The organism is Hafnia sp. (assembly GCF_036648275.1).
Taxonomy (GTDB): domain Bacteria; phylum Pseudomonadota; class Gammaproteobacteria; order Enterobacterales; family Enterobacteriaceae; genus Hafnia; species Hafnia alvei.
Genome location: NZ_JAVXIQ010000023.1, coordinates 1 through 56,700 on the forward strand (window position 1 = coordinate 1; position 56,700 = coordinate 56,700).

Below are 56,700 nucleotides of genomic sequence, written 5' to 3' on the forward strand. Positions count from 1 at the left end.
GTCGTGAGCGATCTGTTTGATGTTTGGTGGGATTGATTTCCACAGGTATAAAAAAACCCGCTTCGGCGGGTTTTTTATTGTTTTGCGAAGGGTATCCGCACAATTTTATCGTTTTTGACTGCCAAATCGAAGGCCTGCTTGGCAAGTTGCATACCTAAAATCTTTCGTTCACGTACGGTCATTTTTTTGAGTTCTGAAACTGGGGGTCTTGAAAGCATAACCGAGTTCTCCAGGGCCAATATTGTTATTAAGTTCAAAATTTAACCTATTCCCCCTCTTCGTACAAGCCTATCGTAGAAATGTTTTAAGCGTATATTCTCAGCGTTGGCAAAATAGGATTTTGCATTAAACGTTTGATAATGCTGTTCAATAATTTGAGTAAGAATCTCGCCAAGCATCAATAGTTCTCGATAACCAAAGCGCGTTAAATGCTGTTCGCAAAGTTATTTTGTATCCACGTTATCTCTCCGCTACTCCTTTCCGTTCCGGCGCATTTGCTTTATCCTCCCGCCCGTTATGAACGTATTTTGGATGCATTGTGGAGTAGCGTGTGGCGACTAAGCTGAGTAATCAACTGCTGGAAGATATTCTGGCTCAGGTACGCCCTTTGATCGGGCAGGGCAAAGTGGCGGACTATATTCCGGCTTTGGCTGAAGTGCCTGCGAATAAGCTGGGGATCGCCGTGTGTACCGTCGATGGCGAAACCTATCAGGCTGGTGACGCAGAAGAGCGCTTTTCTATTCAGTCGATTTCTAAAGTATTGAGCTTGACCGTAGCGCTGAGCCGCTATGCGGAATCGGATATTTGGGCGCGCGTCGGTAAAGAGCCGTCTGGTCAGCCGTTTAACTCGCTGTTGCAGCTTGAGCTGGAGCAGGGGAAGCCGCGCAACCCCTTTATTAACGCAGGTGCGCTGGTGGTGTGTGACATGCTCCAGTCGCGTCTGAGCGCGCCTAAGCAGCGCATGTTGGAAGTGGTACGAGCGCTGTCGGGCGAGCCGGATATCGTGTATGACGCACGCGTTGCGCGCTCTGAGTTTGAACATTCAGATCGAAATGCGGCTATTGCGTATCTGATGAAGTCGTTTGGAAATTTTGAAAATGATGTGATTACGGTGCTGCAAACGTACTTCCATTACTGCGCTTTAAGAATGAGTTGTATGGAACTGGCGCGCACTTTTGTCTATCTTGCCAATAACGGGCATTCTCCTGCGCTGGATGAGCCTCTCATCAATGAGCGGCAAAACCGCCAGATTAATGCCATGATGGTCACTAGCGGTATGTATGATGGCGCTGGCGAATTTGCCTATCGTGTCGGAATGCCCGGCAAGTCAGGCGTGGGCGGTGGCATTATTGCCGTTGTTCCACATGAAATGAGTATCGCAGTTTGGTGTCCGGAACTGGATGCCTCTGGTAACTCACTGGCGGGAACCGCCGCGCTTGAGATATTGGCGCAGCGCATTGGCCGCTCGATTTTTTAGGAGAGAAAGAACGCATGATTCGTAAATTAGGGTTATCTCTACTGATGCTAACCGCGTGGCAGGCACAGGCGGCGTGGGAATGTAACGTTAAACCGCAGGATGACATCATCATTAATCCGCAGCAGGTACAGATTGTGGGTGCCAGCGGAAATCTCACCATTGATAAAAATGGCAATATGACCCGCGATGGCCAAGCCGTAGCGCTCAGTGCTAAAGCGAAACAGCAGGCGGTGAATCTGCAATCCGGTATTCGTACTGATTTTCCGTGGATTGATCAGGGGGCTCAGCAGCGTTTGGAGAAAGCCCGTGTTTCTCTGGATAAAGTGATCGTTGAGCAGGTGGGTAGCGACAGCAATATCCGTAACCGCCTGACTAAACTGGATTCTCAACTCAAAGAACAGATGCAAAAAATTCTAGAAAAGCGCAGCGATGGTTACATCTTCCATCATCAAGCCATTTCTAAAGTTGAGCAGGAAGGCCAGAATTTAGTAAACCAGACCATGGGTGGTGTTCTGCAAGACAGCATCAATGAGATGGGGCTGAAACAGGCTGCGAATGCTACCAAGTCCGATAATCCGTTACAGGCCATCATGGGCAATCTGGGTGGGTTACAGCAGGCGATCCGTACCGAGTGGAGCAAGCAGGATGATGACTTCAAAGCTTTCGGGAAAGACGTTTGTACGCGCATTACTACGCTCGATAACCAGCGTCAGGCGCTGATTAAAGAGCTGCCAAAGGCGTAAGTGAGACAATAATTTGCCAGCCCGAGCGGCTGGCAAATTTCATCATTTCAGTGAATTCACCACAGGTTTCTGTGGTTTACCCGAAAACAGGTAGCGCAGCAGAGGTACTCGGCGATGTATCTCATACAGCGCTAACGACCCTAAGACCACCAGTGTGACGCCAATAATGAATCCAACGAATGGGTTCGGGTGTGCGTTTTCCATCAGGCTGCCGTAGATAATCGTCAGTGGATGATGCACCAAATAGATAAATAGCGATGCGCCAACAAAGTAAGTCACGCCGTGCGACTCGCGGTTTAACAGGCGATGACCCAGCGTGAGTACAACTTTAGTCATCGTTAGGCCAATGATGAAAATCAGGCAAAACTGCACGCTGAGCTGAAGCGGTGCGAAGACCTGTGTATTTTCATTCAATAGATATAATCCCACCGACGCCGCGGCAATCAGACCGTCGGTGAATGACACTCGCGTAATATTTTCTTTATGTTTTATATGCACGAATGCCACGGCACCGAGCAAATAAAACGGGAAATACATCAACGTATTCACCACTAAAAAGTTAAATAACGCCGAGCCGGTAACGTCAGGCATGAAGGTCGCACAAAGCTTGTGTAGAACGGCAAAAACCACGCCTAACGCGATGAAAATTGGCAATAACATGTGGGTTGGTACTTTGCTCCAAAGCCCGCGATTCACGATAGCGTTGAGCAACGGCGCGCTGATAACGGTAAGCAAACTTAGCGTAAGTAAAAACCAAAGGTGTGAAACCAGATACCACACGCAAATATTGGCTTTTTGCCACACATTAGCCTGATCCCAATCGCCGATCCCCGAAGTGTGATGCAGGATATACCAGAACTGGGGCAGCGTGATCAGCACCATCGCAGCTGCCATCGGGATCAATAATCGCGTTAGGCGAACGTTTAGCCATTTTTTTAGCGGATATCGCTGATACAGCATGCAGGAAAAATAGCCTGAAATAACAAAGAAGACCTGCATACGAAAGGCGTGAATGAAATCATTAAATAAGCTGAGGGTCAGGCTTTCAGGCGTGCTATTCACCACCCAATGGTGGGCTGAATAGACCAGTGAAACATGGAAAGGTATCCCCAACAGCATGAGCGTAGCGCGGATATAGTCTAGATAGTGTTCTCGTTGGATAGTTTTAGCCAATGCGTTATACCTAAAAATCCTGTCAGATAAGCCATAAAGTGGCGTAACTCTAGGGAGATAATGCCCATCCGGCAAGTGTTCGCATGCATTTTTGGATTAATCCGTGCTTAAGTGAGACTTCATACTAACGGCTGCTACCCTCATATTCAGCCTCCGATAAAGCGTCAATTTCTGGCGTTTCTAAATTCGTTATCACCTGAACTACATCGCTAATACCACCAATCTTTATTTCACTGGTGCGGTTCATTTTGCTTTTATCTATCAGCAATAAAGATTGTAGTGCACGCTTAAGTAGCAGCGATTTAAATTCAGCGTTGTAGCTGTTGGAATCCCATAAAACACCTTCTCTATCAATGCCCTCGCACGAGAAGATAAAGAGATCGATTTCCAACTCTTTGAGCTGGGAAAGGATGGCTGGATTAACATAACACGCATATTTACGCTGCAGCAGTCCACCGGAACTGATGAGCTGAATGTGTTCCCGTTTGGATAGTTCTTGGCAGATGCGCACGCTATTGGTGAACACGGTGATATCAATATCAGGTAACTGTTTCGCCAAATACCAGCAGGTTGAGCTGGCATCAAGGGCAATTGTCATTCCTGCATCGATCCATGGAAGCGTTTGGCGCGCTATATCGGCTTTGCTGGTGAAGTGGCTTTTCAAGCGAGCGCTGAAGGGATCGCCGTTGTCTTGCGTATCGCGCTTGATGCTTTTGGCGCGGCCGTGTTGGCGGATGATCTTACCTTGTGTCTGTAGCGTATTGAGATCGCGTCGGATCGTCTCTTTGCTAACGTGCAGCAGTTCGGCAAGATCTTCAGTGGTCAGGGTTTCATGCTGTCGGATGAGTTGTACGATGGCCTGATGGCGATCTGTTTTCACGATGGCTCTCCTCTCACGAAAAACCATGCGCCAAGTTCTGGCCTAATGGCTGGCGCATGGTTAAATCCAGAGCAAGAGATTAAGGCGTCACCCCTTTTTTTAATAGTATATTCCCGTATTTAGCCGTCTCGCCTGTGATGACGATCGCAAAGGCCTTTTGAGCACGTTCATAAAACGCAAAGCGATCGATACGAGTGACAGAAAGATCGCTGCGATCGGGGCACGACAATGCCTGCAAATAGCGCTGCTCCACGCTGGCATCCAGCGTATCGCCTTCAACCGCAGCCATCATTACCAACGGCGGGGCGTAGCTATCAAGTTCAAACAACGGGATGATGGCGGCCAGTAAATCGCTGACGCGCAGCCCATCGGCTCGAATGACCTTCGGTCCCATACTATGAGCGGGAAAATGCGCATCGGAGAAAATGATTTCATCGCCATGCCCCATCTCTGCCAAGGTCTTGAGCAATTGGGGTGAGATCAGCGGAGAGATATTTTTCAGCATTTTATACTCCTTCCATAAGCAGATTATTTTCGTGGGCAAGAGATTGATATATCTTGCTTTGCTCACCGGGATAATAAGATTGATAGCGATAATTCACCTGTTGGCGAGCCTGTTCTGGCGAATCGTAGTAACCCACTCCGCTCCAAGCGAACATCGCAGCGCCTAGCACGGTGGTTTCTGCATCGTGCAGTACTTTGACCGGCAGGTTTAAAACATCGGCTTTAATTTGATTCCACAGCATGTTTCGGCTTCCGCCGCCAACCAGCAGCAATTCCTTAGAGGCAAATCCACCAATGTTTTCTAGCACTGCGAGATTTTGCTGTAGTTGCCAAGAAAGTCCTTCGAGAGCGGAACGGTAGAAATGGCCGCGCTCGGTGTGCAAACGCATGCCGCGCCAACCGGCTTGAGCGTGGTTATCAAGCAGCTGACAGTTCATGCGAAGGCCTTCCGCACCGGGACGAATTACGCCAGCTTCGGTAATCATTTGGGCGTAGGCATCGGGGACTTTTTCATTAGGCCAATAGAGCTGGCGCACTCTTTCCAACACGCCGGACGCGAGCCATTGAAGACCGGGGTTGAACAGGCCTTGGCAGCTATCAAGTTCGCAGGTCGAACCGACAAAACGTGGCAGCAGTGAGGTATTTACCTGCGGTGTGCGAACCATCAGAATTTCCCATGTACCGGATGACAACACGGGCTGATCGAGTTCGGCACCAGAGCCAAATAGGGCAAACTGGGTATCATGACCGGCGGAAATCACCGGTGTGCCTGCGGGAATGCCAAGACGCTCAGCCATTTTCGGTAATAAGCTGCCAACATGTTCCCCTGCGGCGACCATGCGCGGGAAGAGCGAAGAGGGAAGGCCTGTGCGTTGTAAAATAGTCTCGCTAAAAGTTTCTTGGCGCACGTCGAGTAGCTGGCTGGTGCCCGCCATGGTGCGATCGGTGGTGAATTCGCCTGTCAGACGGTGGTTAATCAGCGAGGAAATAAACAGCCATGCATGTGCTTGTTCTAATAATTCAGGCCGATTTTCATTTATCCAGATCAGCTTATACAAAGTATTAAAGCTAAATTGACCGATGCCGGAAATTGTTTGCAGTTCGCCGGGGGTAATATAGCGATCGATTTTCTCCATAATCGCCGCCGTTCGCGGACACTTCCAGCTAATTACTGGATAGAGTAGTTCGCCATTCTTATCGACCAGCGCACCGTCAACGCCAAAGGTGGTCACGCTCAGCGCATGAATTTGGTAGCCGCTTAGCTGTGGCATGAGCTGCTGACAGCAATCGGCAAAGCGCTGCAAAATGTCATCTAATGACCAGATATGCCATTGGTCATTTTCTGCGGCGGGCTGGCTCGCATTGGCGGTGGACGCCTTAGCGACCACAATGCCTTTGGCGTCTACCGCCATTGCGCGAATATTGGTAGCACCGCAGTCTAAAATGATCACCACATCATGGTTCATGGTGGCTCCTAGTGAATAAATATAAACAGATTTATCCCACCCCAACCCTCCCCTTGTCAGGGGAGGGCGCCGTTCAGTGACATAATCCGTACTCGGTGTGCCCCTCCCCCTGCGAGGGGATAGGCCGGAAGGGTATGAATTCCCTGCCGTTCAGTGACGCAAATCGAACTCGATATGCCCCTCCCCTTGCGAGGGGAGAGGCCGGAAGGGTGTGAATTCCCTGCCGTTCAGTGACGCAAACCGAACTCGGTATGCCCCTCCCCCTGCGAAGGGGAAGGCTGGGAGGGGGTCACTCCGCGCATTATTTTTTATACAATGGCCCGTAGTTTTGGCAGGCGCGATAGTCCTGTCCTTCGGTATCCATGCCGTGTGCGGCCCATGACGATGGACGATAGATTTCGCCGTCTTCCACGTTATGCATACACACTGGAATACGCAGCATCGATGCCAGCGTAATCAGATCTGCACCTACGTGACCAATGGTCAGCACGCCGTGGTTAGCACCCCAGTTCGCCATCACAGAGTACACATCGGTAAAGGGCCCTTTGCCGGTTAAGCGTGGGGCAAACCATGTGGTTGGCCATGTTTCGTTGGTGCGCTTATCTAACGTGTCATGCACGTCTTTAGGTAGCTCAACGCTCCAACCTTCTGCGATCTGCAATACTGGCCCAATACCTTTGATGATATTGACGCGGGACATGGTGAAAGGAACGCCGCCGCGGGTTAGGAAACGAGATGAATAGCCGCCGCCACGGAAATATTCATGGATCGCAGGGCACCATTCTGTTGCTTGCAAGCAGGCATCCGCTTCTTTCTGGCTGATTTGCCAATGCGGTTTCATGGTTGGATTACCCTGCGCGTCAAGCTGACGGCATGAGCCATCCAGCGCCGCAGAGCCGGAGTTAATCAGATGGATGATACCGTCTTTGGCATGGCCGGTGAGCTCGCTTCCGGTTACGCGTTTGACGGCCTCAGGTGACCAGTAGGTACGAACGTCAGCGAATACCTGTGCGGTGCCGGTGAGCATATGCCCAAACAGCATCGCAACGCCGTTGAGGCTATCGTTTTCAGTGGCCACCACAAACGGTTTACGCACGCCGTTCCAGTCGAACGAGCTATTGAGTAAGGCTTCAGCGGTATCGCCATTAGGGTATTGATCGGTCCAGTGACGCTGGCCTTGGAAGCCCGCCGCAATCGCGTTATAGCCCAGTGATTCCTCGACGAATCCTTGCTGAGCCAGTTTTTCGTTGCCCTGCATCATGTCGCGAATGCACATGGCCATCAGCAAGCTTTCACGTAATACTGCTCGGCTGCTTTCTGGCGAACGACGATATTGTTCGGCGTTAAGGTCAGGCCCAAAGCGGAAATTGTTATCCGCCCACGAAAGCGCGAGTTCAAGCTCTTCGGCATCGTAAATCTTCTGATCGATACGGCGGCGTAGCTCGGTCATATCTACAGCCTGCACTTTCATACCGAGCCATGATTCAAAGAAGTTATGATCAACGATAGAGCCTGCAATCCCCATTGAGACGCCGCCCAACGACATATAACTTTTGCCTTTCATGCTAGCGACGGCTAAACCAGCGCGCGCAAAGCGTAGAAGTTTTTCCTCTACGTCGGCTGGAATGCTGTCATCGCCGCCGTCTTGCACATCGTGGCCATAAATAGAAAACGCAGGTATGCCTTTTTGGCTGTGTGCCGCCAGCGCGGCTGCCAGATAAACCGCGCCTGGACGTTCGGTGCCGTTAAAGCCCCAGATGGCTTTGGGGCGCATTGGGTCCATATCGATGGTTTCGCTGCCGTAGCACCAGCAAGGGGTGACGGTGATGGTTAATCCTACATTCTGGCGACTGAATTTATCTTCACAGGCGGCAGATTCCGCCATGCCAGCAATACAGCCATCGGCAATAACGCACTCTACTGCTGCGCCACAGGCGTGATGCAGTTGCTCGCTTAATAGCTGCGCGGTGGCTTTCGCCATATTCATGGTTTGTTCTTCAAGGGACTCGCGTACACCCATGCGGCGGCCATCAATGACTGGGCGGATACCAATTTTGGGCAGGTTTTGTAGGGGCTGGTGTTGGCTATTCATTCTTATTTTCCTCACGTTAATCGGTAGGTTGTCTTTATTAAGGTTGAATTGCATTAAGGTTGAATGTCTTAAGCCGTTGCGCGCGGCATGATGTTTGATCTGAACTTGGCAAAGATGAAAATGATGGCGAAGCACAGCGCCGGGATCAGTTCTGCGGTTGGGATGTTGCCCGCCGCATCGCTAACAAAGCCCATGACCGGTGTGACAATGCCGCCGCCGATAATGGTCATAACAATAATGGATGAGCCGTATTTGGTGTCTTGGTCTAATCCCTTAATCCCCAAGGAGAAAATGGTCGGATATTGGATAGACATGAACATGCTGCACAGCGTTAGCGCGATAAGGCCAACGTGACCGCCTGCCGCTGCGGAAATGATGCATAACAGCATGGAAATAAAGGCATAGATGGCTAAAACCTTGTGCGGCGCATAGTGACGAATAAGCCACGTTCCGCTAAAGCGCCCGATGAAGAAGCACACCATGGTGGCAGTTAGATAATTGGCGGCGAATCCTGGCGTTGTGCCTGGCAGCTCCTCGATGGCGTAACGGATCAGATAGCTCCAGCAGGCGGTTTGAGCACCGACGTAGCAGAACTGCGCTAATACGGCCCAGCGCCAATGGCGGATACGTAGCAAACGTGATACCGAAGCCAGCAGGGAACCGCCTTTGTCACCGCTATGCGCATCACTTTGAATGGTCGGGAATTTAGTGAAGGCAATCAGCAAGGCGACAAACAGTACAATGGCCACGATCATCATGTAAGGCGACTGAACCGCCAGCACCAAGCTGTGGTTATAGGCCGCGAGCTGCTCTGGCGCCATTTGGCTTAACACTTCGGCTGGCTGATGAGGAACATGAGATAAAATCAGCCCCTGACCAAAGACGACGGCAATAATGGCACCAAAGGAGTTAAAGGTTTGGGCTAGATTAATTCTAAAATGTCCTGATTCTTCTGGTCCTAATACGGTAACAAAAGGATTAGCTGCCGTTTCTAAACAGCCAAGCCCAGCGGCTATGATAAATAAGCCAATAAGAAATAAGGTATAATTCATTCCCTCGGCGGCAGGCCAAAATAGTGCAGCGCCAATGGCATAAAATAATAACCCAGTAATAATTCCTGCCTTGTAACTCAGCTTTTTCATTAATATTCCGGCAGGAATAGGGATTAGGAAGTAACCAAAGTAAAATGCTGACTGTATCAGCCCAGCTTGAAAGTTAGTTAAGGTAAATGCCTGCTGAAACTGAGGCAGTAAAATATCATTTAAATTGTTAGCGACAGCCCATAAAAAGAAAAGTGAACATAATAATGCAAAAGGAATTAAATAGTTTCCTTTGCGCTCATGACTGGCAACGCGGTAGTTTTCTGACTGGATTGAAACGTTTCCCATAGCGCCCTCGTTAGGTCATACAGAGATATTGTGTATACCCTTCATACTTGAAGCTGCTTCGATGTTGGCTAGGCTTGGTCACCTGAATCGCTGGCTAAAGCACGCTCATCGGGATTGACTCTCTTGCCGCCTGGATGCAACTCCAATTATTTTTGGCATAAATCTGTTCTTCTTCCGCAGTAACACGTTCAGGCACTCTCCGTTCAATCGGAGGCGGGGTGCAATCATGCCGTTTATGCGGTAAGTGAAGCTATTCTTAAAACAAAAAAGCACTAAAAGTATGAGTTCAGTCACATTCAATATTATTGGGGGCGGAAATGTGAAGGTAGTCACTTTAATAAATCAAAAAACATGCCCGTTTTAATCAAATAAGACATAAAAAACACAAATAGAATGCCCGATTATTTTATTTTTAATTTAAACGGTCAGTTCTCTGTTTATCTTTGTAGATTTGCCCGTTTTTATTTAATGAAAATTAAACGGACATTTTTAATTTTATATTTGTGTGCTTTTTATATGACGGTGATGTAATTCTATTGAACTGGGTCACATATTTTAATCAGGTTTTTTATTGTTGTTCTCTACAGGATAAATATGACAGTTACCAACACCGTTATTTTTAAATGACTGATTCCATCAATAATCAGAGAGGCAACAAATGGAAAGAGATTCATTAGCTCGCGAAATAATTCATACCTGCTTAGAAATGACACGTCTGGGCCTAAATCAGGGGACTGCGGGTAATGTCAGCGTGCGCTACCGCGATGGAATGCTGATTACCCCAACGGGCATCCCTTATGAGAATTTGACCGAGTCACATATTGTTTATATCGATCAGCATGGGAAACACGAGGAGGGGAAAGTGCCTTCTAGTGAATGGCGCTTCCATCAGATTGCGTATCAAACGCGCCCAGAAGCCAACGCGGTGGTGCACAACCATGCCGTGAACTGCACGGCGGTTTCTATTCTGAATCGCCCAATCCCTGCCATTCATTACATGATTGCCGCCGCCGGTGGCAGCACGATTCCCTGCGCGCCTTATGCGACGTTTGGTACCAAACAACTCTCTGAGCATGTCGCCGTTGCGCTGAAAAACCGCAAAGCCACGTTGTTACAGCATCACGGCATGATTGCCTGCGAAGCCAATTTACAAAAGGCTTTATGGCTGGCCCACGAAGTTGAAGTTTTAGCCGAGCTTTATCTGGCAACGTTGCCAATCGTTGATCCGGTACCGGTATTGTCTGATGAAGAAATCGCCATTGTGCTGGAGAAATTCAAGACTTACGGCCTGCGTGTAGAAGAGTAGCGCGGCGACAATATTTCTCACTAAAGGGTTTTCATTATGACAAATCGAATGATTTTGAATGAAACATCGTTTTTTGGTCGTGGCGCGGTGAATGAATTAGTGCCAGAGGTTTTGCGCCGTGGTTATGGTAAAGCGCTGATCGTAACCGATGCTCAATTAGTTGCCTGTGGCGTGGTGGAAAAGGTGACCGCTAAACTCGATGCCGCCGGATTGGAATATCAGGTTTTTGATCGCGTGGTGCCTAATCCCACAATCGCCGTTGTGCAGTGTGGGCTGGCAACGTTTAACGCGAGTGGTGCTGATTATCTGATCGCCATTGGCGGCGGTTCACCGCAGGATACCTGCAAAGCCATTGGGATCATCAGCGCTAACCCTGAGTTTGAAGATGTGCGCAGTTTGGAAGGCGTCGCACCAACTCATAGCCCAAGCGTGCCGATTTTGGCGATTCCAACCACGGCAGGAACGGCGGCTGAAGTGACCATTAACTATGTGATCACCGATGAGGAGAATCGCCGGAAGTTTGTTTGTGTCGATCCTCATGACATCCCGCTGGTGGCCTTTATCGACGCCGATATGATGGACGGCATGCCCGCCAGTTTGAAAGCCGCTACGGGTGTGGATGCGCTTACCCACGCGATTGAGGGATTTATCACGCGCGGCGCATGGGAGCTTACTGACACGCTGCATTTGAAAGCGATTGAAATCATCGCTCGGTCGCTGCGCAGCTCGGTTGCCGGTCTGCCTGAGGCCGTTGAAGATATGGCGCTGGGGCAATATGTGGCGGGGATGGGATTCTCCAACGTGGGATTAGGCTTGGTGCACGGTATGGCCCATCCGTTAGGCGCGTTTTATAACACGCCGCACGGCGTAGCCAACGCGATTTTGCTGCCTCATGTCATGCGTTATAACGCCGCATATACCGGTGAAAAATACCGTCAGATTGCGCAGGCGATGGGTGTTGATGTGGCTCATGCCACGCTGGAACAGGCGCGAGAAGCGGCAATTCAAGCCGTAGAGGCACTGAATCGTGACGTGGGGATTCCCGCTTCGCTAAAAGAAGTTGGCGTGCGTGAAACAGATATCGCTGAGCTGGCGCAGGCCGCGTTTGATGACGTTTGCACCGGAGGGAATCCGCGCGAGGCGAAAACCGCAGAGATCGAGGCATTGTATCGGGCGGCAATGTGAAGGTTTGTATGCTGAGCTAAGTGAAGTGTTTCGCATGCCAAAGAGGCGATGAGATTTCATGAAGCAAAGAAACTGATTTTCGAAAAGGATATGCCTTTGTGCCGAAAGCTCTGAGGGTGGTTTGTCTAAGCATTGGCAGCGCGAGCCACGCAGACAGGACCTCTGCGTGGAGTTTGGGGCGCCCGGGATGGGCGATACCAAACCGGAGCGAAAATGCCATCTCGGATAAAAGCGCGCGAGTTAAGAGGCCGCGCGCTGGCGGCCTCTTATCGGACGCCTACACCAAGGATTTCATGGTTATATTGCTTCTAATAGGCGGACGAAACTTTCCTTCTATCGTTCAAATATCCAGAATTAAGTATTAAGCCTCTCGCTTAAACATCCCCGCGATCTGGAAACAACTGAAAGAGCTAAACAGCATTTCAATCCCAACGATAGTGGTGACCAGCGTGACTGACATGGCTGGGCCGGCGGTGATAAACATGGCGGCAATCGCCAAGTCTAAAATCCCAATGATGATTTGTAGCCATCCTCCGCTTACGCCACGCAGTTTAAAACCGGCACTTAAGCGAATAATACCGCCGAGAGCAAAGAGGGTCGCTAAAATCACCGACATGGTGAAAATACCTACCATCGGGTTGGTGATAAATACGTAGCCCATAATGATGTATGCGACGCCCATCAGAATGCCCGCCACCATTGGCCAGAAGTTGCGTGTGCGGTTAGCAATCATCCCGATAATCAAACCCAAACCGCTGAGCACAAACAGCGTGCCGACAATGGCGCTTAATGCTGCGCCGGAGGCAAAGGGGTTAATCAGGCAGAAAATCCCGCCCAAGAGCAGCAGAAAGGAGATAACTAACAGCAAGGTACGCTGTTTTTTGAGAAAGTTTCCGTCCAAACCGAGCAAACTTTTACGATCGATATTTAACATGATGACTCTCCATTTTCGAGGTTGCGTTCGGTAGTTAAATCTCTGGCTTATTATAGTCATACGACAAGTGTGTTATGGGCGCAAAGAATGTCGGAAATCGGTCTAATTAAAGATGGAAAGCAATGCTGCCAGTGATAGGGAATGTAAAAAGAAAAAAGCCACCGCAGGCGGTGGCTTAGTGCAGGTGTTACTTTAAAACTCGATTTATACGTGGGCTAGCTGATTGTGCTCTTCACGGTGTCCCGGCATACGGATGGTTGCGGACAGTACCAGTGAAATCACCAGCAGAGTCATAATCACCGAGAAGGTCACGATGAAGCCGCCGAACATTGACGCGATGATAGAACCAATGATGCTGCCGATACCAAAGCCCAGATACAGTAGGCCGTAGTTTTTAGTCAGGTTGTTTAGGCCAAAGAAGTCACTGACCAGCGATGGATATACGGTAATAGTGCCGCCGAAGCTGAATGCGATACAAGCAACGGAAGCAAAGAACAGACCTTCATTCAAAGGAACAAACAGCAGTGTACCCATACCGATGAGGGAAATGACCTGAGCCAGAGAGATAACGCGAATACGTGCCATTTTGTCAGACAGGATACCCAGCACCAAGCGACCACTTAGGTTAGCAATAGCAATCACGGTCACGGCGCTTGCGGCGGTCATGGCAGGCAGATGAACCATGCCTTCACCGATATCTTTCGCCACACCAATCACATACAGGCCACTCATGCAGGCGGTCAGGAACATCAGCGCTAGCATCCAATATTGTGGCTGACGTACGGCTTCTGCCAGTGTGTAATCCTGAGCGGTGCTTTCACCTTGCGCATTCGATGCAGCAACTTCTTGTTTTGGCGCATCTTTCATCAGCATTGCCCCAGCCATCACCATCACCATGGCCAAGCCACCCCAAATCATGAAGGTGTTTTCCAAACCGTAGGCGGACAGCAGGCTGGTATCGATGTATTTGAAACCAAGGCTACCTAAACCGTAGGCACCGATGGCACAGGCTGAAATCATGCCTTTACGCTCTGGGAACCATTTTACGCAGTTAGAAAGCGTCATCAGGTAACCAGCACCATCGGCAAGGCCGACCAAAATACCGGCGCTGAGATACAGCATGATCAAGTTGTTAGAGTGCGCGGTTAAGAAGAAGCCCAGCGCTAATACCACACCAGCGGCGATAGTGACGTTACGAACGCCGAAACGGTCCTGCAATTTACCCGCGACGGAAGAGGCCACGGCAAGTGCGAGGCTCAGCAGGCCGAAGGAGAAGGCCACGCGGCTGATAGGTTCGTCTAGTTTTTCAGACAGAGGGCCGTTGAATAGGCTCCAGGTATAAACGGAACCCAGAGCGAACTGAGTAATGATGGTGCCAACCAGCGTTAGCCAGCGGGTGCGATTGTAATTTTGCATGCCAGTCATATTCATGATGCTGCTCCAGATAAATATTTATTAACTGTGAGTATGTTAAGGCTATCTATAGGGCAGCGATCCATTCTAGGAATGAATAGCCTGAGTGCAGGAATGAAATGCATTAAAGCAGGAATGAATGAACGAAAAACGGGGTAAAAGAGGGCAATTTAGGGTGATCCACAATTGATGTGGATCACAATTTTCTCATATTAATTCACTGGGAGGGCCGTTTTAGAGCGGCGTTTCCACCAAAACTCCCGTGGAAAGGCAGAAGCATCCACTGATTATGTTAACGGGAATATTGACGGATTCACCGGCAATGAGCAGATGAGTCTCTGCGCCAACGGTAAATTCAAACTCTCCGCTAACCACGCGCGTGGTGTTACCTTGCATCTGCTTGCGTAGCTGGCTAAAAGCACCAGACTCAAACGTTAACTCAGCGGCAGGTTTGCCGTTGCTGATAACTCCGCTACGGCGGGTGATGCCCACGCCATATTCTTCAGCCGGAGTCTGTGCTTTGAATGTCTCCATGAAACCTATCCTTATTGTTGCGGTTTTTTGTTTCTATGTGAGTTGCTAAAAAAAGCAGGGCACAGCCTAACACTCTGGGTGTAAACAAGCATCAACGTAGGGGGAATTCGCAGGAATAAAGCTGATTCGACGTGATTTTAATCAGATAATTCTCGCTAGACGTATCACCGCTTGAAGCACTTAAAATGCAGGCATACACTAGCGCGTCGATCGATTCCGAGATCGTCAGTCCCTGTCTGATTTTGACGAAAGCCGTTTTTAACGAACATTGTTTTAGTGAACATTGTTTTTAATGAATACCGTTTCTAAAAGTTCTGCCGCAGGTTTTTCTCCATCCGTCACAAAACACCTTAATTATGATTGTTAGACCCCAACAACATTGGTTTCGCCGCCTATTTGTGTGGCATGGCTCCGTGTTACCTAAAATTCTCTTCCGCTTAAGTTTAAATTTTGGTTTTGCCTGCATCGCTGTGGTTTGTTATCTGTGGCATGAAATGTTGGATGTGAATCTGACGTTGGCTCCGTTCAGCCTGCTGGGCGTGGCCATTGCGATCTTTCTCGGGTTTCGTAATAACGCCAGCTATGCGCGTTTTACCGAGGCGCGCCTGCTGTGGGGGAACTTGCTGATCACCGAGCGCTCGCTGCTGAGAGAAGTGAAAAGCCTAATGCCGGATCCGGCAGAACAGGCGCGCTATTTCACGTCGTTGTTGATTGCGTTCACCTACTGCTTGAAGCATCAGCTGCGTAAAACCGATATGCGTATTGATGTGGACCGGCTGCTGGCACCATCGGAGCGTAATTCGGTGCTCAATAGCCATTCACCCTGCAATACGCTGTTGTTGAAAATGGGGATGTGGTTAGGTGAACAGCGCCGATTGGGACGGATTAGCGACATCAGTTTTCATTCTATAGACAGCAACTTGAACCATCTTTCTTCCATTCTTGGCGGCTGCGAACGAATTTCCAATACGCCGATCCCGTTTGCCTATAGCCTGATTGTGCATCGCACCGTTTATCTATTCTGCGCGTTGCTGCCGTTTGCCTTGGTGTCGGATTTACACTACCTCACACCGCTGGTGTCGGTATTTATTTCCTATACCTTTATCTCGCTGGATTCACTGGCTGAAGAATTGGAAGATCCTTTTGGCATGGCGCCGAACGATCTGCCGCTCAATGCGATTTCTGCCACGATAGAGATTAATCTGCGGGAAATGATTGAAGATGATGAGAAACCGAGCCCGATGAAGCCGGATCATCATTGTTTGTTGAGTTGAGTTTACCTCCTCCCATCTTTAACACGATTGCCCCCACCCCAACCCTCCCCCTCGCAGGGGAGGGAGCTTATCTGTGCTCGTTACTAATCAGGTGCTCGATCTGCTCCGCCCCCTGCGAATGGGGAGGGAGCTTACTTGTGCTCGTTACTAATCAGGTGCTCGGTCTGCTCCTCCCCCTGCGAAGGGGGAGGCTGGGAGGGGGTTGCTAACAATTAAATAGGGCAATCAAATCGGCGATCGATTCTGCCCCACAGCAAAGATATCGTAGAACGACAGTTCAGATTTTCGCTGCATAATGGCGCGTAGCTTCTGTTTGCGTGATTCATCTACCTGAGATGATTGCAAAATACTGTCGACCAGCGCGTCCGGTACCATTCGCGTGTTATACCATTCGCCGTTGAAGCATACGCGCAGATCCAGAACGTCGATATCGTCGTAGTGATAGCGTGGATTGACGTCAAAAAAGAAGAACAAGTTCAATCCCACAAACAGCAGCGTCATTACCCATGTCACGTCTGCCAGCGTTTCTGACTGCAACATCACCGCCAACGTAGCCGCATAGGCCAGATACATACCCACGAATAGCCCAGGATGTTTTTTAATAAAACTGATGCTAAAGCGCGGGCGATTATCGCGGTGTTCGGCTTTATTCACCCTGTCGATTTCTTCTTTAAGGATGCGTTCAATTTCGCTCATGTTCGGTCACCTGTATTGATGTTACAGCTTGATAACATAATTCTATCATTTTTGTGTGGTTAATGGCGCTCAATGTGACTTCAGCCCAGCGGCCGTCATCAATAAACGGAATATCATTGAGACACAGCCCAGCGCCAGCACGCTTCCCGCCCAGATAGCCGCCAACCACAGTATGCGTTTCCATAAGGGAGAGCGGGTCGCTTGCGCTTCAATCGTTGTCATTTTTTACCTCGCTGACTCAGTGATAGCCTTCATCGGCGCCGATTTTTCCGCGGAAAACGTAATAGCTCCAGAAGGTATAAACCAAGATAATTGGGATGATGAACAAGGCGCCAACCAGCATAAATCCGAGGCTTTGCGGCGGTGCTGCGGCCTGCCAGATGTCGATAGAAGGCGGAATGATATGCGGCCAGATACTTATCCCTAGCCCGCTAAAGCCGAGGAAAACCAACAACAGGGTCATCACAAACGGCAAGTAGTGGTCGCCGTGGCGCGTTCCGCGCCAAATCACTCCGGCGCAAACGAGCGTCAGTACGGGAACCGGTAAAAGGAACACGATGTTTGGCCAGCTAAACCAACGCTCGGCAATGGCACCGTGCGCCAGCGGAGTCCAAATGCTGATGATGGCAATAATAACCAGCAGAGCCAGCAGTAAAGGGCGCGTAATGCGATACATTTTATCTTGCAACTGATGGCTGGTTTTCATGATAAGCCACGTGCTGCCCAGCAGCGCATAGGCGCACATCAGGCCGATACCGCAGAACAGGTTAAACGGCGTAAGCCAATCAAATGCACCCCCGACAAAGGTTCGCTCTGACACGGGGAAACCATTAATCACGGCGCCGACCACGATACCTTGCATGAACGTGGCGCAGCCTGAGCCAACGATAAAAGCCTTGTCCCAGAAACCTCGATGCGCAGGCAGCGCTTTAAAGCGAAACTCAAAGGCGACGCCGCGGAAAATCAGCGCGATCAGCATCAGCGTGAGGGGAATAGATAACGCATCAACAATCACCGCGTAGGCCAGAGGAAAGGCACCAAATAGCGCCGCACCGCCGAGCACTAGCCAAGTTTCGTTGCCGTCCCACACGGGTGCGACGGTGTTGACCATCATGTCGCGCTCTTGCATATCACGGGTGACTGGCAGCAACATGCCAATGCCTAAATCGAAACCATCCATCACGATATACATCAAGGTGGCGAAAATAATGATGGCGAACCAAATGAGCGGCAGATCGATACCCATTAGTGAGTCTCCTGCTGATGAGAGGGCTTAGCGGCAATGCGTCCGGCGGCGGTAGGGAACGCTTCGCTGTGGGTTTCTGGAATAATCGGTTCAGGGCCTTTACGGATTAGCCGCATCATATAGGCATAACCCACGCCAAAGACTGCGCCGTAGACCACGAAGAATGTCAGCAAGCTGATGCTCATATGCAGATCGCCATGGGCAGATACGGCATCTTTAGTGCGCATCAGGCCATGTACAATCCACGGCTGGCGGCCCACTTCGGTGGTTATCCAACCGGCTAAAATGGCGATGAGTCCCGAAGGTCCCATCCAGAATACGAAATGCAGGAAAGGGCGCGATGTGTATAAACGCTGCCGATAACGTAGCCATAAACCGATAGCACCCAGCAAAATCATCAACATGCCGAGACCTGCCATAACGCGAAATGACCAGAACACCAGCGGCGAATTCGGACGATCCTCTTTGGCAAATTCGGTTAATGCAGGCACTTGCTTATCAAGACTGTGCGTCAGGATCAGGCTGCCAAGATAGGGCACTTCCACTTTAAAGCGTGTTTCTTCGCGCTCCATGTCGGGTAGCCCGAACAGAACCAGCGGCGTTGCTTCGCCGGGTTTGTTCTCCCAGTGACCTTCGATCGCGGCTATTTTTGCTGGCTGATATTTAAGTGTGTTAAGGCCATGGATGTCGCCAATAAAAGCCTGAAGCGGGGCGACGATTAACGCCATCCAGAGCGCCATCGAAAGCATTTTGCGCGTGGCAGGTGTGTCGTTCCCACGCAGTAGATGCCACGCCGCAGAAGCTCCGACAAAGAAAGCGCTGCTCAGGAAAGCGGCGGTGGTCATATGCAGCAGACGATACGGGAACGAAGGATTGAAGATCACCGCCAGCCAATCAACCGGAACCACCTGACCGTTTACGATTTCATAGCCCTGTGGGGTATGCATCCAACTGTTGGACGCCAAGATCCAGAACGTTGACATCAGCGTGCCGAGCGCCACCATGCAGGTGGCAAAAAAGTGCAGCTCTTTGCCTACTTTGTTCCAGCCAAACAGCATGACGCCAAGAAATCCGGCTTCAAGGAAAAATGCGGTGAGCACTTCATAAGTGAGCAACGGGCCAGTAATGCTGCCCGCAAATTGAGAAAACCCGCTCCAGTTAGTGCCAAACTGATAAGCCATCACTAAGCCGGAAACCACGCCCATGCCGAAATTGACGGCGAACACTTTCGCCCAAAAGTGATAGAGCGTGCGGTAATCTGGGTTACGCGTTTTCAGCCATAAACCCTCAAGCACCGCCAAAAAGCTGGCTAGCCCGATGGTGATGGCAGGGAAAATAATGTGAAAGGATACCGTAAAAGCAAACTGGATCCTGGCGAGTTGGAATGCGTCTAATCCGAACATGGACAGCCTCGTACTGACATAAAGTTCTGCGCGGTAAATTGCAGGCGTGAGAAACGGAGTGCCGGAGCGATCAGGGCCGGAACGATGAAAGGGATCTTACGGGCTGTAAAATAGATATGACAGAAACAGAAATGTTGTTTTAATGTATAACAGTTTGATTTGGATCATGGCGACGACACCCTATCGGAGAGCGCAGTGGCAAAATATGAAGACTTGGTAAAACGCATTCGCGGGCAGATCACCGCTGAAATTTGGCAAGTTGGCGATAAGCTGCCGTCGCTGCGTGAGCAGGTTTTGCACTCTGGTTTGAGCCTGATGACGGTGATGCATGCCTATCAAATTCTAGAGAGCCAAGGGTGGATCGTTTCACGCCCGCAATCGGGTTATTACGTTGCGCCTCAGGCAAAGTTTTTAGCCCCGTCGCCTACGCATGAACCCGTGCAGCGTGCTGAAGAAGTCGGCATCAACGCGTTTATTTTCGATGTTTTGCAGGCCAGCCGCGATCCCGCCATTGTGCCGTTTGGCTCTGCGTATCCCGATCCCACGCTGTTTCCTCGCCAACAAATTAGTAAATCGTTGACCACGGTGGCGCGGGCGATGACCACGCTAAGCGCCACGGATAATTTGCCGCCGGGCAATGAGGATCTGCGTAAGATCCTTGCGAAACGCTATGCCATGCAGGGCATTCGTATCGATCCTGAGGAGATCGTCATTACCGCTGGCGCATTGGAATCACTTAACCTGAGTTTGCAGGCCGTCACACAGCCCGGCGACTGGGTAATTGTAGAAAACCCATGTTTTTACGGTGCATTGCAGGCACTGGAGCGCTTACGGCTAAAGGCCCTTTCAATTGCGGCACATCCTGAATTTGGCATTGATTTAGCGGCGTTGGAAGAGGCGCTAAAGACCTATCCGGTACGCGCTTGCTGGTTGATGACCAATATTCAAAACCCGTTAGGCTGCACGCTTTCGGTCGAGAAAAAGCAGCAGCTGGTGGCGCTCTTACAGCGGCATAACGTGTATTTGATTGAAGACGATGTTTATGGCGAGCTGTATGCCGGTGGTGAAAAACCGCTTCCGGCCAAAGCCTTTGATGAGACGGGAATGACCATGCACTGCTCTTCGTTCTCGAAAAGCTTGGTGGCCGGATTTCGTGTTGGCTGGGTGGCCGCGGGAAATATGGCGAGAAAAATCCAGCAGTTGCAGCTCATGAGCACGCTTTCGACCAGCGCACCAATGCAGCTGGCGCTGGCAAATTATTTAGCTACCCGCAGCTATGACAGCCATTTGCGGCGCCTGCGCCGAGTGATGGAGCAACGTAAATATGCGGCATGGCAGTCACTGCGCGCACATCTTCCGCAGGGCGTGAATATTAATTATTCACACGGCGGCTATTTTTTGTGGGTCGAGCTGCCTATCAACGTGAATGCGACCGAACTGTACCACCGCGCGCTGAATGAAAGGATTAGCATCGCTCCCGGCCAGATGTTTTCTGCCAGCAATCAGTACACCAACTATTTTCGCTTTAATGTCTCTCACGAATGGACAGAAAAAAGCGAAAAAGCGGTGCAAAAACTGGCGGTTATCGTGAGTGAAATGATGAAGTTAGCTGATTAGACGATGTTCTCTATAGATTATGGGGAAAATTACGAGGCAATTCGCTAGCCGGGCAATTAATTACGCTTTCGTTATTTTCACCACAGTCACGAACGAACGTAATAGTTGCAAATTCGTCAATAACTTCGGTTGGATAAGCTGGGCCTGCATCGCGATAGGCTTCCATTTCGGCTATATGCTCGTTTTGGAAACAAACCGTTTTTTCTGGATTATTGATGACCCAACGAGGGAAGAAAATTGTCCCATGAAAAACATTATCTTCTAAGTTTACGATTAGGCTGACATCGGTTCCGGTCGGCTCCGTCCACGAAATTTTATATACCGCTTTAGCGACGCGAACGATATAGGTTGTTTGATCTTTTACCCAACGGTTACCCACAATCCCACTATGAATTCGATAATCTAACGTTGTGGCATTTTTGACATAGATTTCATAATTCCAGCCGTTGTCATAGGTATAGACCAAGTGTTTGCCCACTAAACCGCTCAAATCATTTTTATCGAAGGTGCTCATAATTTTTGTCTCCGTTTCATTTGATGCGTTCAGTGTAGAGATGTATTTATTCGATTAATAACGCTAATATTGAGTTAAATAGATTCAAAAATTAGATTGGTTTATTGAGATGAAAACAACGCTAGAGCAATGGATGCTGTTACAGGCGGTGATTGAGCACGGTAGTTTTTCGCGTGCCGCAGAGATGTATAACCGCAGCCAGTCGTCGTTGAGCTATCAACTCACACTGATGCAGGAACGGCTCGGGGTGCCGTTGTTAACGATTGTTGGGCGCAAGGCCGAATTGACGCCAGAAGGGCAGCAGCTATTGGCACAGGTTCAGCCTCTGCTACAAGGATTTCGCACGCTGGAAAACCGTGCAGAGGCTCTAAAACGCGGCGAACGCGCACGCTTAGACTTAGTGGTTGATAGCATTTTCCCCAAATCACATTTGTTTGATGTGCTGCGTCGTTTTCAACAGGTTTTTCCTATGACACAGGTACATCTCACCGAAATATTACGCAGTGAGAGTTTATCTGAGCTTAAACAACGTCATGCCGATGTTTACCTCATCACTCCAACCCATGATGTAGCGACTCGCGGGCGTTTACTGATGGAAATAACCTTCGCCGCCGTTGCTCATCGGGATCATCCTTTACTGCAATTACCGGCGCCACTTAGCCGAGATGATTTGGCGCGCTATCCGCTGATCGAAATTGTCGATCGCACGCAGCAGCAAATGAACAGCCGCCAGTCCACGGCGGCAGAAAACTGGACTTTCACCACGATAGAGGCGGCCATCGAAGCTGTTGCACATGGAGTCGGTTATGGGTGGCTACCAGAAGAAAAAATTGCGCCTCTGCTAGCTTCCGGTGAACTTATGTTGCTGCCGCTAGTTCAAGGCGAACGCCGCTCAACACCGCTTTATCTGTTGGTTAACGAGGAATTAGCCGGAATAGATCGCGAGATTACTTTGTTGGTGAGTTTGCTTGAGGGGAGTCCGATGAGTAGCTGATTCAGAAAGCAAAAAACCCGCCATAGGCGGGTTCTTTTAAATAGTGGTGCCCGGACTCGGAATCGAACCAAGGACACGGGGATTTTCAATCCCCTGCTCTACCGACTGAGCTATCCGGGCAACGAGGCGTATTAAACTGGATCTGAGGCTTGGCGTCAACGTAATTTCTTCATTCCTTTGTTCAGTTGCCTAATGTTTCGGCACTTTGGTTTTTTTGCATGAAATTTATGCTGTATTGAAGATATCGTCTTTCTATCTTCAAGAGCGACTAAGCGATATCGCTCAAATTCATTGATGTTAGTCGCTCAGCTCTTAATAAGATGCTTTTCCAATGTTCACTGAGTTTATTTCGAAGGTTACATTAAATTACAAATACTACATCTAAGTGAAGTGCGGAAGTTGTTGTTCTTTGGTTTAAAAACGTAACATCATTTTTAGCTCATAAATTACTTTTATTAGATATTGTTTAGAGGTTGTTTATTGATTGAATATCTTATCTTTATATAAATTTATTTATTCTCTATCGAGAGGGCTGTTAATTTAATGCTTATTAAACATAGTCTTATTAAGTTATTTTAATTTTTCCCTGAATAAATATCAATCTATTGTAATGAAGGTTAAACAGCATTCATTTGATGTAAACTATTTTTTCCTTGGAGTGTTATTGGCGTTTTACAGATGGCGTGTTTAATTTCTGTGTATTGACATCACCTATGCTGGATATATAACTTAGGTACTGTGATTGAGAGGCTGGTTATATTTAATGAGCTAGCCTCATAGCCGAATAATATAAATTAAATCAGGTGTATTAATTATGAAACGTATTCTTACAGCAACAGCACTTTCTCTTGCCATGATGTCTACTTTTACTTGGGCTGCTGATGGCTCAACCACCGCTCCAACGGCAACGACTACCGTGAGTGCGAATGTGCTAACCGCCCAGCAGGCTAAAGAAGTTGCTAAGGTAGCTCAGCAGGGCTTTAACGCCATGCGTGATGTGCAATATGCTCGCGTTTCTTTATTCCGCGGATACCCAGATGTGGCGCAAAAATTAGTCGATCAGGCGCAAACCTTATTAGCTGATGACAGCACCAACTGGAAAGATTTTATTAAGGCCGATAAGAAAACTCCGCTGACTGGTGATAACTACGTAGTTATTAATGCTTCTATTTCTTTGGCTGAGGATTTTGTGGCAACGCCTGAAAAACAAAAAGCCATTGATAGCGCTAATGCTAAATTCAAGAAAGGTGATCACAAAGGCGCAATGGAAGAACTGCGTTTGGCAGGTGTTGGTGTAACGGAAACTCAATATCTGATGCCGCTGAAACAAACCCAGCAGGCTGTTAAGAAAGCGCAGCAGCTGCTGAAAGAGGGTAAATACTATGAAGCGAACTTGGCTCTGAAAGGCGCTGAAGAGGGGATTATTACCGACAGCGTATCTTTAGTGGGTGCTAATTAATTTCTCTATGAATTAACTGATACATTCTATTTCCTACCTTCGATAAACCACCCTTTTGGGTGGTTTATTCATCGATATTGTAATAAATATTCAGCCTTAGCCTAACGCACCATTTCGGCGGCAGCGCGCAATTTGCAGAATATCTTCGGCTAAGCGGCGTGCGGTTTCCACATCTTGCAACTGGCGTTTTACTAGCAAACGACTTAAGCAGCCTTCCAATACTAGCTCCATCTGATGAGCGACCATTTCAGGATCGTCCATGTCGATGTCTTGCAGCAGCGCGAGCGTAAACTCGTAAGAGGCCGCTTTCTGTTGCTCGGCGAGAAGGTGGATCGGATGATCGTCTTCAGGGAAAAAACTGCAGGCGGCGATAAACAGGCAGCCGGGATAGCGCTGTTGCTGCACATACTCAGCCAACACGTGGTAACGCGCCAAGATTTTATCCCGAGCTGAAAGGGTTTCATCCAGCAGCAGCTGGCGGCGCCATGTATCTATCTGCTGTGCGTGGTAGCGCAGACTGTCATAAAGCAGGGCTTCACGATCCGGCCAAAAACGAATTAGCTCTTCCTTTGAAATATCGAGCTGGGGAGCCAGCTTATCCAAGGTCGTGGTTGCTAGTCCTTGTTGTTCCAGCAGGCCAAGTACCTGGCTGAGCACGAGTTCTCGTTGCACGTGATCCTCCTGTCTTATGTGCGGATCTTTCACGATCGGATCCTCAGTGTCGTTGATGGTTAGCGATTGTGCAAATGCGCTGTGAATTCCTTTGCGTTCATAAAACCGGTGACGCGCAGCTGTGGTTGTTCTTGTGCCTGCGCGTTGTAAAACAAAATGGTTGGCAGACCTAATACGTTTAAATGCTTGAGCAGCGCGGCATGTTCCGCGCTGTTCGCCGTGACGTCAGCCTGTAAGAGCACCGTATCCGCAAGTTGCTGGCGCACCGTTGGATCGCTGAAGGTGTATTTTTCAAACTCTTTGCAGGCCACACACCAGTCAGCATACAGGTCTAACATAACAGGTTTGTTCTCTGCTTTAGCCTGTTGTAGGGCATGATCCAGCTCAGCAATAGTATTCATTTTTTGGAACGGTAGATGAGCAATGGTTGCTTGTGATGCATTTCCAAATGCCCAATCTTGCAATGGCCGTGAACATACCAGCGCCAAACCTAGCATCACAATTTGCATGATGCGCGCTAGGCGATGAGAAGACTTCAGGCTCAGTGCGAATGCCCAGCCGAAGAAGGCAACGCCTAACAGCGACCAGAGGCGTAATCCCCATTCGTCACCCAGAATACGCTCCAGTAAGAACACTGGTAGCGCGAGGATTACAAATCCAAACGCCTCTTTGACGTACTGCATCCATGGCCCGCTACGTGGTAGCAGGCGGTTGCCGAAAGTGGTCACGAGGATCAGCGGAATGCCCATCCCCAGCGCATAAAGGTATAGCGTGCCGCCGCCAGCGGCCATATTACCGCTTTGTGCGATGTACAACAGAATGGCGCTGAGCGGCGCGGTGGTGCAAGGCGAGCATATCAGACCTGCCAGTGCGCCCATGACAAATACGCCAATCAGCGAACCGCTGCGTTGCTGATTGCTCCAGAGCGTAAGGCGCGTTTGAACTGAAGAAGGCAGCTGCAAGGTAAATAGGCCAAACATCGATAGCGCCAGCAGCACGAACAAAATCGATAGCCCAATCAATACATAGGGGTGCTGGAACGCGGCTTGGAACTGCAATCCAGCGGCGGCGACCACCATCCCTAGCAGCGTATAAGTCACCGCCATGCCTTGTACATAAACGAGCGACAATACAAAAATTCGGCGATAGCTTTGCTGGCGATCCTGTCCAAGGATAATGGCAGATATCAGCGGATACATCGGCAAGATGCAGGGCGTAAAGGCAATGCCAATCCCAATGAGAAGCGCCCAAAGCGGCGAGAACGGCAGCGCAGGCGCAGACTCCGTGTTAGGCGCTGTACTTTGAGCCGTCTCGATCGTAGCCTGCGCGGCCACCGAATCTAAGGGAATGGTTTTGGTTTCCGGTGGATAGCAGAAACCAGCCTCGGCGCAGCCCTGATACGTCACAACCAACGTGGCATTTTGATCGGCGTTTTGTAAACGCAGATTAAGCGTTAGGGCGTCTTTAAAAATAGCGGTTTTGCCGTAAAACTCATCATGGTGATCAAGACCTTCAGGCAGCGTAAACGGCGCGATTTGGGCCTGATGGGGCTCTATTTTTATCTGCTGGCGATAGAGGTAGTACCCCGGTTTGATTTGCCAGGTTAGGTCGAGCTTATGCTCTTGCTGCTTGAAATCGAATGTGAAAGCCTGATCGACCGGCACAAACTGCGTTTTGCTAGAGAATAGCGATGCCTGTGCCGGAAGCAGAGTACAGATAAATAGAAAAACTAGCGTAAAGAAGCGTTGAGCCATGACAGGTAATCTTTATCTCCCGCGTGAACCGGTAAGACTAAAAGTTCAGGGGTTTGGTATGGATGATGCTGCTTCAGAAAGCTGAGTAGCGCTTCCTGATGTGAGCGTTCGCTTTTCAAAATCATCTGGACTTCATATTCCTGCTCCAGCTTGCCTTCCCAATAATACATGGAAGAAGCGCCGGGCAGCAGCGTGACGCAGGCCGCGAGTTTTTCACTCAATGCTAGCGAAGCCAACTGCTGAGCACAGGCTTCGTCGGGCGCAGTACAGAGCACGATGATGGCATCGGTAACGTTATCGGGTAGTGGCTTTTCAGTCTCTGACATCTGATCTAAACCTCGCCGTGGATGATTTTGAATCAACACTATACCTTGTGTAGGCGAAAATTGTCATTAGCATAGGAAGCGAGCGAGCAGAATGAGAAAAGGACGCCGAAGCGTCCTTTTTGAACTTAAAACGAGGAAGTCTTAGAGCATAATGCTTCCCAGCACGAAGCCGAAGATAACAGACAGCGCCACGCCGATAGTGCCTGGGATGAAGAACGGGTGGTTAAAGACTAGTTTACCGATACGAGTTGTACCGGTGTCATCCATCTGTACCGCCGCAACCAGAGTTGGGTAGGTAGGCAGAATGAACAGACCAGAAACCGCGGCGAAAGATGCGACTGCGGTCAGAGGAGAAACGTTCAGCGCCAGTGCCATTGGCATCAGGGCTTTCGCGGTTGCTGCCTGAGAATACAGCAGGGCAGACGCGAAGAAGAAGATAACCGCTAGCAGCCAAGGGTGAGACTGAATAACGGTACCCGCAGTTTCTTTGATCCAATCAAGGTTTGCTTGAACGAAAGTATCGCCCAACCAAGCCACACCCAGAATACAGATACATGCGCTCATACCTGCTTTGAAGGTGCTGGAGTTCAGAATGCTGTCAGTTTCAACACGGCACAGGATAGTGGTCAGCGTTGCAACGCTCAGCATTATGATCAGAATCGCGTTGGTGGTGTTCATCAGTGGTTTTTCAACCAAACCGAGGCTTGGGCTGTTGATGATTGCATAGCAAACAACGCACACAACGCCCAGCAGGAACAACCATACAGAGCTTTTTGCACGTGGCTTGATAACCACTTGCTTGTCGCCACGCAGTTCAATCAGGCCTTCAGCCAGACGTTTCTGGTAAACAGGATCGTCAGACAGTTTGGAGTCAAAGCACCAAGATACGATGAGTGACATCACCAAAACTGCCAAGAAAGTGGATGGAATAACAACCATCAGCAGGTGGATATAGCTGATGCCGTGGCCTTCCATCACAGAAGACATATATACCACTGCGGCTGAAATTGGAGACGCGGTAATCGCAATCTGTGCAGAAACAACGGCGGTAGACAGTGGGCGGCATGGCTTGATGCCTTGCTCTTTAGCCACTTCAGCGATAACTGGCAGTGCAGACAGCGAAATATTACCGGTACCTGCAAAGATGGTCAGAAAATAGGTCACAATCGGTGCAAGGATCGTGATGTATTTTGGATTCTTACGCAGAAGTTTTTCAGTTTGATGAACTAAATAATCCATACCACCGGCAACCTGCATTGCAGAGATTGCGGCGATAACGGCCATGATAATTGAAATAACGTCGAATGGAATATTGCCTGGTTTAACACCGATCATGGCAAGGACTAAAACCCCTAAACCACCGGCGAACCCTATTCCGATGCCCCCCAGTCTGGCACCTAAGAATATGGCGAGCAGTACGATCACCAGCTCCAAAACTAACATAGTGTTTCTCCTCAAGATGTAACGATAATATTCCTTTTGTCCTTGAAGCTGCCGCGTGGATTAAGCGTATATTCTGAGGCTCATACCTAGGTAGGTGACTCAGAATTTCTTTACTCATCATTCACTGCAACACAATGACATCGGGTGTAATTCTTTTTTTAAGTATGTTGGTCGCAATAAAAAGGCACGGCTGACCAAGGGGACAGACGTGCCTGATATCGACTAGCGAACTTTATTATTGTTCGCTTTCGTCAGTATAACGTTTTGCTTTATAAGCAGGGTGCATTAGGTTCTCTACAGAGAAGATGTCGTCCAGTTCCGCTTCGGTCAGCAGACCGCGTTCCAGAACAACTTCACGCACGTTTTTACCTGTTTCGGCACAGATTTTACCAACGATATCACCGTTGTGGTGGCCGATAAACGGATTCAGGTAAGTTACGATACCGATAGAGTTAAATACATAGCTTTCACAAACTTCTTTGTTTGCGGTAATGCCGTTGATGCATTTTTCCAGCAGGTTGTAGCAACCGTTAGTCAGGATAGAGATGGATTCAAACATCGCCTGACCAATTACCGGTTCCATAACGTTCAACTGCAGCTGGCCTGCTTCAGCAGCCATGGTGACGGTGGTGTCGTTACCGATGACTTTGAAGCACAGTTGGTTAACTACTTCAGGAACCACTGGGTTTACTTTAGCTGGCATGATTGAAGAACCAGCCTGAAGTTCTGGCAGGTTGATTTCGTTCAAACCGGTACGTGGACCAGAAGACAGCAAGCGCAGGTCGTTACAGATTTTAGACAGTTTAACCGCCAGACGTTTCAGAGCACCGTGAACCATCACGTATGCGCCGCAGTCAGAGGTTGCTTCGATCAGGTCTTCTGCTACAGAGCATTGCAGGCCGCTGACTTCAGACAGTTTCTGCACAGCTAACTGAGAGTAGCCTTCTGGCGTGTTCAGGCCAGTACCGATAGCGGTCGCGCCCAAGTTAACTTCCAGCAGCAGCTCAGAGGTGCGTTGCAGGTTCTTAACTTCTTCTTTCAGCAATACGCTGTATGCTTTGAATTCCTGACCCAGAGTCATAGGTACCGCATCCTGCAACTGGGTACGACCCATTTTCAGAATGTTTTCGAATTCTTTTGCTTTACGATCGAAGCCTTCGCGCAGCTGGTTGATTGCATCCAGCAGTTTCAGAATGGAAGAGTACACAGCGATACGGAAACCGGTAGGGTAAGCATCGTTGGTAGACTGGCATTTGTTCAGGTGATCGTTCGGGTTCAGGTATTGATATTCACCTTTCTGGTGACCCATCAGTTCCAGACCGATGTTTGCCAGAACTTCGTTGGTGTTCATATTAACGGAAGTACCTGCACCACCCTGATATACGTCTACAGGGAATTGATCCATGCATTTACCATTGTTCAATACTTCGTCACAAGCAAGAATAATAGTATCGGCAATTTTGCGCGGAATGGTGTGTAACTCTTTATTTGCGAGCGCAGCAGCTTTTTTTACCATAACCATGCCGCGAACAAATTCAGGGATATCGCTGATTTTGTTGTTGCTGATATAAAAGTTTTCAATTGCTCGCAGAGTGTGAACACCATAATAAGCGTCTGCTGGAACTTCACGGGTGCCTAACAGGTCTTCTTCAATACGAATGTTGTTTGACATAAGAACCTTCTTTATAGATGCCGAATAGTAAACTTGCTAATGGATTTATATCGTTTAGATTTTCAAATTCGAAAGGATCATCCGTCCTCTCTGTTCTGTGGCTGATCATATGCTGCTGGCGTGGAAAAGCATGAACCCAGATCACTATATGGCGCTTCAAGTTTCAGGTGTTTACATATCTGTGATTACTCTCACAGATAAAGAAAATAACCCACAAGAGTTATAGGGTTGAAAACGTATAAAATGCCACCACTTGTCATATATAGACTGTTTTTAGATATATATGCTGTTAAATTTTAACTATCTCAGTTGTTCTTTAATGCAATACTTATCATTAGAAAGCACTGCAATTTAGGAGAAGGATGTTGCGCTGGTTACCGCTCATGTTGGTATTTCTGTTTGTTTATATAGAAATATCTATTTTTATTAAGGTCGCCGCAGTGCTTGGGGTTGCCCTGACATTGTTGCTCGTAGTCCTGACTTCTTGCCTCGGGGCTTCGCTCGTTCGTCATCAGGGAATGAAAACGCTGATGCAGATGCAGCAGAAGATGGCGATGGGGGAAAGTCCAGCCGCAGAAATGGTGAAAAGCGTTTCGCTGGTTATGGCGGGTTTTTTGCTCATCCTGCCTGGCTTTTTCACCGACTTTTTAGGCCTGCTGCTAATTTTGCCTCCGGTGCAAAAACATCTAACGCTCAAACTATTACCGTATTTTAGTTTTTCTCGCTCTGGCGGTAGTTTCGGTGGCGGTGATTTTGGTGGATCTCAAGGTGGGAACACCTTTGACGGTGAGTTTGAACGCAAAGACGAGAACCGTCCGCCGCTAGATAATCGTCTCGATCATAAAGACGATAGATACAAAGACGACAAATAAGCGTATTAGTGTTTCATTCTTAGCAAAGGCGTGGCACATTTCGGCCGCGCCTTTTCTTTTATTGGCTCTGCCTCGCAGAGGTTGAAGAAAAACACAAATTTTTTACTTATCCCCCCTTGAAGGGGTTGTTGGTTGCCCCAATCTGGTAACCACGAGTCCGAGAGCGGAGGGTGTTCCTCTGGCTTCGGCGTTCAACCCTAAACGATATGGACCTTCTCAAAGGAGAGCTATCAATGAATATTCGCCCATTGCATGACCGTGTAATCGTCAAGCGTAAAGAAGTCGAGTCCAAATCAGCTGGCGGCATCGTTCTGACCGGCTCCGCTGCAGGTAAATCTACCCGTGGCGAAATCGTCGCTGTCGGTAAAGGTCGCATTTTGGAAAATGGCGAAGTGAAGCCGCTGGACGTTAAAGTTGGCGACATCGTTATTTTCAACGATGGTTACGGCGTGAAAGCAGAGAAGATCGACAATGAAGAAGTGTTGATCATGTCCGAAAGCGACATCCTGGCTGTAGTCGAAGCGTAATAATCGCTTCTTTTGACAACGCATAATCTTCTTAACTGAATAAGTTTAAAGGAAAGAACAATGGCAGCTAAAGACGTAAAATTTGGTAGCGACGCACGTGTGAAAATGCTTCGCGGCGTGAACGTACTGGCAGACGCAGTGAAAGTGACCCTGGGCCCTAAAGGCCGTAACGTCGTTCTGGATAAATCTTTCGGTGCGCCGACCATCACTAAAGATGGCGTGTCTGTTGCTCGTGAAATCGAACTGGAAGACAAGTTCGAAAACATGGGTGCGCAGATGGTTAAAGAAGTTGCCTCTAAAGCGAACGACGCTGCAGGTGACGGTACTACCACTGCAACCGTACTGGCTCAGGCTATCGTTAACGAAGGTCTGAAAGCCGTTGCTGCTGGCATGAACCCAATGGATCTGAAACGCGGTATCGACAAAGCTGTTATTGCTGCAGTTGAAGAACTGAAAAAACTGTCTGTGCCTTGCTCTGATTCCACTGCAATCGCTCAGGTAGGTACTATCTCTGCTAACTCCGACGAAACCGTGGGTAAACTGATCGCTGAAGCGATGGAAAAAGTTGGCAAAGAAGGCGTTATTACCGTTGAAGAAGGCACCGGTCTGCAAGACGAGCTGGACGTGGTTGAAGGTATGCAGTTCGATCGTGGCTACCTGTCTCCATACTTCATCAACAAGCCAGAAACTGGTTCTATCGAACTGGAAAGCCCGTTCATCCTGCTGGCTGACAAAAAAATCTCCAACATCCGCGAAATGCTGCCAGTGCTGGAAGCCGTTGCTAAAGCAGGCAAACCACTGCTGATTATCGCTGAAGACGTTGAAGGCGAAGCGTTGGCAACGCTGGTGGTTAACACCATGCGTGGCATCGTGAAAGTGGCTGCGGTTAAAGCTCCAGGCTTCGGCGATCGTCGTAAAGCTATGCTGCAAGACATCGCAACGCTGACTGGCGGTACCGTAATTTCTGAAGAAATCGGTATGGAGCTGGAAAAAGCAACTCTGGAAGATCTGGGTCAGGCTAAACGTATCGTTATCAACAAAGACACCACTATCATCATCGATGGTATCGGTGACGAAGCTGCGATTCAGGGCCGTGTTGGTCAGATCCGTAAGCAGATCGAAGATGCAACTTCTGACTACGACCGTGAAAAACTGCAAGAGCGCGTAGCTAAACTGGCTGGCGGCGTTGCAGTAATCAAAGTCGGTGCTGCTACCGAAGTTGAAATGAAAGAGAAGAAAGCACGCGTAGAAGACGCCCTGCACGCAACTCGCGCAGCGGTAGAAGAAGGCGTGGTTGCTGGTGGTGGTGTTGCCCTGATCCGTGTTGCTGGCAAAATCGCTGGCCTGAAAGGCGCTAACGAAGACCAGAACGTGGGTATCAAAGTTGCGCTGCGCGCAATGGAAGCTCCTCTGCGTCAGATCGTTATCAACGCCGGTGAAGAAGCCTCTGTTATCGCCAACAACGTGAAAGCAGGCGAAGGCAGCTACGGTTATAACGCTTACTCTGAAGAGTACGGCGATATGATCGAAATGGGTATCTTGGATCCAACCAAAGTAACTCGTTCTGCTCTGCAGTACGCAGCGTCTATCGCTGGCCTGATGATTACTACCGAATGTATGGTTACCGATCTGCGTGATGATAAAGCAGATATGGGTGCCGCTGGTGGTATGGGCGGAATGGGCGGCATGGGCGGCATGATGTAATTTCCTTTGTCGCTGAGGTCGTTGAGTTTTTGAATCGGCAATCAGTGACACGGGTTATGGCATAGCCATCCTAACGTTCTAAATAAAACCCTCGCTTCGGCGGGGGTTTTGTTTTTTTATAAGCGTAATTTCCTGATTCTGGTAATATTCGGACGTGACTTTCTACACATCAATGGGGAAGAAGATGCGGATTAAAGGTTTATTGGGCCTGACGGCAGTGATGCTGTTGGCTGGCTGTAGCTCGACGACGCAGCTGGACACCGCAGGTCAGCAAATTAAATTCACCGATACCAAGCCAGGCACTGAATGCCAGCTGTTGGGCGAAGTAACGGGCTCTCAAAGCAACTGGATGTCTGGTCAGGGCGGCGAGTCTAGCTCTATGCGCGGCGCAGCAAATGATTTACGTAATAAAGCCGCAGCCATGGGTGGCAACGTTATCTACGGCGCAGTGAGCCCAAGCGAGAACTTCTGGTCTAGCTTTGCACCGCTAGACAGCAAGATGAGCGGCCAAGTGTATAAATGCCCTAATTGATCGATGGGTATTGAAACACAAAAAAACCGAAGATAAATACTTCGGTTTTTTTATTGGCTGAAAAGTAAAACTAACAACCTAAAATCACTTCCCCGCGTGCTGCATTCAGGGTTATTTTTTGTCCTTCCTGCGCTTGTTTCAAGCTATCGCCCACGCCAACAATCATCGGAATACCCATAGCATTCGCTAAAATAGCGGCATGGGACAGGGCGTTGCCTTGGGTCAGCACGATGCCCAGAACCAAGCGGCGGTCGAGCATAATGGCATCTGAAGGCATCAGTTCACGCGCTAATAAAATGGAAGGTACGCTCGGATTCTGTATTTCCTGAGTTTCGCCCGCCAGATGGAGCAACGTGCGCTGCAAGATATCCCGAATGTCTAATTCACGCGCTTGCAGGTATTCGTCATCCAATTCTCGGTATGCATCCGCCATCTCGGTTAGCTCAGTCTGCCAAGCTGTTTCGGCGCTGTAAAGCTGGCTCGCAATGCGATTAAAGGCCGAGTTTTGTAAGTCGGGATCGTCGATGAGCATGCTGTGCGCGCCGAAGATCCCCGCGTGCTGTTTGCCGAGCAGCTGATTAGTGCGATCCGCAAGACGGTTGAGATCCTGCAAAGTTTTAGCAATGGCCTGACGTAAACGTTGCTGCTCGATCTCCACGCGATCCGATAAGATTGAGCGATCGGATACATCGATATCCTGCGTGGGCAGGACAAATGCGGGCGCGCTAACCTGCGTATCCATCACTGATTTGCCTTGCAGCGTTAGACCGCCGCTGATATCGGATGTAATTATTTCGCCGAAGTTTGTCTGCGCCAGCTGTTGAAACGCTGCCAATGCTTCTTTTGCCTGCGTGCCCTTGGCGACTAGGCGGATCTCATCGCCTTTCCGCACCTGTAATAACGCCAGTTGGTTAAGGCTGCGAGGATCGGCATGGCGGTTCCCTTTTACATCATCGATCTTATACAGCACCAGTTCGGCATCAAAAGAGGCTAAGGCGTTAGCGAGCTTCGCTGCGGGGCGAACGTGTAATCCATTTGGATTTAACACGTTCCAATTGACGCCCTGTTCGTCGCAAGATAGCGGAGCAGCCTGATTAGTCGCTGCCGCATGAGTAGGCTCTTGTTCACCGAGCTGGGCTTTTTTGGCCTGAAGTGCCGATTGCGCTTCGCGTTCGACAGCTTTCAGTGAAGCGCCCGCCGACGCGGCAACGACCGCGGCCAACGTGCCTTCGACGAGGGGGGCGGAACAGGCTTTAACACGCGCGCTCATTTCAGGATCAAGCAGTTCCAGCGCCGTTTCAGCGCTGAGTAATGCGCTGCCGAGATCCATCATGATCAACACGCCAGAGGGATCGAACACCTCTTCGATCGCCTGCATGACTTTAATCGCGTCAGTGCCTATCGGATGATCGGGATCGTCCACCCCAGCGGCAACAGCTAAGCGGCAGCCGTTCTGGATCATTTGGGCGGCGAGTTCTGCTACGCCATCAGCCAGTTTTGCGCTGTGAGATACTACAACGATGTTGACCATAATTTATTCCTAGTGCATTGAACGAAACGCCAACTAGTGGGTGACGGCTGCTAAGGTTTGCATCATCAACCACGCAGAAGTTGCGCCCGGATCTTGATGGCCAATACTACGCTCGCCCAAATAGCTGGCACGGCCTTTACGAGCCTGCATGGTGATGGTGCTTTCCAATCCTTGGCGAGCAGCTTCGACTGCCAAATCTAGCGCCTGTGGCACCGGCAGATCTTTTTGGCTCGAGGCTTCGAGCGACGCCACGACAGGCCACCAAACGTCACACATGGTTTTGTCATTCGGCTCTGCTTTGCCGCGGCTAACTACGCCTTCCACGCCTTCTTTCAGCATTTGAGTGAGTTCGATAAGTGACAGGCTTTGTTTGGCAGCGGTGCTTTGCGATGCACGGATAAAGAAGGTGCCGAAGAGCGGGCCGCTGGCTCCTCCTACGCTGGAAAGTAGCGTCATGCCTGTATTCTTCAGGATGAAACCGATGTCTTTATCGGCGAATGAAGGCAGCTTTTCGACGACTTTATTAAAGCCTCGGTTCATGTTTAGACCGTGGTCGGCGTCACCGATTTCGGTATCGAGCTGGGTGAGAAAATCTTTCTGTTCGGCAAAGACTTCGCCGCAGCGCATAAGCCAGTTAACGATCTGTTGTTTAGTCAGTGACATATTACATTCCCCAACGTAAAGCCGGTGTATTGACGGGTGCATCCCAAAGAGACAGCGTTTCTTGGTCAACTTTCAGCAGCGTGATTGAGATACCCTGCATATCGAGTGAGGTGCAGTAAGATCCGATTAATTTACGCTCGATAGTGAGGCCTAATTCTGCGCAGCAATGCTGAAGGCGATGATAAACGCCATAGAGTTCGGAAAGCGGCGTTGCGCCGAGATTATTCACCAAAGCGATGACGCGATCGCCCTTTTGCAGCGGCTGCTTGGATTGCGTTTGTTCTTTCCATTCACCTGCATTACGATCCCAAGAACGCAGCGTACGCTGATATTTTCCATGGGCGAGCAGCGTGGCAAACATCTCATCAACGGTTTGATCGAGCGTGGTAAATTCACGGCGTTCAATGCCAGGTTCACCGTGGATACCCACGCCAAATTCCATCACGTTATCGGGCAGGGTGAAGGAAGGTTTTCCTGCCGCAGGAACGGTACAGGCCTGAAGCGCGATGCCAATCGAATGGCCTTCGTTGTTGAGCTTATGCCCTAGTTCGACGAGCTGATCGAGCGAGTCACCGCGTGCAGCGGCTGCGCCAAGCAGCTTTTCAATCAGCACCGTATTGGCAACGCCGCGGCGGCCTGCGGTGTATAAACTGTCTTTTACTGCCACATCGTCATCGACCAAAATTGTGCCGACCTGAGTGCCGCTGTCATGCAGCAGTTCTGCTGCGGTTTCAAAATTTAAAACGTCGCCGGTGTAGTTTTTGATGATCATCAGCACGCCTTTACCACCGTCGATGGCTTGGCCGCATTCATACATCTGATCCGGCGTTGGCGATGTGAAAATCTCGCCCGGACACGCGCCGTCGAGCATACCTTTGCCGATAAAACCGCAATGCATAGGCTCATGGCCGCTGCCACCGCCGGAAAGGATACCGACTTTGCCAGTCACGGGGGCGTCGGCGCGGGTGACGAATACCGGTTCTTGGTGCAGCGTTAATTCAGGATGAGCTTCAACTAATCCGAGAATTTGTTCGTGTAATACGGTTTCGACTTGGTTGATTAGCTTTTTCATTAAAAAGGCTCCGGTGAGATCCGTGTTTGATGTGCCTTATCCCAACCTCCCTCGTTTTTAAGAAACAGGAGGTTGGGGGCGACTAAAAGTATCTACGGTTTATTTCAACCACGCCTGACCCAAACGGTCGGCGGCCAAGATGGCGGCGAACACCTGTTCTGGAGTGACTTTGAACGGCATGTTGTGGATAGTTTCGCCCTCAGCACAGCTCGCTTTGGCTACCGCCATGATTTTTTCTTCTAACTTATCGTCGGCCTTAACGCCCATTTCTTTGAGCGTGACAGGCAGACCGACCTGTAAGCAGAAATCGAGCACGGTTTCGATTTGCTCACTGCTGCTGTTTTGCAGCACGAGCTGAGTCAAAGTACCGAAAGCGACTTTTTCACCGTGATACAGGTGGTGGCACTCTTCCAAAACGGTGAAGCCGTTATGGATTGCATGGGCCGCTGCCAAACCGGAGCTTTCAAAGCCAATGCCGCTCAGGTAAGTGTTGGCTTCAACGATGCGTTCTACGGCGGTGGTCGCAACTCCAGCCTCAACGGCCAGCTTCGCTTTGTAGCCTTCTTCAAGCAGAGTTTCGTAGCATAGGCGAGCCAATGTCACCGCAGCGAGCGTTGATTCACCGCCAGCCATGCTGACAGCGTGTGCGTCGTAACAGGCTTGAGCTTCGAAATAGGTAGAGAGAGCGTCACCCATACCCGCAACCAGTAAGCGCACCGGTGCTTTGGCAATGATGGCGGTGTCCATCACAACCATATCTGGGTTGGTTGGATACATCAGATACTCTTCAAACTCGCCTTCTTCACTATAGATGACGGAAAGGGCGCTGGTTGGCGCATCGGTAGAGGCGATGGTTGGCACAACCAGAACAGGCAGTTTTTGATAAAACGCGATGGCTTTGGCGGTATCTAGCGTTTTCCCACCGCCGATACCAATCACACCTTTGCAGCCGTGTTTTTTCAGTTCTTCAATCAGGCGATTGATTTCTTTATGGCTACATTCGCCGCCAAACAGGGCGAAGTGGCCTTCAACATCGTGCTGTTTTAAGCTGCTGCCGACGGTATCGCCCGCAAGTTTCATCACAAAATCATCAGCAATAACAAAGTAGTTATTGGCTAACATTTTTGCGTACTGACCGATAGATTGCAGTGCGTTGGCACCTTGAATGTATTTGGATGGAGACTGGATGACTTTCAACATAATAAAGCTCCTCAATAAATCACTAAGCAATTGGATTAAAACCTAAGCGCATAACTTCCAAATTTCGGAAGCGGGACATTTATTGGTGCTGTTATTTCTCTGTAGATGACTATACGGCGAAAAAAAAGACAAAAAACAAAGCGGGTTTACGTTCCATTTTGAAACGATATGGCAGTCTGTTTGTTTCAAAGCGAAACGCTAAAAGAGCGTGAAGAGGTGAAAGAGAGACCTATCGCACATTCCTCTTTCTGGCTGTGTAAATCACCGTATGAATAGGCTGTTACGCTTTAAATTTAAGCAGCTTTAACCTATGCTAACGGGTATCTGGGACACATAGGCACAATTTTTGTATACCCTTCTTATTTGAAGCTGCTTCTGCGTTGGTTGCTTTCGCTCATCCGAATGACTTACTGGTGTAAGTTCGTCGGGATTTGCCGCTTTGACGCCGCTCCAACTAATTGGGTTATAACCTAAGCAAGCCTGTGAAATAAGAGGAAATTCACCAATGAAACGGACCAAGAATATTAACCGCGATGCTTTCCGCAAAAGCTGGCGTTTTGCGCCAGTGGCTATTGCCGTAAGCGCCGTGTTCATGCTGGCAGGCTGTGAGAAAACGGATGAAACCGTATCTCTGTATCAAAACGCAGACGACTGTAGCAACGCGAATCCTTCAATGAGCGCTCAGTGCAAAGAGTCATATCAGAATGCATTGAAAGAAGCGGAAAAAACCGCGCCGAAATATGCGTCGCGTGAAGACTGTATCGCCGAGTTTGGCGAAGGCCAATGTACTCAAGCTCCAGCTCAGGCCGGTATGGCTCCGGGCACTAATGGTGAAGCGCAGGCTCAGCCTCAGCAGAGCGGCAGTTTCTGGATGCCTTTGATGGCAGGTTACATGATGGGCCGAATGATGGGTGGTGGTGCATACAACCAACAGCCACTGTTTAGCTCTAAATCGGCGGCAAGCCCAGCCAATGGTAAATTTGTGGATGCGACCGGTAAAAGCTACGGCCCTGCAACCGCAGGTGGCCGCACCATGAATGTACCGAAAACGGCGATGACGCCAAAACCTGCAACCACCTCAACCGTAACCCGCGGTGGCTTTGGTGAGAGCGTGGCTAAACAAAGCACCATGCAGCGTAGCAATGCCGCGACCGGAAGCAAATCCGGCACCCGCAGCATGGGTGGCTAAGCATGAAACGTGTACTTATTAGTGAGCGCCCAGACTGGCGCGAAAAAGCCACCGAATACGGTTTCCAATTTCATACCATGTATGGCGAACCTTACTGGTGTGAAGATGCTTTTTATCAGTTCAGCATGGCACAGGTTGAAGAGCTAGAAGAGACCACGGCTGAACTGCATCAGATGTGTTTGAAGGTGGTTGAGAAGGTTATCGCCAGCGATGAGCTGATGACGAAATTCCAAATCCCAAAACACGTTTGGGAGTTTGTTCGTAGCTCTTGGCGCACTCAGCAGCCTTCTCTGTATTCACGTTTGGATTTGGCCTATGACGGTGTGAATCCCGCTAAGCTGTTGGAAAATAACGCAGATACTCCGACGTCGCTGTATGAATCGGCGTTCTTCCAATGGATTTGGCTTGAAGATCAAATCGCTGCCGGAAAACTTCCGCAGGATGCAGACCAGTTTAATAGCCTGCAAGAGAAGCTTATCGAACGCTTTACCGAGCTGAGAGAAGCGCACGGTTTCGGTTTGCTGCATATGGCGTGCTGTCAGGATACCGAGGAAGATCGCGGTACCGTTCAGTATCTGCAAGATTGTGCGCATGAAGCAGGATTAGCCACCGAGTTTGTGTTTATTGAAGACATTGGCTTGGGTGAGCGCGGCCAGTTCACGGATACGCAGGATCAGGTGATTAGCAACCTGTTCAAACTGTATCCGTGGGAGTTCATGCTGCGTGAGATTTTCTCCACCAAGCTAGAAGATGCCGGCGTGCGTTGGTTAGAACCCGCATGGAAAAGCATTATTTCTAACAAAGCGTTGCTGCCGATGCTGTGGGAGATGTTCCCTAATCATCCCAACTTGCTGCCAGCCTACTTTGCCGATGGTAACCAGCCAGAGCTCGATCATTACGTGGTTAAACCGTTATTTTCTCGCGAAGGCGCGAATATTCGCATCGTAGAAAACGGTAAAGAAGTGGCAAGCGTTGATGGTCCTTACGGTGAAGAAGGGATGATCATTCAGCAGTTCCATCCGTTACCAAAGTTTGGCGACAGCTATGTGCTGATCGGTAGTTGGCTGGTGAACGATCAGCCGGCGGGGATGGGCATTCGTGAAGATCGCAGCCTGATCACGCAAGATCTGTCGCGTTACTATCCGCATGTGATTATGGACTGAGTTTGGCTACCTGCTGCGTGATATCTGCGAAGCGTTTTGCAGTTATTCGCGTAACTCTGATGTAACGGCAATATACGCGCAATAGATAAGTATTGTTTGGATAGAATCACGGCGGGTGCTTGAGGCTTTTTGCCTGAAGCATGAAATGTGTGGTGAGGTAGAAAGTAAAAGCCCCAGGTCAATTTTCATTAACCTGAGGCAATCCTAACCACATCTGAACAATGTGAGGATAGCCTCTTCAATGCAGCAATGCAATTGGAGGCTTTGATGTCGCATAAGCTGTTGCTTTACGGATTAATAGTGATGTGTTTTACGCTATTGATCTTTACCTGGATGGTACGTGGTTCGCTGTGTGAGCTACGAATTAAGCAGGGAAAAACAGAGGTTGCCGCGTTCTTAAACTACGAAGATAAGCACGCGTTGTAACGGCAATATATTACGGCAAAATCAGACCGGGATAACATGTCGCTATCCCAGTCTTCTCAAATTGTTTTCATGCATGGTTGGCTCTCAGGCACCCGCTTTATCCCCATCATGACAAGAACCCATCACTCAGGGGATAAGCGTTATCTGTAACTTCTCGCCGTTATGACTTCTTCGCCGCTGATGGTTTTTTACCCGGCGCTTTCTTCACCGTATCACTCGGTTTATCACCCGGTTCATCTGCGCCTTGTTTGAGCACCACGACCATGTATTTACCTGTTGCACCATCACGATGAACACCGTGAATATCCGTTTCAAAGCCCGGATAGTGTGCGCCAATTTCACATAGCATCTGCAAGAAGCTCAGAACAGGGCGGCTCTCCTTGGTGAGCATTTCTCCCGGCATAACCACCGGAACACCCGGAGGATACGGCAGGATCATGTTGGCGCTGACTTTCCCTAACATATCATCCAAGGCACATGGCTCAATGTTGCCACGCACTTCTTCTTGGAACGCATCGTGAGGCGTCATTACCAACTTTGGTAATACCTCGAATGCGCGATACATCAGGTCTGGTAGATTGTGGTGTTTCACCAGAGCATGAATCCCCTGAGCCAACTCCTGAATTCGCATCTCTTTATAGAAATCAGGCGCCTCGTTGTAGAGCGATGGCAACACGTTTTTTACGCGCAGATTGAGGTCATACACGCGTTTGAAATCGGTTAATGCTCTTAACAAGCTAAGCGCTTTGGTTTTATCGATCCCGATACTAAACAGGAAGAGCAGGTTATACGGCCCGGTTTTTTCCACGATGATGCCGTGCTCGTCTAGGTATTTCGACACGATCGACGCTGGTATCCCTTCCTCTTCCAGAGTGCCATTTGGACTTAAACCTGGAGTCAAGAGAGTGACTTTGATCGGGTCAAGATACATATGATCGTTGTCGATGTTCGGGAATCCATGCCATTCATTACGTGGATTGAGCGGCCAGCAAGCAACCTCGTCAATGTTATCCGGCTGCCATACGTCAAAGAACCAGCCATCAGATTCTGTACGTAAGCGGCGGATCTCTTTACGGAAGCGGATCGCTCGTTCAATTGAACCGTTAATTAAACGCTTACCGGCGTTGCCCTTCATCATAGCCGCCGCGGTTTCCGTCGATGCCACGATCCCGTAATGCGGTGATGTTGAGGTATGCATCATATAGGCTTCATTGAAGGTTTCTTCGTTGATCTCACCTTTCACGTGGATCATTGATGCCTGAGAGAATGCCGCCAGCAGTTTGTGGGTCGACTGAGTCTCGTAGATGATTTTGCCCGGCACACGTTCACCGCTCATCCCTGCTTTGCCTTGGTAAATCGGATGGAAATTGGTGTAAGGCACCCATGCCGAATCGAAGTGAATCGACTTAACATCGAGCGTTTTTTTGATGTATTCGGTGTTGTAGAACAGACCGTCATAGGTGGAGTTAGTGACTACCGCATGTACGGGCCATGTGGCATTTGGCGTATTTTTCACTTTCTCTTCGATGCTAGCGCGGGTGAATTCGCTTTGCGGTATCCCGCCTAAAATGCCGTAGGCGTTACGGGTTGGGCGCAGATAGACGGGAACCACGTTGCTCATCATCATTAAATGGGTCAATGATTTATGGCAGTTACGGTCTATCAGAATAGTGGCACCGGCAGGAGATGAATACATCCCGACAATTTTATTCGCTGTGGATGTCCCGTTGGTTACGATATAGCTGCGATCGGCGTTAAACGTGCGTGCAATATACTCTTCGGCGTCACGATGTGGGCCGCTATGATCGAGCAGCGAACCGAGTTCAGATACGGAAATGGAGATATCCGAACGCATGGTATTTTCACCAAAGAAATCATAGAACAGGCTACCGACAGGGCTTTTATCGAACGCTGTTCCGCCCATATGTCCCGGCGTACAGAACGTGTATTTCTCTTCTTTGACGTATTTGAACAGCGCCTTGGTCAGCGGTGGAAGAATGGTATCAATATACTGGTCGGTGCTCTGGCGGATCTTGGTGGCAATGTCTTGTGCGCTGCCTAATGCATATTCAAAGAAACGAACATTAAGACGCAGGTCGCTCATGTTGACGTCTAACGTTGAATAAGTGTTGGCGAAGGCATAAATCGGTAGCAGTTTATTGAGCTCGCTGATTTCAGCGCTAAGTTCGAGGTTATATTTATCCCAGTCGAAAATGACGCCACACAGACGGGAGTTGTTTTCAATCAGTTTCAGTAAATCGTTGCGGTCTTTAGGATAAGCAATGCGGAAGCCTTCCTTTTCCAACTCTTGATGCAGCTCGCGCAGGGGTTCTTCCTTAAAATAAGCGCTTAAATCGTTCATGATGGCAATGATATTCATGCAAAACTCTCCAGACTTCTGTGGGCTGGGTTATTAGCACAGAGGCGGAAATTCATCCTCTGTGCTGTGTGCTGTTAACAACTTTCGAGTTAATGACTGAGTGGATTAAGACTGACTATCCGTCGGCGTGGTTAACTTCTCTTGGTTTCTACCCATCTTACGAGAGTAGAACATCAGGATGATCAGGCTGATAATGAAGGTTCCCGCCAATTCGAAGGAGTTGGCACCCATCAGGGCGATAAAGCAGAATACGCAGCCCAGTACGGAAGCGATCAAGCTAAGAATGTTTTTCAGGTTTGCACCGTCAAAACGGATCAGGTCGATACAAGAGTAGAAGTACGGCAGCATGGTTAGCAGCACGGCAATCCCCGTCAACTCACCGAACAGATCCGATGCTTTACCGCCGCTGGCGTTCATCACCGTAATCAGTACCATCAACACCGTCATTTTAATCGCGGCTAAGAACAGGCCTTTTCTTGGAATGCCGTCTTTATCCATTTCACCGTAAACTTTCGGGAAGTTGCCGTCATGTGCGGCGCGAGCACCAGCTTGGCCGACCAACATCATCCATGAGCCTAAAGACGTTAAACAGGCGAACGCGGTAAATGCAGATACTACTGGCCCTGCCCAACTACCCACCATGGTGGAAGCACTGATCGCAAACGGTGCGCCTGATGCCGCCATTTGTGAAGCTGGATACATACCGGCAATAACCTGAGTTGCGGCGATATAAACGATACCGGCAAGGAACGTCCCTAACATGGTAGCGATAGGCACGTTACGTTTTGGATTTTCCACCATACCGGTACTTACCGCGGCAGATTCAACGCCGATAAAGGCCCACAGACATAGCAGAATACTTTTAATGACGGCGTGATAATCGGTGCCTCCTGAAGTATTCCAGTTCGCCTGATAGGTTCCCATATCAAACCAATACCAACCTGCAACACCAGTACCAATAACGGGAATAAGCACTAACACTAAGCCAATGGTAGTTAAGCGGCTGACCCAAGCACCGCCGAGCATATTGACGAAGGTAAAGATCCAAACAATGGCGATACAGGCGATTCCCGCCGGTATTGGGTTGTTAAACATCGGGAAAAAGGTAGAAAGGTAAGAAACGGCGGTAATGCCGATAGCGAGGTTACCAATCCAGTTAGCATGGTAATAGAGCACCCCGGTTTGGAAACCGAAGGCAGGCCCGATTTCACCCGCGTAGGCGATAGGACCACCTTCTTGCGGGTTTTTGGTTGCGAGTCGGGCATAAACGTAAGCCAATGAAATTGCACCGATCAGGGCAACAACCCAACCAATAATTGCGATAGAACCTAAGCTTGCAAGGTTAGCGGGGAGCAATGCGATCCCGCTTCCCATCATATTACCGGCAACAACACCAGTGCAGGCAATGAGGCCAATTTTCTTTGCAGATGCCATAAACTGCCACTCCCATAATAATTATTAAGCTCGACCAATAGACGTAATCTTATTGCGTCAATTGCTTAGCAATACTCACCACGAAAATAAGTATAGGTAATAATTCATATTTTGCAGTGGCACTAATCCTTAAGAGTACTTATTTTTTTTAAGTAAATTCAATGTGATATATATCACTAGCATAAGTGTGGAATAATTCAATATGGCTATGGGTAGATAAATAACGTTATTTATCAAAGGCATGTGAAAAATAGTTATGTAAATGGAAATGATTAATTTATGAAAAACAATAAACTAACTGATGAATATCAATTTATATAAATTCGTAAATTAACCTTATCAATTAAGCCGCTTTAATCTAACTAAAGTGTTAAAGATTAATTAAAGAGTAATTATTTATTAATATCATTAGGAATATTGTTATAAATAATAAATTTTGGCTGGTTTTGAATTGCAGTTGCTAGCGACTCTTTCTCTGATTATCCTATCGGCATGACACAACGTTCTCCTATCTCTCGACGAATCCCGATTGCTCAGCAACAGGCCGTTATGCAGTGTTTGCGCAATGCCTTAGCGCAGGCTAACGCACAGCTAAAAACACAATATCCTGAGCCCAAAATTAGCTATCAACAGCGCGGCACTACGGCGGGAACTGCGTGGTTGCAAGATTGGGAAATCCGCCTGAATCCCGTGTTGCTCCTTGAAAACGGGCAGGAATTCATTGATGAAGTTGTGCCTCATGAACTGGCGCACCTCTTGGTCTATAAGCAGTTTGGTAAAGTTGCCCCTCATGGCCGTGAATGGCAGTGGATGATGGGGCATGTGCTCGGTATTGAACCGCGTCGAACACATAAATTTGGCGTAGAGACGGTGAGTGGGAAAACGTATCCCTATCGTTGTGACTGCCAACTCCATCAGCTGACCGTGCGCCGCCATAATAAAGTGATGCGTAAAGAATCAGAATATCGCTGTCGCCAGTGTGGACAGGTACTAAGTTTCAGCCCAGGTGCAATTTCTGAACGTTAAAAATTTCCCAAAGTGCTTAATAACCACTCAAATCCTCATTTATTAACAATTTAATTCCATCAATGTTTGCGTGGCTAAGGCGGATTGTCTACCCTGCGGCCTTTTCCATATCAATGTTGTTTTTGGAATATGCTTCGCAAAATTTCATACGCGCTGACGTTTTCAGTACTTCTGGCTTGTCCACTTTTAGGACAGGCGCAAAAAATCAATAATTTCACTCAGGCCAAAGCGGCTGCGGTTAAAATAAATCAGGATGCCCCTGGCTCCTTCTACTGTGGCTGCCAAATTGAGTGGCAAGGAAAGAAGGGTATTCCCAATCTGGAGAGTTGCGGATATCAGGCGCGTAAAAATCAGAATCGCGCCTCACGCATTGAGTGGGAGCACGTGATGCCTGCGTGGCAGTTTGGCCACCTAATGCAGTGCTGGCAGGACGGTGGGCGTAAAAACTGCGCCAAAATACCGCAATATGTGCAGATTGAAACCGATCTGCATAACTTGCAGCCCGCAGTGGGGGAAGTGAACGGCGATCGTAATAACTTTATGTATAGCCAATGGCGCGGTGGCGAAGGGCAGTACGGGCAATGTCCGATGAAAGTTGATTTCAAAAACAAACAGGCAGAGCCACCTGCTCGTGCCCGTGGGGCTATTGCCAGAACCTATTTCTATATGCGCGATCGATACAGTATTCGTTTATCTAAACAGCAAACTCAGCTGTTTGACGTCTGGAACCGCCAATATCCAGTGACCGAGTGGGAGTGTACGCGCGATCGGCGGATAGCCAACATGCAAGGCAATCATAATCCTTATGTCCAGCAGGCCTGTGAGGTCTCCAAAGGCTGAGTGTTAGGCGTTTGTCGGTTCTCACTCCAACCCTTATAATCCCACCTATATTTTTTTTCAGCGCCGCACTGCGGCGCTTATCTCATCATTCATAAGGATGATCTACTTCATGCGTATTCCTCGTATTTATCACCCTGAACGCCTTGATGCGCCTTGCGAAATTGATCTTAGCGAAGATGCTGCGAATCACGTTGGGCGAGTTCTGCGCATGAGCGAAGGGCATGAGATCCAGCTATTTGATGGTAGTAACCAGATTTTTACCGCGCATATTATTTCGGCCAGCAAGAAAAACATTCGGGTGAGCGTACAGGCTGGTGTAATCGACGATCGTGAGTCGCCGCTGCATTTGCATTTGGGGCAGGTGATTTCACGTGGTGAAAAGATGGAATTCACCATTCAAAAATCCATTGAGCTAGGTGCTAGCATAATTACCCCGCTGATTTCTGAACGCTGTGGCGTTAAGTTAGATGCTGAGCGCATGGCTAAAAAACTAGGACAGTGGCAAAAAATTGCGATTGCTGCCTGCGAGCAGTGTGGTCGGAATGTGATTCCTGAAATTCGTCCAACGATGCTGTTAGAGCAGTGGTGCGCCGAAGAGGATGATTCTCTGAAGCTGAATTTGCATCCGCGTGCCAATGCGAGTATCAACACATTACCGCTGCCCGTTGAACGCGTACGTTTGCTGATTGGCCCAGAAGGTGGATTATCCGCCGATGAAATTGCCATGACCGCAGGCTACCAATTTACTGATATTCTGTTAGGACCTCGTGTATTACGCACAGAGACCACCGCGCTGACAGCCATAACCGCACTTCAGGTTCGCTTTGGCGATTTAGGCTAGGAGAAAAGAATGATTAAGCTTGGCATTGTGATGGACCCGATTTCTTCCATCAATATCAAAAAAGACACCAGCTTTGCGATGCTGCTAGAAGCACAGCGCCGTGGCTACGAACTGCACTACATGGAAATGAACGATCTTTACATGTATGTGGGGGAAGGGCGTGCGCGCACTCAATTGCTGAGTGTGAAAGAAGATAAAGCGGGCTGGTATGAGTTCCACGGCGAACAGGATATTGCTCTGTCCGATCTCGACGTCATCTTAATGCGTAAAGATCCTCCGTTTGATACCGAGTTTATTTATGCTACTTATATCCTTGAACGAGCGGAAGATAAAGGCACTCTGATCGTCAACAAGCCACAGAGCCTGCGTGACTGTAACGAAAAGCTGTTCACCGCATGGTTTGCCGATTTAACGCCGGACACCTTAGTCACACGCAAAGCGGAACACATTCGTGAATTCTATGCCAAGCACGGTGACATTATTCTGAAACCGCTCGACGGCATGGGCGGCGCATCGATTTTCCGCGTAAAAGCAGAAGATCCGAATTTGTCTGTGATTATCGAAACGCTGACCGAACACAGCAGTCGTTTCTGCATGGCGCAGAATTTCCTTCCTGCGATCAAAGACGGTGACAAACGCGTGCTGGTAGTGGACGGCGAGCCGGTTCCTTACTGCTTGGCGCGTATTCCAAAAAGTGGCGAAACCCGTGGCAACTTGGCTGCTGGTGGGCGTGGTGAAGCGCGTCCATTGACAGAAAGCGACTGGGCCATTGCGCGTAAAGTTGCGCCAGTACTGAAAGAGAAAGGTCTCATCTTTGTTGGTTTAGACATTATCGGCGATCGCCTGACTGAAATTAACGTCACTAGCCCGACCTGTGCGCGTGAGATTGAAGCCGCATTCCCTGATGTGTCCGTGACCGGCATGTTAATGGATGCGATTGAAAAGCGTATTGGTAAGAAGTAATTTTTGCCCCCGATCTGCTAGCGCGATATATGTTTGATCGTGCTTGCAGGTAGGGGTTATCTCCCGTGACATCCAGCCCAAAAATTCGCATACTGAAATTTCAGGATGAAATCACTATACCCCTGCACCTTAAAGAGCTGAGGGTATATTCACTGAATACACTTTAGTGAACACACAAACAAATACAGCGAGTTGAAGCCACGACGATGAATTTAGCGCACCATTTTCTTATAGCCATGCCTTCTATGCAGGACAGCCGATTCAAACGTTCCGTTATTTATGTGTGTGAGCACAATAAAGATGGCGCGATGGGTTTAGTCATTAATAAACCACTGGAACAGCTCACTCTGGGATCCCTATTGGAAAAGCTAAAAATCACGCCAGAGCCAAGAGACGAGAAAATTCGGTTGGATAAACCGGTCATGTACGGTGGCCCATTGGCGGAAGATCGTGGTTTTGTGCTGCATACGCCGCAGCCAAATTTTGGTTCCAGCGTCGCTATTTCCGCTGAATGCATGATGACAACGTCTCGCGACGTGCTTGAAACGTTGGGGACTCAAGCACAGCCAAAAGAAATTTTGGTTTCATTGGGATATTGCAGCTGGGAGGCGGGACAGTTGGAACAAGAGCTGCTGGATAATGCGTGGCTCACCGTTGAAGCTGATGCACATATCCTATTCCATACGCCAATTTCAGAACGCTGGGTCAGCGCGGCTAAAAAACTGGGCATCGATATTCGCAATATGGCCACTTCAGCAGGACACGCGTAATGGGCAACAGAACAATTATCGCTTTCGATTTTGGCACTAAAAGTATTGGTGCTGCGATTGGACAAGAGATTACAGGTACGGCGCGGCCATTGGCTTCATTTAAGGCGAATGAAGGCTCACCTGACTGGACCAAAATTGAAAAAATTTTAAAGGAGTGGCAGCCAGATCTCGTGGTGGTTGGGCTACCTCTCAATATGGACGGCACTGAACAACCGGTTACCGCTCAGGCGCGAAAATTTGCTAATCGCATTCACGGTCGTTTTGGTGTGCAAATTGCTCTACATGATGAACGCTTGAGTACCGTCGAAGCGCGATCGCATCTTTTTGCCGGTGGCGGCTATCGTGCGTTGGATAAAGGTAGCGTCGACGCAGCTTCTGCAGTGATTATCCTTGAAAGCTGGTTTGATCAGCAGGTGGGATGAGCTGATTAATAATGGTAGCGGCAAGACAGGATGATCATCCTGTCTTGTTCTACCCGATAAATGAGTCGGTGTTCTTCATTGATTCTGCGTGACCAATAACCCGATAGATGATGTTTTAAAGGCTCTGGTTTACCAATGCCGGTGAACGGGCTCCTTTCAATTTCTTTAATCAATTCATTGATACGTTTAATAAAACGCTTGTCATTTTCCTGCCAGAAAACATAATCGGCCCAAGACTCATCCGTGAAGAATTTATTCATCCAGCACCTTCTTTTCTAGAGCCTTGGCGCTAGCTTGTGCCAATGATTTAAGCAGGTGTTCAGCATTCGCGGGTGAGCGCATTAAATAAGCGGTTTCCATGAGGCTGGAATACTCTTTGCTAGACATCAAAACGCAGTCTTCACCATTTTGACGGGTGATAAGTATGGGGGTGCAGTCCTGAATAGTTTGATCCATGACTGAGGATAAAGTGGCTCGAGCCGCTGAGTAGGTGATATTGCGCATAAAAATCTCCTGACCGGAAAGTGACAATGTACAACTATATTGTACATTGCCCTTAGTGAGCAGGTTAGTGGTCATGGTCATTTTTTATCCTTCCTAGTATTCCCTGTGCGTTTAAGCGAGCCATGTCCTGCTCAAAACTTAGCATTCCTTGTCGTTGTCCGGTTTGCAGTACGGTAGCTATCTGGTGCGCTTTTTCTTCACGGATTAAGTTACTGACGGCAGGAGTATTGAGCAGAAATTCAAACGCGGCGACTCTCCCTCCTCCTTGCTTGGGCAAAAGCTGCTGTGCCAGCACTGCTTGTAGGCTGCCTGCGATTTGTGTGCGTACAAAATTTTTCTCTTCGGCAGGAAAAACATCAATCAACCGTTCTACCGCTTGTGCGGCTCCTCGCGTATGTAGCGTCGCTAATACTAGATGGCCAGTTTCTGCTGCCGTGAGGGCTAAACGAATGGATTCTGCGTCGCGCAATTCCCCCAGCAGTATGACGTCGGGATCTTCTCGTAACGCGGCGCGCAATGCTTGGTTGAAGCTTGGGACATGAGAGCCAATTTCACGCTGTTGGATAAGCGATTGCTGCGGGATATGAATAAACTCCAAAGGATCTTCAAGCGTAATAATGTGCCATGGCTGATGGTGGTTTATATGGTTAAGCATGGCGGCAAGCGTTGTGGATTTCCCGCTGCCGGTTGCACCACAAACCAAGATGAGTCCTGAGCCAACCTCAAGGAGATTAGCAAGTGCCGCAGGCGCGGATAAATCATGCAGCGTAGGGAGGGTATTTGGGATAATTCGTAGGGCCAGCGAGGGGCCATGTAATTGCTGGAAAGCATTGACTCTGAGCCGGATGCCCCCATGTAGGTTTAAGGCGAAATCTACCTGATGCTGTTGTCGCCATAGGGTATCGGCCTCTGCGGGCAGGTGCATTGCGAGCCAAGAGTCAATCTGGCGCGATGTTATTGGTTCTGCTTCTATCGTTTGTAGTGCGCCGTCGATACGAAGAACGGGTGGATATCCAGTGCAAAGATGCAGATCTGATGCGTTTTGCTTTACACTACGAGCCAATAAATCACAAAAATCCATTTAACCTCCTGAGCCAAAAATTATGAATAGCACTATCCAACAAAATTTAGAGGCCGTCAGGAGCCGTATCAGCGCTGCGGCTCAGGATTGCGGCAGGTCTCCAGAAGAAGTTACGTTGCTTGCAGTCAGTAAAACCAAACCTGTGAGCGCTATCGAAGAAGCGATTGCTGCAGGGCAGAGAACCTTCGGTGAAAACTACGTGCAGGAAGGGGTGAGCAAGATCCAGCATTTTGCACAGACGCCTCACGGAGCAGAGTTGGAGTGGCACTTTATTGGCCCACTGCAATCTAATAAAAGTCGCTTAGTCGCGGAGCATTTTGATTGGATCCATACTATCGATCGTGTGAAAATTGCTCAGCGCCTGAGTGAACAGCGCCCAGCGGAATGCGCACCCTTGAACGTGCTGATCCAAATTAATATTAGTGACGAGAGCAGCAAATCAGGTATTGAACTGAGCGAGCTTGATGCGTTAGCTGTGCAGGTCGCTGAAATGCCTAATCTTCGTCTGCGTGGCTTGATGGCCATTCCTGCGCCAGAAGAAGACTCTGCGAAGCAAAAAGCAGTGTTTGAACAAATGGAACAGGCATTTTTGGCTCTTAAAACGCAGTATCCGCATATCGATACGTTATCGATGGGGATGACCCACGATATGGCGGCTGCGATTACCGCTGGCAGTACGCTCGTTCGCATCGGTACCGCGATTTTTGGCGCTCGTGATTACGGTACAACTTCATAATAATTATCAGTTAATAGACTGATTATTTTAATTTTCTTACTTACCTTACCATTTAACGGATAAAGGGTTTTTCATGCTAACACTGACTTTCTTGGTCAAAACTGTCATTGACCTTTACGTCATGATTTTATTGCTGCGGATCTGGATGCAATGGGCACGCACTGATTTTTATAATCCACTGTCGCAGTTTATTGTGAAAGTGACTCAGCCAATTGTCGGGCCGCTGCGTCGCGTAATCCCTTCACTGGGGCCGATTGATTCGTCTTCGCTGCTGGTGGCATTTTTGCTGATGACGATCAAATATCCGTTGTTGTTGCTGATCCAAAGCGGAGATATCTCGCTTAGCCCTTACAACCTGCTATTTGGTCTGATTTCCGTTATTAAATCTGCGGGTTATCTGGTGTTCTGGGTGATTATCATCCGTTCTATCATGAGCTGGATCAGCCAAGGCCGCAGCCCAATGGACTATGTGTTGATGCAGCTGACTGAGCCGTTGATGTCGCCGATACGTCGTTTTCTTCCTGCGATGGGCGGCTTAGATTTTTCAGCCATGGTCGTGATTTTGGTGCTGTACATGCTGAATTATCTCGGCATGGATCTGCTGGGGCAGCTCTGGTTCTTGCTGTGAGTGGAATGAGTACAGACGCAGTAAAGTTTGAGAATGATGCGCTGGTTTTACGCCTTTATATTCAGCCTAAAGCCAGTCGTGACCAGATTGTTGGGCTACATGGTGAAGAGTTAAAAGTCGCCATTACCGCACCGCCGGTAGATGGCCAGGCTAATGCTCATCTGCAAAAATTTATCGCCAAACAGTTTCGGGTCGCTAAAAGTCAGGTGATTATTGAGAAAGGGGAGTTGGGCCGGCATAAGCAGGTTCGCATTAACCATCCTCAACAAATCCCTGATGTGATCTCTGCATTGTGCTCCCCTGAATAATTATTTTTCTACCGGCAGGCGTTAGCCTGCCGGTGCTATATATAGGATTTATCATGCAAAAAGTGGTACTAGCGACGGGAAATGCAGGCAAAGTTCGTGAGTTGGCAAGCTTGCTGGCCGACTTTGGCTTAGACGTTGTGGCGCAAACTGAATTGGGCGTGGACTCTGCGGAAGAAACGGGCCTGACTTTTATTGAGAACGCGATTCTTAAAGCCCGCCACGCTGCGCAGATCACGGGATTGCCTGCAATTGCCGACGATTCTGGTTTAGCCGTGGATATTTTGGGTGGAGCTCCAGGGATCTATTCCGCACGTTATGCGGGCGAAGATGCCAGCGACCGTCAGAATCTCGAGAAACTGCTGGTAGCGCTGAAAGATGTTCCCGAAGGCCAACGTCAGGCGCGATTCCACTGCGTATTAGTTTATTTACGCCATGCAGAAGATCCTACGCCGCTGGTATGTCACGGCAGCTGGGCGGGTGAAATCAGTTTCGCGCCCTCAGGCGACGGTGGCTTCGGCTACGACCCTATTTTCCATGTTCCTGAGTTAGGTTGTTCTGCGGCGCAGCTTAGTAAAGAGCAGAAAATTGCGGTTTCACACCGTGGCAAAGCATTGAAACTGCTGCTGGAAGCGATGCGCAATGCTTAAGTTGCCCCCGCTTAGTCTCTATATTCATATCCCGTGGTGTGTGCAGAAATGCCCATACTGCGATTTCAATTCTCATGCTCAGAAAGGCGATATTCCTTCGACGGAATATGTCGACCATTTGTTGGCTGATTTAGATGCCGATGTGGCGCTTACCTCAGGGCGTGAAATTGGCACTATTTTTATCGGTGGCGGAACGCCAAGCCTGCTAAGCGCCGAAGGTATGCAGCGTCTAATGGATGGCGTGCGCGCGCGTTTACCGGTTGCGGCAGATGCGGAAGTGACCATGGAGGCGAATCCTGGCACCGTTGAGGCCGATCGCTTCAGCGCCTACCAGCGAGCCGGTATCAATCGTATTTCGATTGGCGTGCAAAGCTTTAGCGCAGAGAAGTTAACGCGTTTAGGGCGCATTCATGGGCCTGAAGAGGCCAAACGTGCGGCACATCTGGCGCAAGGTTTAGGGCTACGCAGTTTTAATCTCGATTTGATGCACGGCTTGCCAGACCAGTCATTGGAAGAGGCGCTTGATGATTTGCGTCAGGCGATTGAACTGAATCCGCCGCATTTGTCGTGGTATCAACTCACGATTGAGCCGAACACGCTGTTTGGTTCGCGTCCGCCAAAATTACCGGATGACGACGCGCTATGGGATATTTTCCAGCGCGGTGATGAACTGCTACGCGCAGCGGGGTATCAGCAATATGAAACTTCGGCCTATGCCAAGTCGGGCTATCAGTGCCAGCATAATTTGAACTACTGGCGCTTTGGCGACTATCTGGGGATTGGCTGCGGAGCGCACGGTAAGGTGACGTTTGAAGACGGACGCATTTTGCGCACGGCGAAAACACGTCATCCGCGCGGATATATGCAAGGGCGTTACCTTGATAAACAGCATGAGGTGGAGAGCGACGATCGCCCGTTCGAGTTCTTTATGAACCGCTTTAGATTGCTTGAGCCTACGCCGCGTGCGGAATTCCAATTGTACACAGGGCTTGGCGAAGAGGTGATTCGTGCTCAGCTTGATGAAGCACTGGCACAAAATTATATCGTAGAAACCGATGAATATTGGCAGATTACCGAGCACGGAAAGCTGTTTTTGAATTCGTTGCTGGAGCTATTTCTGTAGCAGTTTCATCTCATTGTCCCTAACTGGCCCTCCTCTTTGCAGGGGAGGGCTGGCTTCAGATCAACGTTGGCGTAAGCCCAGATCAATGGTTGTTTTGCTTGGTTCACCGCCGATTTCACGTGTGAGCTTTGGCACCATATAGCCTGAGACTTTCGTCATCAGTTCACGCATGATCAACCGTGCTTCATCATCTGGCACCATAAAATGCGCCGCGCCTTGTACTCGATCGAGGACATGCAGGTAGTAAGGCATGATTCCCGCATCAAACAGTGCATTGCTGAGCTTAGCCAATGTATCTGCGTTATCATTCACCCCGCGCAGTAAAACGCCCTGATTGAGAAGCGTGACGTTGGCGCGTTTGAGGCGCGTCATGGCATCACAAAACTCTGGGTCAATTTCATTGGCATGGTTAACGTGAGTCACCAGCAGAATCTGTAAGCGTGACTGAGAAAAACGTTGCGTCAGCGCTTCGGTGATTCGAGCAGGGATCACCACCGGCAAGCGGCTATGGATGCGCAGCCGTTTAATATGCGGGATGGTTTCTATCTCGTCGAGCAACCAGGCCAGCTCGTGATCTTTCGCCATCAACGGATCGCCGCCGGAAAAAATGATTTCGTCCAGCTCTGGCTGTTGGCGAATATAATCTAGGGCGTGACGCCAGTTGGCTTTATTCCCCTGATTTTCCTGATAGGGAAAGTGACGGCGGAAGCAATAACGACAGTTAACCGCACAGCCGCCTTTGACCAACAGCAACGCTCGGTTAATATATTTATGCAGTAGCCCTGGCACGGCGATGGCGTCGTCTTGTTCTTCCAGCGGATCGGTCGAATAGCCCGGCGTGGCGATAAATTCGTTGGCGGACGTCATGACCTGAAGGAGGAGCGGATCGTTCGGGTCGCCCTTTTTCATGCGTCGAGCGAAGGCGTGAGGAACGCGCAGGGCGAAAAGACGCCGCGCATCGTGGCCTTTTTGCCATTCAGGGCTGTCGGAAAGTGCTAAATATTCAAGCAATTCTGCCGGTTCAGTAATAACATCGGCAAGTTGTTGCAGCCAATCTTCTCTAGACTGCGTATTTTGAGTTACAATATGTGCCATTTTTTTGGCTAAGCTACCAGTTATAAATAATTCAGAGGGCCTTTATGGCGACTTATTCTAGCAACGATTTCCGTCCCGGTCTTAAAATCATGTTCGAGGGCGAGCCTTATGCAGTAGAAAGCAGCGAGTTTGTGAAACCAGGTAAAGGCCAAGCCTTTGCTCGCGTTAAAATGCGTCGCCTGCTGACCGGCACCCGTGTTGAAAAAACCTTTAAATCTACTGACTCCGCAGAAGGCGCGGACGTTGTCGATCTGAACCTGACTTACCTGTACAACGACGGTGAGTTCTATCATTTCATGAACAACGAAACCTTCGAGCAGTTGGCTGCTGATGAGAAAGCCATCGGCGATAACGCTAAATGGATGCTGGATCAGGCAGAGTGTATCGTAACTCTGTGGAACGGCCGTCCAATTCAGGTTACTCCTCCAAACTTCGTAGAGCTGGAAATCGTTGATACCGATCCAGGTCTGAAAGGTGATACCGCAGGTACCGGCGGTAAACCTGCAACCCTGAGCACTGGCGCAGTGGTTAAAGTTCCATTGTTCGTACAGATCGGCGAAGTGATCAAAGTTGACACCCGTTCTGGCGAATATGTTTCTCGCGTTAAGTAATTGCGAAGAAAGCTAATTTGTTTTAAAAAAGCCGCGTACAACGCGGTTTTTTTTTACCTAAAAGGCTCGCATGAGGAACACGGATAAATATGATAAAGAAAATCGTTGTGTTGGCATTAGTGGTGAGTGCGTTAGCGGCTTTGAGTGGTTGTAACACCGCCCGCGGATTCGGCGAGGATGTACAGCATCTCGGCGGCGCAATTTCACGGGTTGCGAGCTAATTAATTAAGAGCGGTGATGTTTTTTC

General features: G+C 49.1%; 57 protein-coding genes and 1 tRNA gene. 28 read left to right on the forward strand and 30 right to left on the reverse strand.

Annotated features, from left to right (window positions below):
• The first annotated feature begins 550 nt into the window (after positions 1 to 550).
• The gene (glsB, locus tag RSC70_RS16630) at positions 551 to 1,477 is read left to right on the forward strand and encodes a glutaminase B (RefSeq protein WP_234618295.1); all 927 of its coding nucleotides are present in this window, start codon (positions 551 to 553) and stop codon (positions 1,475 to 1,477) included.
• 14 nt (positions 1,478 to 1,491) lie between these two features.
• Positions 1,492 to 2,220, forward strand: a complete 729-nt coding sequence (locus RSC70_RS16635) for a DUF2884 domain-containing protein (protein ID WP_040046372.1) — start codon at positions 1,492 to 1,494, stop codon at positions 2,218 to 2,220.
• A 42-nt stretch (positions 2,221 to 2,262) separates the two neighbouring features.
• Here RSC70_RS16635 and mdoC read toward each other — a convergent pair whose 3' ends face one another.
• The 6 genes from mdoC to fucP form a co-directional block, all read right to left on the reverse strand.
• Positions 2,263 to 3,393, reverse strand: coding sequence for a glucans biosynthesis protein MdoC (gene mdoC, locus RSC70_RS16640; RefSeq protein WP_332543030.1), 1,131 nt, complete (start codon positions 3,391 to 3,393; stop codon positions 2,263 to 2,265).
• Between the two features lie 124 nt (positions 3,394 to 3,517).
• Entirely contained in the window at positions 3,518 to 4,273 is a 756-nt protein-coding gene (gene fucR / locus RSC70_RS16645; protein WP_304187217.1) for an L-fucose operon activator, read from the reverse strand.
• A gap of 79 nt (positions 4,274 to 4,352) precedes the next feature.
• Positions 4,353 to 4,778, reverse strand: a complete 426-nt coding sequence (gene fucU, locus RSC70_RS16650; protein WP_063585962.1) for an L-fucose mutarotase — start codon at positions 4,776 to 4,778, stop codon at positions 4,353 to 4,355.
• A 1-nt stretch (position 4,779) separates the two neighbouring features.
• Entirely contained in the window at positions 4,780 to 6,243 is a 1,464-nt protein-coding gene (gene fucK, locus RSC70_RS16655; protein WP_332543031.1) for an L-fuculokinase, read from the reverse strand.
• Positions 6,244 to 6,544: 301 nt separating this feature from the next.
• Entirely contained in the window at positions 6,545 to 8,335 is a 1,791-nt protein-coding gene (fucI, locus tag RSC70_RS16660; RefSeq protein ID WP_234618291.1) for an L-fucose isomerase, read from the reverse strand.
• A gap of 68 nt (positions 8,336 to 8,403) precedes the next feature.
• Complete coding sequence (fucP, locus tag RSC70_RS16665; RefSeq protein ID WP_025798615.1) at positions 8,404 to 9,723, reverse strand: L-fucose:H+ symporter permease; 1,320 nt, start codon at positions 9,721 to 9,723, stop codon at positions 8,404 to 8,406.
• A 658-nt stretch (positions 9,724 to 10,381) separates the two neighbouring features.
• Between fucP and fucA the strand changes: the two genes are divergently transcribed.
• Together fucA and fucO are read left to right on the forward strand one after the other, a co-directional pair.
• Positions 10,382 to 11,029 (forward strand): L-fuculose-phosphate aldolase, encoded by a 648-nt coding sequence (gene fucA, locus RSC70_RS16670; protein ID WP_025798618.1) that lies wholly within the window; start codon positions 10,382 to 10,384, stop codon positions 11,027 to 11,029.
• A 36-nt stretch (positions 11,030 to 11,065) separates the two neighbouring features.
• A complete protein-coding gene (fucO, locus tag RSC70_RS16675) occupies positions 11,066 to 12,214 on the forward strand; it encodes a lactaldehyde reductase (RefSeq protein ID WP_304187225.1) in 1,149 nt (382 codons plus the stop codon).
• A gap of 361 nt (positions 12,215 to 12,575) precedes the next feature.
• Here fucO and RSC70_RS16680 read toward each other — a convergent pair whose 3' ends face one another.
• The 3 genes from RSC70_RS16680 to RSC70_RS16690 all read right to left on the reverse strand — a co-directional run bounded on the left by RSC70_RS16680 (position 12,576) and on the right by RSC70_RS16690 (position 15,095).
• The gene (locus RSC70_RS16680) at positions 12,576 to 13,148 is read right to left on the reverse strand and encodes an HdeD family acid-resistance protein (protein ID WP_040046365.1); all 573 of its coding nucleotides are present in this window, start codon (positions 13,146 to 13,148) and stop codon (positions 12,576 to 12,578) included.
• A gap of 204 nt (positions 13,149 to 13,352) precedes the next feature.
• On the reverse strand, positions 13,353 to 14,579 hold the full coding sequence (locus RSC70_RS16685; RefSeq protein ID WP_063585956.1) for an L-lactate MFS transporter: 1,227 nt from the start codon (positions 14,577 to 14,579) through the stop codon (positions 13,353 to 13,355).
• A 216-nt stretch (positions 14,580 to 14,795) separates the two neighbouring features.
• On the reverse strand, positions 14,796 to 15,095 hold the full coding sequence (locus RSC70_RS16690; protein WP_025798627.1) for a cupin: 300 nt from the start codon (positions 15,093 to 15,095) through the stop codon (positions 14,796 to 14,798).
• Between the two features lie 356 nt (positions 15,096 to 15,451).
• Between RSC70_RS16690 and RSC70_RS16695 the strand changes: the two genes are divergently transcribed.
• On the forward strand, positions 15,452 to 16,369 hold the full coding sequence (locus tag RSC70_RS16695) for a bestrophin family protein (protein WP_130999378.1): 918 nt from the start codon (positions 15,452 to 15,454) through the stop codon (positions 16,367 to 16,369).
• A 225-nt stretch (positions 16,370 to 16,594) separates the two neighbouring features.
• Here RSC70_RS16695 and RSC70_RS16700 read toward each other — a convergent pair whose 3' ends face one another.
• From RSC70_RS16700 to RSC70_RS16715, 4 genes are all read right to left on the reverse strand, one after another.
• Positions 16,595 to 17,065 carry a YlaC family protein gene (locus RSC70_RS16700; RefSeq protein ID WP_282807389.1) on the reverse strand — a complete coding sequence of 157 codons (471 nt, stop codon included), beginning with the start codon at positions 17,063 to 17,065 and terminating at the stop codon, positions 16,595 to 16,597.
• Between the two features lie 69 nt (positions 17,066 to 17,134).
• Positions 17,135 to 17,287: a DUF2474 domain-containing protein gene (locus RSC70_RS16705; RefSeq protein ID WP_130999377.1), complete on the reverse strand. Its 153-nt coding sequence runs from the start codon at positions 17,285 to 17,287 to the stop codon at positions 17,135 to 17,137.
• A gap of 16 nt (positions 17,288 to 17,303) precedes the next feature.
• A complete protein-coding gene (cydB, locus tag RSC70_RS16710; protein ID WP_332543032.1) occupies positions 17,304 to 18,311 on the reverse strand; it encodes a cytochrome d ubiquinol oxidase subunit II in 1,008 nt (335 codons plus the stop codon).
• Complete coding sequence (locus RSC70_RS16715) at positions 18,311 to 19,714, reverse strand: cytochrome ubiquinol oxidase subunit I (protein WP_332543033.1); 1,404 nt, start codon at positions 19,712 to 19,714, stop codon at positions 18,311 to 18,313. Before RSC70_RS16715 ends, cydB begins: the two co-directional genes overlap by 1 nt.
• A 195-nt stretch (positions 19,715 to 19,909) precedes the next feature.
• On the opposite strand from RSC70_RS16715, the gene RSC70_RS16720 reads away from it, so the two are divergent.
• Complete coding sequence (locus RSC70_RS16720; protein WP_332543034.1) at positions 19,910 to 21,331, forward strand: aminotransferase-like domain-containing protein; 1,422 nt, start codon at positions 19,910 to 19,912, stop codon at positions 21,329 to 21,331.
• Positions 21,332 to 21,341: 10 nt separating this feature from the next.
• Here the strand turns inward: RSC70_RS16720 and RSC70_RS16725 are convergent, their stop codons facing one another.
• Complete coding sequence (locus RSC70_RS16725; protein ID WP_332543035.1) at positions 21,342 to 21,845, reverse strand: phenolic acid decarboxylase; 504 nt, start codon at positions 21,843 to 21,845, stop codon at positions 21,342 to 21,344.
• A 109-nt stretch (positions 21,846 to 21,954) separates the two neighbouring features.
• On the opposite strand from RSC70_RS16725, the gene RSC70_RS16730 reads away from it, so the two are divergent.
• Complete coding sequence (locus RSC70_RS16730) at positions 21,955 to 22,839, forward strand: LysR family transcriptional regulator (RefSeq protein ID WP_332543036.1); 885 nt, start codon at positions 21,955 to 21,957, stop codon at positions 22,837 to 22,839.
• Positions 22,840 to 22,883: 44 nt separating this feature from the next.
• Here RSC70_RS16730 and RSC70_RS16735 read toward each other — a convergent pair.
• Positions 22,884 to 22,959, reverse strand: a tRNA-Phe gene (locus RSC70_RS16735).
• 694 nt (positions 22,960 to 23,653) lie between these two features.
• Here RSC70_RS16735 and RSC70_RS16740 point away from each other — a divergent pair.
• Positions 23,654 to 24,298 (forward strand): YfdX family protein, encoded by a 645-nt coding sequence (locus RSC70_RS16740; RefSeq protein ID WP_234619544.1) that lies wholly within the window; start codon positions 23,654 to 23,656, stop codon positions 24,296 to 24,298.
• 96 nt (positions 24,299 to 24,394) lie between these two features.
• On the opposite strand, the gene dicD is transcribed toward RSC70_RS16740, so the two are convergent.
• The 5 genes from dicD to aspA all read right to left on the reverse strand — a co-directional run bounded on the left by dicD (position 24,395) and on the right by aspA (position 30,165).
• Entirely contained in the window at positions 24,395 to 24,970 is a 576-nt protein-coding gene (dicD, locus tag RSC70_RS16745) for a division control transcriptional repressor DicD (RefSeq protein WP_040046355.1), read from the reverse strand.
• A 59-nt stretch (positions 24,971 to 25,029) separates the two neighbouring features.
• Positions 25,030 to 26,724, reverse strand: coding sequence for a protein-disulfide reductase DsbD (locus tag RSC70_RS16750; RefSeq protein WP_332543037.1), 1,695 nt, complete (start codon positions 26,722 to 26,724; stop codon positions 25,030 to 25,032).
• Entirely contained in the window at positions 26,700 to 27,050 is a 351-nt protein-coding gene (gene cutA / locus RSC70_RS16755; RefSeq protein ID WP_234619542.1) for a divalent cation tolerance protein CutA, read from the reverse strand. The genes RSC70_RS16750 and cutA overlap by 25 nt, the downstream gene beginning before the upstream one ends.
• Positions 27,051 to 27,191: 141 nt before the next feature.
• Positions 27,192 to 28,493, reverse strand: coding sequence for an anaerobic C4-dicarboxylate transporter (locus RSC70_RS16760; protein WP_025798664.1), 1,302 nt, complete (start codon positions 28,491 to 28,493; stop codon positions 27,192 to 27,194).
• Positions 28,494 to 28,728: 235 nt separating this feature from the next.
• On the reverse strand, positions 28,729 to 30,165 hold the full coding sequence (gene aspA / locus RSC70_RS16765; RefSeq protein ID WP_332543038.1) for an aspartate ammonia-lyase: 1,437 nt from the start codon (positions 30,163 to 30,165) through the stop codon (positions 28,729 to 28,731).
• 365 nt (positions 30,166 to 30,530) lie between these two features.
• Between aspA and RSC70_RS16770 the strand changes: the two genes are divergently transcribed.
• From RSC70_RS16770 to RSC70_RS16785, 4 genes are all read left to right on the forward strand, one after another.
• Positions 30,531 to 31,037: an FxsA family protein gene (locus RSC70_RS16770; RefSeq protein ID WP_025798668.1), complete on the forward strand. Its 507-nt coding sequence runs from the start codon at positions 30,531 to 30,533 to the stop codon at positions 31,035 to 31,037.
• Between the two features lie 233 nt (positions 31,038 to 31,270).
• Positions 31,271 to 31,564: a co-chaperone GroES gene (locus tag RSC70_RS16775; protein ID WP_008814807.1), complete on the forward strand. Its 294-nt coding sequence runs from the start codon at positions 31,271 to 31,273 to the stop codon at positions 31,562 to 31,564.
• A gap of 60 nt (positions 31,565 to 31,624) precedes the next feature.
• Positions 31,625 to 33,268 carry a chaperonin GroEL gene (groL, locus tag RSC70_RS16780; RefSeq protein WP_025798670.1) on the forward strand — a complete coding sequence of 548 codons (1,644 nt, stop codon included), beginning with the start codon at positions 31,625 to 31,627 and terminating at the stop codon, positions 33,266 to 33,268.
• 184 nt (positions 33,269 to 33,452) lie between these two features.
• Complete coding sequence (locus RSC70_RS16785) at positions 33,453 to 33,800, forward strand: DUF4156 domain-containing protein (RefSeq protein WP_025798672.1); 348 nt, start codon at positions 33,453 to 33,455, stop codon at positions 33,798 to 33,800.
• A 70-nt stretch (positions 33,801 to 33,870) separates the two neighbouring features.
• Here the strand turns inward: RSC70_RS16785 and dhaM are convergent, their stop codons facing one another.
• From dhaM to RSC70_RS16805, 4 genes are all read right to left on the reverse strand, one after another.
• On the reverse strand, positions 33,871 to 35,331 hold the full coding sequence (gene dhaM / locus RSC70_RS16790) for a dihydroxyacetone kinase phosphoryl donor subunit DhaM (RefSeq protein ID WP_282807395.1): 1,461 nt from the start codon (positions 35,329 to 35,331) through the stop codon (positions 33,871 to 33,873).
• A 33-nt stretch (positions 35,332 to 35,364) separates the two neighbouring features.
• A complete protein-coding gene (dhaL, locus tag RSC70_RS16795; RefSeq protein WP_063585942.1) occupies positions 35,365 to 35,994 on the reverse strand; it encodes a dihydroxyacetone kinase subunit DhaL in 630 nt (209 codons plus the stop codon).
• A 1-nt stretch (position 35,995) separates the two neighbouring features.
• Entirely contained in the window at positions 35,996 to 37,066 is a 1,071-nt protein-coding gene (gene dhaK / locus RSC70_RS16800; protein ID WP_282807396.1) for a dihydroxyacetone kinase subunit DhaK, read from the reverse strand.
• A gap of 99 nt (positions 37,067 to 37,165) precedes the next feature.
• A complete protein-coding gene (locus tag RSC70_RS16805) occupies positions 37,166 to 38,266 on the reverse strand; it encodes a glycerol dehydrogenase (RefSeq protein WP_025798680.1) in 1,101 nt (366 codons plus the stop codon).
• 505 nt (positions 38,267 to 38,771) lie between these two features.
• Between RSC70_RS16805 and RSC70_RS16810 the strand changes: the two genes are divergently transcribed.
• The 3 genes from RSC70_RS16810 to RSC70_RS16820 all read left to right on the forward strand — a co-directional run bounded on the left by RSC70_RS16810 (position 38,772) and on the right by RSC70_RS16820 (position 41,044).
• Positions 38,772 to 39,455, forward strand: a complete 684-nt coding sequence (locus RSC70_RS16810; RefSeq protein WP_040046348.1) for a DUF1190 family protein — start codon at positions 38,772 to 38,774, stop codon at positions 39,453 to 39,455.
• 2 nt (positions 39,456 to 39,457) lie between these two features.
• Entirely contained in the window at positions 39,458 to 40,618 is a 1,161-nt protein-coding gene (locus RSC70_RS16815) for a glutathionylspermidine synthase family protein (RefSeq protein ID WP_332543039.1), read from the forward strand.
• A gap of 267 nt (positions 40,619 to 40,885) precedes the next feature.
• Positions 40,886 to 41,044: a Hok/Gef family protein gene (locus RSC70_RS16820; RefSeq protein WP_332543040.1), complete on the forward strand. Its 159-nt coding sequence runs from the start codon at positions 40,886 to 40,888 to the stop codon at positions 41,042 to 41,044.
• A gap of 160 nt (positions 41,045 to 41,204) precedes the next feature.
• On the opposite strand, the gene cadA is transcribed toward RSC70_RS16820, so the two are convergent.
• Both cadA and cadB read right to left on the reverse strand, forming a co-directional pair.
• Positions 41,205 to 43,424, reverse strand: a complete 2,220-nt coding sequence (gene cadA / locus RSC70_RS16825) for a lysine decarboxylase (RefSeq protein ID WP_063585940.1) — start codon at positions 43,422 to 43,424, stop codon at positions 41,205 to 41,207.
• Positions 43,425 to 43,529: 105 nt separating this feature from the next.
• Positions 43,530 to 44,858, reverse strand: coding sequence for a cadaverine/lysine antiporter (cadB, locus tag RSC70_RS16830; RefSeq protein WP_025798689.1), 1,329 nt, complete (start codon positions 44,856 to 44,858; stop codon positions 43,530 to 43,532).
• A gap of 492 nt (positions 44,859 to 45,350) precedes the next feature.
• Here cadB and RSC70_RS16835 point away from each other — a divergent pair, with 492 nt between their 5' ends.
• The 6 genes from RSC70_RS16835 (at position 45,351) to ruvX (ending at position 49,720) form a co-directional block, all read left to right on the forward strand.
• Positions 45,351 to 45,884, forward strand: a complete 534-nt coding sequence (locus tag RSC70_RS16835; protein ID WP_332543041.1) for a SprT family zinc-dependent metalloprotease — start codon at positions 45,351 to 45,353, stop codon at positions 45,882 to 45,884.
• Positions 45,885 to 46,013: 129 nt separating this feature from the next.
• On the forward strand, positions 46,014 to 46,724 hold the full coding sequence (gene endA / locus RSC70_RS16840) for a deoxyribonuclease I (RefSeq protein ID WP_332543042.1): 711 nt from the start codon (positions 46,014 to 46,016) through the stop codon (positions 46,722 to 46,724).
• A gap of 109 nt (positions 46,725 to 46,833) precedes the next feature.
• A complete protein-coding gene (gene rsmE, locus RSC70_RS16845; protein WP_332543043.1) occupies positions 46,834 to 47,565 on the forward strand; it encodes a 16S rRNA (uracil(1498)-N(3))-methyltransferase in 732 nt (243 codons plus the stop codon).
• A 9-nt stretch (positions 47,566 to 47,574) separates the two neighbouring features.
• Positions 47,575 to 48,528, forward strand: a complete 954-nt coding sequence (gshB, locus tag RSC70_RS16850) for a glutathione synthase (protein WP_040046342.1) — start codon at positions 47,575 to 47,577, stop codon at positions 48,526 to 48,528.
• A gap of 206 nt (positions 48,529 to 48,734) precedes the next feature.
• Positions 48,735 to 49,298, forward strand: a complete 564-nt coding sequence (locus RSC70_RS16855; RefSeq protein WP_063585935.1) for a YqgE/AlgH family protein — start codon at positions 48,735 to 48,737, stop codon at positions 49,296 to 49,298.
• A complete protein-coding gene (gene ruvX / locus RSC70_RS16860; RefSeq protein ID WP_025798700.1) occupies positions 49,298 to 49,720 on the forward strand; it encodes a Holliday junction resolvase RuvX in 423 nt (140 codons plus the stop codon). The genes RSC70_RS16855 and ruvX overlap by 1 nt, the downstream gene beginning before the upstream one ends.
• Before the next feature lie 5 nt (positions 49,721 to 49,725).
• On the opposite strand, the gene RSC70_RS16865 is transcribed toward ruvX, so the two are convergent.
• The 3 genes from RSC70_RS16865 to RSC70_RS16875 all read right to left on the reverse strand — a co-directional run bounded on the left by RSC70_RS16865 (position 49,726) and on the right by RSC70_RS16875 (position 51,305).
• Positions 49,726 to 49,980 (reverse strand): Txe/YoeB family addiction module toxin, encoded by a 255-nt coding sequence (locus RSC70_RS16865; RefSeq protein WP_103008914.1) that lies wholly within the window; start codon positions 49,978 to 49,980, stop codon positions 49,726 to 49,728.
• Complete coding sequence (locus RSC70_RS16870) at positions 49,973 to 50,224, reverse strand: type II toxin-antitoxin system Phd/YefM family antitoxin (protein ID WP_103010386.1); 252 nt, start codon at positions 50,222 to 50,224, stop codon at positions 49,973 to 49,975. The genes RSC70_RS16865 and RSC70_RS16870 overlap by 8 nt, the downstream gene beginning before the upstream one ends.
• A 64-nt stretch (positions 50,225 to 50,288) precedes the next feature.
• A complete protein-coding gene (locus RSC70_RS16875) occupies positions 50,289 to 51,305 on the reverse strand; it encodes a type IV pilus twitching motility protein PilT (RefSeq protein ID WP_130999364.1) in 1,017 nt (338 codons plus the stop codon).
• A gap of 22 nt (positions 51,306 to 51,327) precedes the next feature.
• Here RSC70_RS16875 and RSC70_RS16880 point away from each other — a divergent pair, with 22 nt between their 5' ends.
• The 5 genes from RSC70_RS16880 (at position 51,328) to hemW (ending at position 54,747) form a co-directional block, all read left to right on the forward strand.
• A complete protein-coding gene (locus RSC70_RS16880) occupies positions 51,328 to 52,041 on the forward strand; it encodes a YggS family pyridoxal phosphate-dependent enzyme (RefSeq protein ID WP_332543044.1) in 714 nt (237 codons plus the stop codon).
• A 73-nt stretch (positions 52,042 to 52,114) separates the two neighbouring features.
• Positions 52,115 to 52,669, forward strand: coding sequence for a YggT family protein (locus RSC70_RS16885; RefSeq protein ID WP_282807401.1), 555 nt, complete (start codon positions 52,115 to 52,117; stop codon positions 52,667 to 52,669).
• Positions 52,670 to 52,674: 5 nt separating this feature from the next.
• On the forward strand, positions 52,675 to 52,977 hold the full coding sequence (gene yggU, locus RSC70_RS16890) for a DUF167 family protein YggU (protein ID WP_130999362.1): 303 nt from the start codon (positions 52,675 to 52,677) through the stop codon (positions 52,975 to 52,977).
• A 53-nt stretch (positions 52,978 to 53,030) separates the two neighbouring features.
• Positions 53,031 to 53,624 carry an RdgB/HAM1 family non-canonical purine NTP pyrophosphatase gene (rdgB, locus tag RSC70_RS16895; protein WP_040046337.1) on the forward strand — a complete coding sequence of 198 codons (594 nt, stop codon included), beginning with the start codon at positions 53,031 to 53,033 and terminating at the stop codon, positions 53,622 to 53,624.
• Entirely contained in the window at positions 53,617 to 54,747 is a 1,131-nt protein-coding gene (hemW, locus tag RSC70_RS16900) for a radical SAM family heme chaperone HemW (RefSeq protein ID WP_332543045.1), read from the forward strand. Before rdgB ends, hemW begins: the two co-directional genes overlap by 8 nt.
• A gap of 60 nt (positions 54,748 to 54,807) precedes the next feature.
• Here hemW and epmB read toward each other — a convergent pair whose 3' ends face one another.
• Positions 54,808 to 55,842, reverse strand: a complete 1,035-nt coding sequence (gene epmB / locus RSC70_RS16905) for an EF-P beta-lysylation protein EpmB (protein WP_103008920.1) — start codon at positions 55,840 to 55,842, stop codon at positions 54,808 to 54,810.
• Between the two features lie 44 nt (positions 55,843 to 55,886).
• Between epmB and efp the strand changes: the two genes are divergently transcribed.
• The gene (gene efp, locus RSC70_RS16910) at positions 55,887 to 56,453 is read left to right on the forward strand and encodes an elongation factor P (protein WP_025798719.1); all 567 of its coding nucleotides are present in this window, start codon (positions 55,887 to 55,889) and stop codon (positions 56,451 to 56,453) included.
• An 89-nt stretch (positions 56,454 to 56,542) separates the two neighbouring features.
• Entirely contained in the window at positions 56,543 to 56,674 is a 132-nt protein-coding gene (locus RSC70_RS16915) for an entericidin A/B family lipoprotein (protein ID WP_130999359.1), read from the forward strand.
• The last annotated feature ends 26 nt before the right edge of the window (positions 56,675 to 56,700 follow it).

Coding starts and splice junctions, on each gene's coding strand:
- ruvX (WP_025798700.1), top strand. CDS start 49,298: ATGGGCAACAGAACAATTATCGCTTTCGATTTTGGCACTAAAAGTATT.
- RSC70_RS16715 (WP_332543033.1), bottom strand. CDS start 19,714: ATGTTCGGATTAGACGCATTCCAACTCGCCAGGATCCAGTTTGCTTTT.
- RSC70_RS16685 (WP_063585956.1), bottom strand. CDS start 14,579: ATGAATATGACTGGCATGCAAAATTACAATCGCACCCGCTGGCTAACG.
- RSC70_RS16820 (WP_332543040.1), top strand. CDS start 40,886: ATGTCGCATAAGCTGTTGCTTTACGGATTAATAGTGATGTGTTTTACG.
- dhaM (WP_282807395.1), bottom strand. CDS start 35,331: ATGGTCAACATCGTTGTAGTATCTCACAGCGCAAAACTGGCTGATGGC.
- yggU (WP_130999362.1), top strand. CDS start 52,675: ATGAGTACAGACGCAGTAAAGTTTGAGAATGATGCGCTGGTTTTACGC.
- RSC70_RS16705 (WP_130999377.1), bottom strand. CDS start 17,287: ATGACAACGATTGAAGCGCAAGCGACCCGCTCTCCCTTATGGAAACGC.
- RSC70_RS16725 (WP_332543035.1), bottom strand. CDS start 21,845: ATGAGCACCTTCGATAAAAATGATTTGAGCGGTTTAGTGGGCAAACAC.
- RSC70_RS16740 (WP_234619544.1), top strand. CDS start 23,654: ATGAAACGTATTCTTACAGCAACAGCACTTTCTCTTGCCATGATGTCT.
- fucO (WP_304187225.1), top strand. CDS start 11,066: ATGACAAATCGAATGATTTTGAATGAAACATCGTTTTTTGGTCGTGGC.
- RSC70_RS16750 (WP_332543037.1), bottom strand. CDS start 26,724: ATGGCTCAACGCTTCTTTACGCTAGTTTTTCTATTTATCTGTACTCTG.
- RSC70_RS16865 (WP_103008914.1), bottom strand. CDS start 49,980: ATGAATAAATTCTTCACGGATGAGTCTTGGGCCGATTATGTTTTCTGG.
- RSC70_RS16880 (WP_332543044.1), top strand. CDS start 51,328: ATGAATAGCACTATCCAACAAAATTTAGAGGCCGTCAGGAGCCGTATC.
- RSC70_RS16915 (WP_130999359.1), top strand. CDS start 56,543: ATGATAAAGAAAATCGTTGTGTTGGCATTAGTGGTGAGTGCGTTAGCG.
- fucK (WP_332543031.1), bottom strand. CDS start 6,243: ATGAACCATGATGTGGTGATCATTTTAGACTGCGGTGCTACCAATATT.
- RSC70_RS16730 (WP_332543036.1), top strand. CDS start 21,955: ATGAAAACAACGCTAGAGCAATGGATGCTGTTACAGGCGGTGATTGAG.
- RSC70_RS16785 (WP_025798672.1), top strand. CDS start 33,453: ATGCGGATTAAAGGTTTATTGGGCCTGACGGCAGTGATGCTGTTGGCT.
- cydB (WP_332543032.1), bottom strand. CDS start 18,311: ATGGGTATCGATCTGCCGCTCATTTGGTTCGCCATCATTATTTTCGCC.
- RSC70_RS16700 (WP_282807389.1), bottom strand. CDS start 17,065: ATGAGCGAAATTGAACGCATCCTTAAAGAAGAAATCGACAGGGTGAAT.
- fucP (WP_025798615.1), bottom strand. CDS start 9,723: ATGGGAAACGTTTCAATCCAGTCAGAAAACTACCGCGTTGCCAGTCAT.
- fucA (WP_025798618.1), top strand. CDS start 10,382: ATGGAAAGAGATTCATTAGCTCGCGAAATAATTCATACCTGCTTAGAA.
- RSC70_RS16760 (WP_025798664.1), bottom strand. CDS start 28,493: ATGTTAGTTTTGGAGCTGGTGATCGTACTGCTCGCCATATTCTTAGGT.
- efp (WP_025798719.1), top strand. CDS start 55,887: ATGGCGACTTATTCTAGCAACGATTTCCGTCCCGGTCTTAAAATCATG.
- RSC70_RS16635 (WP_040046372.1), top strand. CDS start 1,492: ATGATTCGTAAATTAGGGTTATCTCTACTGATGCTAACCGCGTGGCAG.
- endA (WP_332543042.1), top strand. CDS start 46,014: ATGCTTCGCAAAATTTCATACGCGCTGACGTTTTCAGTACTTCTGGCT.
- aspA (WP_332543038.1), bottom strand. CDS start 30,165: ATGTCAAACAACATTCGTATTGAAGAAGACCTGTTAGGCACCCGTGAA.
- gshB (WP_040046342.1), top strand. CDS start 47,575: ATGATTAAGCTTGGCATTGTGATGGACCCGATTTCTTCCATCAATATC.
- RSC70_RS16695 (WP_130999378.1), top strand. CDS start 15,452: ATGATTGTTAGACCCCAACAACATTGGTTTCGCCGCCTATTTGTGTGG.
- cadA (WP_063585940.1), bottom strand. CDS start 43,424: ATGAATATCATTGCCATCATGAACGATTTAAGCGCTTATTTTAAGGAA.
- RSC70_RS16815 (WP_332543039.1), top strand. CDS start 39,458: ATGAAACGTGTACTTATTAGTGAGCGCCCAGACTGGCGCGAAAAAGCC.
- cutA (WP_234619542.1), bottom strand. CDS start 27,050: ATGTCAGAGACTGAAAAGCCACTACCCGATAACGTTACCGATGCCATC.
- RSC70_RS16870 (WP_103010386.1), bottom strand. CDS start 50,224: ATGCGCAATATCACCTACTCAGCGGCTCGAGCCACTTTATCCTCAGTC.
- RSC70_RS16855 (WP_063585935.1), top strand. CDS start 48,735: ATGAATTTAGCGCACCATTTTCTTATAGCCATGCCTTCTATGCAGGAC.
- rsmE (WP_332543043.1), top strand. CDS start 46,834: ATGCGTATTCCTCGTATTTATCACCCTGAACGCCTTGATGCGCCTTGC.
- RSC70_RS16775 (WP_008814807.1), top strand. CDS start 31,271: ATGAATATTCGCCCATTGCATGACCGTGTAATCGTCAAGCGTAAAGAA.
- dhaL (WP_063585942.1), bottom strand. CDS start 35,994: ATGTCACTGACTAAACAACAGATCGTTAACTGGCTTATGCGCTGCGGC.
- fucU (WP_063585962.1), bottom strand. CDS start 4,778: ATGCTGAAAAATATCTCTCCGCTGATCTCACCCCAATTGCTCAAGACC.
- RSC70_RS16835 (WP_332543041.1), top strand. CDS start 45,351: ATGACACAACGTTCTCCTATCTCTCGACGAATCCCGATTGCTCAGCAA.
- dhaK (WP_282807396.1), bottom strand. CDS start 37,066: ATGAAAAAGCTAATCAACCAAGTCGAAACCGTATTACACGAACAAATT.
- hemW (WP_332543045.1), top strand. CDS start 53,617: ATGCTTAAGTTGCCCCCGCTTAGTCTCTATATTCATATCCCGTGGTGT.
- groL (WP_025798670.1), top strand. CDS start 31,625: ATGGCAGCTAAAGACGTAAAATTTGGTAGCGACGCACGTGTGAAAATG.
- RSC70_RS16885 (WP_282807401.1), top strand. CDS start 52,115: ATGCTAACACTGACTTTCTTGGTCAAAACTGTCATTGACCTTTACGTC.
- rdgB (WP_040046337.1), top strand. CDS start 53,031: ATGCAAAAAGTGGTACTAGCGACGGGAAATGCAGGCAAAGTTCGTGAG.
- cadB (WP_025798689.1), bottom strand. CDS start 44,858: ATGGCATCTGCAAAGAAAATTGGCCTCATTGCCTGCACTGGTGTTGTT.
- fucI (WP_234618291.1), bottom strand. CDS start 8,335: ATGAATAGCCAACACCAGCCCCTACAAAACCTGCCCAAAATTGGTATC.
- epmB (WP_103008920.1), bottom strand. CDS start 55,842: ATGGCACATATTGTAACTCAAAATACGCAGTCTAGAGAAGATTGGCTG.
- RSC70_RS16875 (WP_130999364.1), bottom strand. CDS start 51,305: ATGGATTTTTGTGATTTATTGGCTCGTAGTGTAAAGCAAAACGCATCA.
- RSC70_RS16810 (WP_040046348.1), top strand. CDS start 38,772: ATGAAACGGACCAAGAATATTAACCGCGATGCTTTCCGCAAAAGCTGG.
- RSC70_RS16805 (WP_025798680.1), bottom strand. CDS start 38,266: ATGTTGAAAGTCATCCAGTCTCCATCCAAATACATTCAAGGTGCCAAC.
- RSC70_RS16680 (WP_040046365.1), bottom strand. CDS start 13,148: ATGTTAAATATCGATCGTAAAAGTTTGCTCGGTTTGGACGGAAACTTT.
- RSC70_RS16690 (WP_025798627.1), bottom strand. CDS start 15,095: ATGGAGACATTCAAAGCACAGACTCCGGCTGAAGAATATGGCGTGGGC.